Source organism: Methylobacterium sp. UNC300MFChir4.1 (genome assembly GCF_900110155.1).
Classification (GTDB): Bacteria; Pseudomonadota; Alphaproteobacteria; order Rhizobiales; family Beijerinckiaceae; genus Methylobacterium.
This window is the reverse complement of the sequence record NZ_FOCS01000015.1, coordinates 1-53622: the sequence shown is the minus strand read 5'-3', so window position 1 is coordinate 53622 and position 53622 is coordinate 1. Positions and strand designations below refer to the sequence as shown.

The window sequence follows — 53622 nt, the reverse complement described above, 5'->3', positions numbered from 1 at the left end:
CCGGTCCGGCACGAGCCGGGCGACCGCGCGGGCGACGTAGCCGCCCATGGAGAAGCCCACGAGCCCGAAGCGCGGCGGCGCCTCCGCGACGACGCGGCGCGCCATGTCGGCGATGGCGGCGTCCCGCGCGAGGTCGCCGTGCGTGATCGGACCCACCTCGGCGAGGCGCGCGACCACGTCCGACCAGAGGTCGGCGTCGGTCATGAAGCCGGGCAGCAGCACGAGGTTCATCGCCGGATCACCCTTCCCGTCCCCCCGATAACCGTCACGCCAGCGCCCGTCAGCGCCGCGGCATCTTCGGTGAAAGTCGGGTGCGGTCCGAGCGTCCCGCGCGGCGCATGCCTTGGCAACCGGCCGCGCCGCCTCATATGCTGCCCCGCGCCCCGCCGATCCGCCGCGGGGCCTGTTCCCGGCGGTTCGAGACCCTGACACATGAAGCTCGCGATGCTGGCCTGCCTCGCCGCCCTGTGCCTCACCGGGCCGATCGCGCATGCCGCGCCGGGCGAGACGACCAGGGCGGCGCCGACGGCGAACGGCACCCACCCCCCCGAGACGGCGGCCCCGCATCCGGCCCCGGTGCCCGCCCCGGGCGCGGCGCCCGCGCAGGCCGCCCCGCGCACCGCCAACAGTGCCCGCGCGGAGCGCCGGCGGCGCTCCTACGCGGCCTGCAACCGCGCCTCGCATCAGCGCGGATTGCGCGGCGGCAAGCGCCGGCGCTTCCTGATCCGGTGCCGGCTCGGCTACGAGCGGACCCGGATCCCCGGCGGCCAGCCCGCCGCGGCCGCGCCGGCCCAGCCGGGCCGGAAGCCGTGACGGGGACCCGCCTCCTTTCATCCGCGCCGTCGGGGCGGCTTGCGGCGCAACTTCCGGCGCGACTTCCGGCGCGTCAGTCGCGATGAGGCTCGTCGTCTTCGACGTCGACGGCACCCTCGTCGACAGCCAGCACCTGATCGTGGCGGCCCAGGAGGTGGCGTTCGCGGAGAACGGTCTGCCGGCGCCCGGGCGACGGGAGGCCCTGTCGGTGGTCGGCCTGTCGCTGCCGCAGGCCTTCCGGCGCCTCGTCGGCGAGGACGGCCCGGTCGCGGAACTCTCGGAAAGCTACAAGCAGGCCTACAACCGCCTGCGGCTCGACCCCGCCCACGAGGAGCCCCTGTTCCCCGGCATGGCCGACCTGCTGACCCGGCTGCACGGGCGCTCCGACGTGCTGATCGGCCTCGCCACCGGGAAGTCGCGGCGCGGTGTCGACCGGCTGATCGCGCATTACGGCTGGGCGGACTGGTTCGCCACGACCCAGAGCGCCGACGACGCGCCGTCGAAGCCGGATCCGACCATGCTGCAGCAGGCGATCCGCGAGGCCGGCTGCGAGCCCGAGGCCACCGTGATGGTCGGCGACACCACCTTCGACATCGCCATGGGCGTGGCGGCCGGTGCGACGGCCGTCGGGGTCGCCTGGGGCTACCATCCGCCGGACGCGCTCTACGGGGCCGGGGCCGTGACGGTGGTCCCCAGTGCCGCCGCGCTGGAGACGCTGCTCCTCGAGGGGCTCGCGACCGGCTCCTGATCGCGGGAGGCTCGCGCGCGGGGCCGGAAGCGCCTATCTCGCCTCCATGAGCGATCAGACGACAGACTGGCTCGGGCAACCGAGCGACGGTGACAGGCCCGATCCGGTCCGGGCCGCCCGCGGCCACGCCAAGCCGGCCCTGCCCCACCGCTTCTACAAGGAAGCCGGCTTCTCCGAGGATGACGACGGGTTCCGGCTGACCCTGGACGGACGTCCGGCCAACACGCCGGCCCGCAACCCGCTGCGTCTCCCCAGCCGGACCCTGGCCGAGCGCGTCGCGGCGGAGTGGCAGGCCCAGGACACGGCGATCGACCCCGCGCGGATGCCCCTGACCCGGCTGGCCAACACGGCGATCGACGGCGTCACGCCCCGCCTCGCCGAGGTCGCGGCGGATCTCTGCGCCTACGCGGGCACCGATCTCATGGCCTACCGCGCCGGGGATCCGGAGCGCCTCGTGGCGGCCCAGGCGGAGGCCTGGGATCCGATCCTCGCCTGGGCACGGGACGCGTTCGGTGCGCGGGTGATCCTGAGCGAGGGCGTCATGCACGTCGCGCAGCCGGCCGACACGATCCAGGCGCTCTCCGCGGCGGTGAACGCGGTGACCGACCCGTTCCGGCTGGCGGGCCTGCACACCCTGACGACGCTGACCGGCTCCCTGCTGATCGCCCTGGCGGTTCTCGAGGGCCGGCTGACACCGGCCGAGGCTTGGGCCGCGGCCCACGTGGACGAGACCTATCAGGCTGCCGTCTGGGGGCGCGACGCCGAGGCGGAGGCCCGCCTCGAGGCGCGCCGGACGGAGTTCGAGGCGGCCGCCGCGTTCGTCGCGGCCGGCGGCTGAGCCCGGGCCGCGGTCCGGCGCGGTCGCGCAGATGCAATTGCGCAACAATCCCGCATTCGCGGCGCCCGCCGCGCGTCGGCGGCTGACAAAGCGCGAACACTGTTTTAGGGTTCGACGCACATTGTGTTCGAGTCGACGATGCGTTCCGATCAGCCTGTCCGTTGCAGTTTTGAAGGCGAACTGGCCAATCTGATCGCGTCGAAACAGTTTTCCCGCGATCTCGACGGGCGCTACGCGCTGTTCGACGCCCTCTCGGACCTCGAGCGCCGAGCACAGGGCGCCGGAGCGCCCGATCTGACCTTGCGCAAGATTGCCGAGATCCGGTTCCTGGCGGGGATCCTGCGCGAGTCGGTGCGCCCGTTCCCGATCGCGCCCCTGCGGACGGTGCTGCGCGTGCGCGAACGGATCGACGCGCGCCGCGCGGTCTCCGCCGAGGCCGCGGATCTCGACGCGGTCTGACGCGGGCGCGGCTCAGGCGGGCTCGGCCAGGGCAGCCTGGATCTTCGCCTCCAGGGCCGCGGGCTTCGTCCCGGGTGCGAACCGGGCGATGACCCGGCCGTGGCGTCCGACCAGGAACTTGGTGAAGTTCCACTTCACTGCTCGCGTGCCGAACAGCCCGGCGCGGGCCCGGGTGAGATGGGCGTAGAGCGGGTCGGCGCCCGACCCGTTCACCGCGACCTTGGCGAGCACCGGGAAGCTCACGTCGTAGCGCAGCGCGCAGAAGCTCGCGATCTCGGCGGCGTCGCCCGGCTCCTGCGCGCCGAACTGGTTGCAGGGGAATCCCAGGATCGTCAGGCCCGCATCCCGGTGCCGGCGCCAGAGCGCCTCGAGCCCCTCGTATTGCGGGGTGAAGCCGCAGCGGGAAGCCGTGTTCACGATGAGCAGCACCTGACCGCGGTGCTGCGCGAGCGGGTACGGCGTTCCGTCGGCCGCGGAGACGCTGAAATCGTGAACGGTCGTCATGGCCGATCACTCGGGCAAACCGGCCGGATCCGCAAGGCTCGCCCGTCGCGACATGGCGTCGGCCCGCGGCGCGGCCCGGCGATCCCGGCCGCGACTCTAACCCCGTATATGGCCGAGCCGGCGGGCGTGGCGTAACGGGTCCGTCAATCGTGGCGACGGGACTCGGCACGGCCGCGAGTGAGGGGTACCCGCATCCCCCGCCTGGACCCGACCGGGACGTGTGGATGCCGCGCTATCACTTCAACATCCACGACGGATCCTCGATCCTGGACGGCGCGGGAACGGAGCTGCCGGACTGGCAATTCGCCCGGCTCGAAGCCGTCCGGCGCGCCGGCGACATCCTGAAGCAGGACGCCCAGCGCATCGCCCTCGGCGAGGATTGGCGGATCGAGGTGACGGACCAGACGGGGCTGATCCTGTTCCAGATGACGTTCCTGGTGGTCGAATCCCCGGTCATGCGGCGGCATTCCGGCACCGAGCGCTGAGCCGGCCCCGGGGCCGGCCGGTCGCCCGGTTCAGGCCGGCACTTTCCGGACGTCGAAGCTCGGGCCCTGGGGCGTCATCCGGTCGGTGGTGACGATGCGCTCGTCGGCGCCGACGATCCCGAGGCTGACGTCGCGGTCCGGCAGGATGACGGTGGTGCTCTTGTTGACGTGGACTAGCACGTGCCGGCGGAGGGGCACCGAGGCCACGGCCCAGCGCCTGAGCTGCCCGTAATAGGGCTCGCGCCGCCACGCGTTCGCCTGTCCGGGATCGACCTGCACGTTCATGTTGCGGGTGAGCGGATCGAGGCTCAGCACCATCTTGGCGCGGTCCGGCTTCCATTCCGGGCCGAGCCATCCCTCCGTCATCCAGAGGCAGTGGAAGGCCCGGCAATGGTCCGGGCGGGTGGCGTGGATGGCGCAGCCCTGGCCGGCCTTCGTATGGCGGCACCACTGGCCCGCGACGCTCTCGACCGCGGGCACGTCGTAGACCTTGCAGCACAGCGTGCAGGCGCCGCAGGCGCGGCCGGGGGCGGGTTGGGCGACGTAGGCTTCCGGATTGAGCATCGGTCGGGCGCGGCGAGGGGCGGTGCTGGAGTAGCGCTGGCGGCATGCGTCCGGCAACGGCCGGACGCGGATCCTCCGGGCTACCTGACGGGGCATCGGGTCGGTAGTGTGGCGGCGGTCACCCGCGCACGAGGACCTTGCGAACCATGCTCTCGAACCTCGCGACCCGCGACGTCGAAACCCTCCTCCATCCCTACACCAACCTGTCGACGCACCGACAGACCGGCCCGCTGGTGCTGGAACGGGGCGAGGGCGTGCACGTCTACGACACCGAGGGACGCTCCTACATCGAGGGTATGTCCGGCCTGTGGTGCACGGCGCTGGGCTACTCCAACGCGGAGCTTGTGGAGGCGGCCCGGGCGCAGATGGCGCGCATGCCCTTCACGCACCTGTTCTCCGGCCGCAGCCACGATCCGGGCATCGAGCTCGCCGAGACGCTGAAGGAGCTGATGCCGGTCCCGACTTCGAAGATCTTCTTCACCTCCTCGGGGTCGGAGGCCAACGACACGCAGGTCAAGCTGACCTGGTACTACAACAACGCCCTGGGGCGGCCGCAGAAGAAGAAGATCATCGCCCGCCAGAAGGGCTACCACGGCGTCACGGTCGCGAGCGCCTCGATGACCGGGCTCGCCGCGAACCACGCCGACTGGGACTTGCCGCTGCCGGGCTTCCTGCACGTCTCGCCCGCGCACCACTACCGGGGCGCCGAGCCGGGCGAGTCCGAGGAGGCCTACTCGGCGCGCCTCGCCGCCGAGCTGGAGGAGACGATCCTGCGCGAGGGGCCGGAGACGGTCGCGGCCTTCATCGCCGAGCCGGTGATGGGCGCGGGCGGCGCGATCGTGCCGCCGCGGGGGTACTTCGCGGCGATCCAGGCGGTGCTGGCCAAGTACGACGTCCGCTTCATCGCCGACGAGGTGATCTGCGGCTTCGGCCGGCTCGGCACGTGGTTCGGCAGCGAGGCGCTGGGGGCCCGGCCCGATTCGATCTCCTTCGCCAAGGCCCTGACCTCGGCCTACATGCCGCTCGGCGGCGTGAGCATCGACGAACCGCTCTACGAGGCGCTGATCGGCCAGAGCGAGAAGATCGGCACCTTCGGCCACGGCACCACCTATTCCGGGCACCCGGTGGCCGCCGCGGTGGCCCTGAAGGCGATCGAGATCTACCGCCGCGACCGGGTGATCGAGGGCGCGGCCGAGAAGGCGCCGCAGTTCCAGCGCCGCCTGGCGGCGCTCGCCGGGCACGACATCGTGGGCGAGGCCGGCGGCCTCGGGCTGATCGGCGGCCTGGAGATCGTCGCCGACAAGGCCAGCAAGCGGCAGTACGACCCGAAGAAGGGCGTGGCCGCCCGCTGCGTCGCCTTCGCGCAGGGCGAGGGGCTGATCGTGCGGGCGCTCGCCGGGGACCGCGTCGCCGTCTGCCCGCCGCTGATCATCGCGCCGGACGAGATCGACGCCCTGTTCGACCGGCTCGGGCGGGCCTTGGACCGGACCCGCGACTGGATCCGCGCCGAGGGGCTGGAGGCGATGCCGGGCTGAGGACCACTCCGCGCGCGTCGCGGCGCGGGCGCGGACCCCGGCCGCGGCGGTCGCCTGCCGCCGTCACACCGCGTCGCGCGACGCGTCCGGCAGCGCGGCCGCCTGGAGCCCCGCCGCGGTCAGCGGCGTGATGCGGAGCGTGGTGATCCGGTTCTTGGCCTTCCGCAGCACCTGGAAGCGGAAGCCGTGGAAGTTGAAGGCGGTGCCCTGGTCCGGGATGGTCCGCGCCTCGTGGATGACGAGGCCGGCGATGGTGGTCGCCTCCTCGTCGGGCAGGTCCCAGTCCATGGCCCGGTTCAGGTCGCGGATCGGCACGCCGCCGTCCACGTTCACCGACCCGTCCCCCTGCGGGCGCACGCCCGAGACGGTGACGTCGTGCTCGTCGGCGATGTCGCCGACGATCTCCTCTAGGATATCCTCCAGGGTCACGAGCCCCATCACCTCGCCGTACTCGTCGACCACGAGGGCGAAGTGGGTCTTCTTGGTCAGGAAGGCCTTGAGCTGGGCGCGCAGCGACGTCGTGCCCGGCACGAACCACGTCTCCAGGGCCAGCGCCTCGACCTTGAGGCCGGAGGCGTCGCCGCCCGCGGCGTCGAGCGCCCGCAGCAGGTCCTTGGCGTGGAGGACGCCGACGATGTTCTCGGGCGTGCCGCGCCACAGCGGCATGCGGGTGTAGGGCGAGGCCAGCACCGCCCGGACGATGTCCTCGGAGGGCTGGTCGGCGTCGATCGCCCGCATCTTCGTGCGGTGGACCATCACGTCGGAGACCGACAGGTCCGACAGGTCGAGGAGGCCGCCCAGCATGTCGCGCTCGGCCTTGGCGACGCCGCCCTCCCGGTGCATCAGCGCCACCTGCCCGCGCAGCTCCTCGGCGGCGGTGAGGATCGACTGGTGCTCGCCGATGGTGACGCCGAACGGTTTCAGCATCACCCGCACGACGTGCTCGATGGCGATGGCCAGCGGGCCCATCAGCGCCACCGCGAAGGCCACCGGGCGGGCGGTGAGCAGGGCGGCCTTGTCGGGTTTGGAGATCGCCAGCGTCTTCGGCAGCACCTCGGCGAAGACGATGACCAGCACCGACATGCCGACCGTCGCGTAGATGACGCCGCTCTTGCCGAACAGCGCCGTGAGCACGCTGGTGGTGAAGGCCGAGGCGCCGATCGCCACGATGTTGTAGCCGATCAGCATCGCGCCGATGAAGCGCTCGCGGATCGCCAGGATGCGGTTGACGATCGCGGCGCGCGGGTCGCCCGCCTGCTCCAGGGCGTGCATTCGGGCTCGCGAGGCGGCCGTGAAGGCCGTCTCCGCGCCCGCGAAGAAGGCCGAGAGCAGCAGCGAGATCGCCACGATGCTCGCGGCGAACCACAGGTCGATATGGGTTTCCATCGGGTCCGTCAGGCACGCCTCGCGCGGCTTGTCGGCCGCCCATATAGCGCCTCCTGCGACTTATTGCGCGCCGATCGGGCGCACCGTCCACGTCCCCCAGTAGACGGGCCGCCCGTACAGGCTCGAGGCGTCGCGCCCGGAGGCGGTCGGGGCAAGCCGGTCGAGCCAGGTCAGGAAGCCCGCCTTGTTCGGGTAGATCGCCGGCGTGTCGAGGTTGCCCTCCGCGTCAGTCATCCAGAAATGCGCGCTCCGGTCGTACCGGCCGCTGCCGTCGCCCCCCGAGCGCAGCCCGAGATAGGCGGCGGAGCGGCCCGCCTCCACCGGATCGGCGTAGAGCTTGAGGGTGCCGATCCCGTCGAGGTTCAGGTCGGCCGTGTATTGCAGGCAGATATCCGCCACCGGGCCGCCCGGGGCGTTGGCGGGCCGCTGGCACGTATAGGAGACCGCCCAGCGCTGCATGCCCTTGGCGCGGGCCACCCGCACGAGGGTTCCGGGCGGCAGCGGCCCGGCGAGCTTGCGCGCCGTCGACCAGACCTTCGGCCCCGACAGGTCCTGCGCGGTGCGCAGGAACAGCCCAGTGCGGCGCTTCTCGGGGGCGAGGCCGCAATCCTCGGGCAGCACGTCGGTGTAGACGTAGTGATAGGTGCGGTCGACGACGCTGATCGAGCCGGCGAGTCCGTGGGTCTCGAAGGCCGGCGCCGTGCAGGCCGACGTGACCGGCTTGCCCGCCTCGTCGACCACCGCAGCGGGGACGGGCGGGTCGGCGCGCCGGCCGCGGCTGGCGCCCGCCTCGAACGGCGTCCAGGCCAGCCCGTAGCCGTCGGCGGTGCGGGTCCGGATCTCGAAGGTCTGGAAGTCGAGGGTGCGCGCCTCGATCTGGACGCGGCGCCGGACGTCGGCCGGGCCCGTCGCCGGCGCGTCCGGTTCCGCCCGCCGGCGCCGACGCCGGCCGCGGCGCTCGGGCTCGGCCGCGTCGCCGCCGGTGACGCCCACGCGCTCCTGCCCGAGCAGGAAGACGTAGCTGTAGGCCTCGCCGGCCCAGGTCCGGCCCGTCACGGCGATGGGGTCGCGCGGGCCGATGCCCTCCGCGGACGGCGTCGGCTCGGACCAGCCGCGCGTCCGCGCGCGCTCCTCCGGCAGGTCGACCCAGAACCGGTCGGCCGAGGGCGGCAGCGTCGTGACCAGGGCCTCGAAGGTGCGGCCGGTGCGCAGGGCGCCGCCGTCGCGGCTGTCGGTGGCGCGCCGCTCCGGGCACGGCTCGTCCCGGCGGGACGCCACCGGTGTCTGGCCCTGGAACACGGCCTGGAGCGGGCCGGGCGCCTCGGAGCGGGCGAGGCGCAGGATCTGCACGCCGCGCACGAAGGCGCAGGGCGCCGGCGCGATGAGGACGCCCTCGGCCTCCGAGCCCTCGCGGCAGATCTCCAGCGCGCCGCCCCCGGTCAGGAAGCAGCTCGGGGCGCTGCCCTCGTAGCCCGCGGGCCGGGCCTCGGCGGGGCGGGTCCCGATCAGCGCGGATCCGGCCAGCGCCGCGAGCGCCGCGAGGGCCGCGAAGCGCATGCCGGAGCGCATGCCGGAGCGCCGGCCCGAGCGCCGAGACGCGGCGTCGCGTGCGGGGGGAATGACGGTATCGGCAGGCGATGTCCGGGCAGTCTTTGTAGAAACCACGTCTATCGCCAATGTCGATCCAGATGTCGGAACAGTCTCGCAGCCTCTATCTCACGGTCGCGGAGCCGGAAAGTGGCGCGGACCACGCAACCCGCCTTCGATGGGGATGGGGCGAACCCGGCGCCCGCTCGCCCGTTGTCGCGGCTTGAGGGCCCCGCTTGCCCGACCCCGTCAGCGTCCGGAGATCAGCGCATGGATATCGCCGTCGAGACCGTCACCGACATCGTCATGCGGCTGCGCGCCATCGAGGTGAAGGAGGGCAACACCGACCCGGATTCGGGCTCGAACCCGATCGACGACGGCGCCACCGACGTCCTGGTCTCCGGCACCGACGACGCGACGGAATCCGAGGTCCGGGGCCTGATCGCCGGGCTCGACGACGATTCCCGGGCCGAGCTGCTCGCCCTCCTCTACGTCGGTCGCGGCGACATGGAGCCGGAGGAGTGGAGCGAGGCGGTGCGCTTCGCCCGCGAGCGCGAGGCCGCCGGCGAAGGGGCCGTGCGGGAACTCCTGGGCTCTCCCGACGCCGGCGACCTCCTGGAGGAAGGCCTCGACGCGATGGGGCTCAGCCCCGAACTGCCGCAGGCCTGAGCGCCCGGACGGCGGCCGTTCGCCATGGCCTCGCGCGCGCGCAGGGGTGCCACGAAGGCGCTGCGGGTCCTCACCCGGCCGGTCCGCCGCGCGCAGGGGCGTGGCGGCAAGGGCCGGGGCGGGCTCGTGGTCGAGCCCTACCGCGGCTACGGGTCACGGGACGAGGTGTTCCTGATCGGCCGCGTCTTCCGGCAGTCGCCGGGGATTCCCGGCGAGGATCCCGAATCCCTTCGAGCGCAGTGGCGCGACCTGCGCCGCCGCATCGCCCGGCGGACGATCGCCGGCGCGGGCATCACCGCCCGGTTCGGCGACGATGCCGTGCGGGTCGAGACCGACCGGGACGGCTATTTCCGCGTGCACCTGCACCCGCGCACGCCCCCGGCCGAGACGGGTGACTGGCACGCGGTCGATCTTCTCCTCGATGCCGATCCGCCGATCCCCGCCGAGGGCGCGGTGTTCATCCCGCCCGACCGCTGCCGCTGCGTCGTGGTCAGCGACATCGACGACACGGTCATGCGCACCGGCGTCGCCAACAAGCTGAAGATGCTCTGGCGCCTGTTCGTGGAGGATGCCGAGAGCCGGGTCGCCTTCCCGGGCGTCGCCGCCCTCTACCGCGCCCTCCACGCGGGCGCCGGCGGCGACGAGGGCAACCCGATGCTCTACGTGTCCCGCGCGCCCTGGGGTCTCTACGAGATGCTCTCGGAGTTCTTCCAGCGCCACGGCATCCCGGCGGGCCCGGTGCTGTTCCTGCGGGAATGGGGCCTCTCCTGGACCCACCCGCTGCCGCGCCGGGCCACCGACCACAAGCACGCGCTGATCCGGCACATGCTCGCTCTCTACCGCGACCTGCCCTTCGTGCTGATCGGCGACAGCGGCCAGCACGACCCGGAGGTCTACGCGCAGATCGTCGAGGAGAATCCCGGGCGGGTGCTGGCGGTCTACATCCGCAACGTGTCCCGCGGCTCCGCGCGGGTGGAGGAGATCGTCCGGCTCGCCGGCGCCGTTGCCCGGGCCGGATCGAGCCTCGTGCTCGCCGCCGACAGCGTCGCCATGGCCGAGCACGCGGCCGCCATCGGACTGATCGCCCCCGGGGCGGTGACCGGCGTCGCCGACGAGCACGCGGCGGCGGCCGAGACCGGGCCGCGTCGGGAGACCGCCCGGATCACGCCGGAGCCGTCGGGCGTCGCCGACGCGGCCGAGGACCCGATCGGGCCGGAGGCGATCGCCGAGGCCCTCGCCGGCGACGGCGCCGTGCCGGCGACCCTGGTGGTCGAGCCGGAGACGCCGGCCGCGCTCCCGCGGCTCGGTGCGTGAACGCGCGGCCGCGATCGTCACCCGGGCGGCTGTCGCGGGCCGCCCGTTCCGATAGGTATCGGCCGAGCGCGGCCGGCACTCGCCGAGACGGGTCGCGGAACGGGCTGCCACGGGAGGAATCGAGATGCGCCTGAGCCTGTCCGCGCTGCTGATGATCGCCTGCGGCACCCAGACCGCCTTCGGGCAGGCCGCGCCCGCGGAGCGGGCCGTGCCGCGCTTCGCCCAGCTGGAGGCCGAGATGGGCGCGGCCAACGCCGCCCCGGGGCCGCGGACGGTGCCGGCCAAGGTCGTGCCGGTCCCCGACACGACGAGCCCGCAATTCCGCACCGCGGTGGCGGCGCCCTACCGGGTGCCGGCCTGGAACGCGAACCCGCCGGACGCCGCGGCCTGGAAGGCGCTGGTCGACAAGCTCGCTGCCGCCGGAGCCGCCACCCTGCCGGCGCTCCGCGAGAAGCTGGGCGTCACCAGCGAGGCCGCGGTGATCGGCGGCGTGAAGGCCTTCGTGATCCAGCCCCGGCAGATCCCCGAGGCCAACCGCGACCGGCTTCTCCTGCACATCCACGGGGGCGGCTACGTCTACAATCCCGGCGAGGCCGGAACGCTGGAGGCGATCCTGATGGCCGGCCTCGGCGGCTACAAGGTCATCTCGGTGGATTACCGCATGCCGCCGGACGCGCCCTACCCGGCCGCCATGGACGACGCGACCGCCGTGTGGCGGGCCATGCTGTCCATGCAGAAGCCGCGGAACATGGCGGTGTTCGGCACCTCAACGGGCGGCGGCATGACGCTGGCCCTGATGCTCCGCGCCAAGGCCGAGGGGCTGGCGCTGCCCGCGGCGATCGGCCTCGGGACGCCCTGGTCGGACATGACCGAGACCGGCGACAGCTACCGGACCAACGAGTGGCTCGACAACGTGCTCGTCAGCTATTCCGGCTACCTAACGCCGGCCGCCAAGCTCTACGCCGCCGGCCGCGACCTGAAGGACCCGCAGCTCTCGCCGATCTACGGCGACTTCGCCGGCCTCCCGCCCGCGATCCTGGTCACCGGCACCCGCGACCTGTTCCTGTCGAACACGGTGCGCACCCACCGGAAGCTGCGCGCCGCCGGGATCGAGGCGTCGCTGCAGGTGTTCGAGGGCATGTCCCACGCCCAGTACCTGTTCACGCCGGACGCGCCCGAAACCAGGGAAGTCTTCGGAGAAATGGCGCACTTCTTCGACGATCATCTGGGTCGCTGAGGCGCGGCGGCGCGGGCTCGCGCGGAGCTCGTGCTCACGAAATGGTGCAATGCAGCATCTCGGTGGAGAGGGTTCACATCCGGGCCGCGATGCCTAGGTTCGGCCCCTCGCAGCCGGTCCACGCTCCTCGAGCCTCCTGGAGGCCATCCGTGCAAACCTACACTCTCGCCATCGCCGACGGCGTCCTGTTCGCCTGCCTGCCCGACGAGGCCGACATCTCGGCCGCGATCACCGACGCGACCGCGACCAATTACGGGTTCGGCCTCAGCCTCGACATCGTCCGCGGGGCGACCCTGACCGACGCGGCCCGTCCCGAGGACGAGGTCGTGTGGCAGGAAGGGCCGGACAGCGAGCTGCTCGACGCGCAGGGGCGGCGCTACCGCTACGCCGTCCGCCGACCCTGCTGACGAAAGCCCGGCGCGGACCTGACACCGGGACGCCCGCCGGTGCTACGCTCCGCCGATGGAGCGGCACGCGACAGGGGCGGGACGGTGGGGCGGGCTCGCCCGATTCCTCGTCCTCTACGCGGCGCTCTACGGCGCCTACGGGGTGCTGTCGCCGGTCCTGCCGGGCTTCCTCGCCGCGCGCGGCCTGACGCCCGGCGAGATCGGCCTCCTCCTCGCCGCCGCGGGCGCCCTGCGTCTCGCGGTCGGGCCCCTGGCCGGCGCCTTCGCCGACCGCCACCGGGCCGGGCGATCCGTCCTGGCGGCGAGCCTCGCGCTGGCCGGGCTCAGCGCCCTGGCGCACCTGCCGGGCACCGGGCTGGCGCAGCTGATCGGGCCGGCGCTCCTCTACGCGGCGGGCACCGCGGCCCCGGCGCCCCTCGCCGACGCGCTGGCCCTGGCCGCCGCGCGCGGCGGCGCGGCGTTCCAGTACGGCTGGGTCCGCGGCGCGGGCTCGGCCGCGTTCATCGTCGGCACCGCCGCGGCCGGCTGGCTGATCGGCCTCCACGGTCTCGCCGCCGCCCTCGTGGCGAGCGGCGGCCTGTTCCTGGCCGCCGGCGCGGCCGCCCTGGCGCTGCCCGCCGGCGCGGCCGCCCTGGCGCTGCCCGCCGGCCCTGGCGGCGCGGCGCGGGCCGGGGCGCGGTGGCGGGGCTTCGCCGCCCTGGTGGCCCTGCCGCGCTTCCGCCGCACGGTGCTGGTCGCCGCCCTGGTGATCGGCGCGCACGCGATGCACGACGGCTTCGCCATGATCCTGTGGCGGTCCGCCGGGATCGCGGCGACCACCGCCGGCCTGCTCTGGTCGGTCTCGGTGGCCGCCGAGGTCCTGGTCTTCCTGCTGGTCGGACCGCCCCTGCTGGCGCGGATCGGCCCGGCGACCGGCGTCGCGGTTGCGGCCTGCGCGGGGGGGCTGCGCTGGGCGGTGCTCGCATCCACGACCGCGCTTCCCTGGCTCGCCGCCGCCGAGTCCCTGCACGGGCTGAGCTTCGCCCTCCTGCACCTCGCCTGCCTGGGGCTCATCGAGGCGTCGACGCCGGCCGATCTCCGGACGACCGCGCTGGCGCTCTACGGGACGCTGGGCCTCGGCCTGTCGGGGGTGGCCGCGACCCTGGCCTCCGGGGCGCTCTACGGGGCGTTCGGCGCATCGGCCTTCTGGGCCATGGCGGCGCTGAGCCTCGCGGCCCTGCCGCTCGTGCCGGCGCTGCGGGATCGCTGAAGCGGCGGGTTCTTTTCCCGCGCCTATGGTACGGACCCGGAACGGACCCGCCCGAAAAGCCCCGCATGCCCGCCGTCGCCGAGATCCTGATCCCGCTCGCCCTCGATACGCCCTACAGCTACGTGGCGCCGGCCGGGCTCGACCTCGCCCCGGGCGACGTGGTGCAGGTGCCCCTCGGCCCGCGCGAGATCGTCGGGGTGGTCTGGGGCGTCGCCGAGACGCCCGGCGGCTCGAACCTGCGGCCCGTGACCGGCCGCCTCCCCTACCCGCCCCTGTCGGAGCCGCTGCGCAGCCTCGTCGACTGGATCGCCCGCTACACGCTGGCGCCGAAGGGCTCGGCGCTCGCCATGGTCCTGCGGCTGCCCGACGAGGCGGCCGCCGGCGAGACCGCCCGCGTCGCCGTGCGACTCACCGACAAGCCCCCGTCCCGGCCGACCCCGGCCCGCACCAAGGTGCTCGCCGCGGCGGCCGACGGCGCCCTGCGCGGCAAGAGCGCGCTCGCCAAGGAGGCCGGCGTCTCGCTCTCGGTGGTCGACGGGCTGATCGACGACGGCGTCCTCGAGACCGTCGCGGTCGAGCCGGAGCCGGTCGCGCCGCGGCCCGACCCGGACTTCCCGCGGGCGCCGCTCTCGCCCGCCCAGGCCGAGGCGGTGGCGGCCCTCGTCGCCCCCTTCCCGTGGGACCGGCCGCAGCCGTGGGAATCCGACGATCTCCGCCCGGTCCTGCTGGAGGGCGTCACCGGCTCGGGCAAGACCGAGGTCTATTTCGAGGCGGTGGCCGCCTGCGTCCGGGCCGGGCGGCAGGCGCTGATCCTGATGCCCGAGATCGCCCTGACGGCGCAGTTCCTCGACCGGTTCGCCGCCCGGTTCGGGGTCCGGCCGGCGGCGTGGCATTCCGGGATCGGCGGCAAGCGGCGCGAGCGCCTGCGCGCCGCCGTGGCCGAGGGCGAGGCGCTCGTGGTGGTCGGCGCGCGCTCCGCCCTGTTCCTGCCCTTCGCGCGGCTCGGCCTGATCGTGGTCGATGAGGAGCACGAGACCGCCTACAAGCAGGAGGACGGCGTCCATTACCACGCCCGCGACATGGCGGTGGTGCGCGGGCGCCTCGAGGGCTGCCCGGTCGTCCTGACCTCGGCGACGCCCGCGATCGAGACCCGCGTCAACGCCGCGCGGGGGCGCTACCGGCACGTCCTGCTCCCCGAGCGCTTCGGCGGCCGGCGCCTGCCCGACATCGCCGCGATCGACATGCGCCTCGACCAGCCCGAGCGCGGCCGCTTCCTCAGCCCGCCGCTGGTCAACGCGGTGACGAGCACCCTGGAGCGCGGCGAGCAGGCGCTGCTGTTCCTCAACCGCCGGGGCTACGCGCCGCTGACCCTCTGCCGCGCCTGCGGCCACCGCTACCAGTGCAAGAACTGCTCGACCTGGCTCGTGGAGCACCGGTTCCGCCGGGCGCTGGTCTGCCACCAGTGCGGCTACGCGGAGCGCCGGCCGGAGGCCTGCACCGAGTGCGGGACCTTCGACAACCTCACCGCCTGCGGGCCCGGCGTCGAGCGGATCGCCGAGGAGGCGGCCGAGATGTTCCCGGACCGGCGCATCGTCGTCCTGTCGAGCGACTTTCCCGGCGGCGCCGAGCGTCTGCGCCAGGAACTCGAGGCGGTGGCGGCCGGCGCGTGCGACGTCGTGATCGGCACGCAACTCGTGGCCAAGGGCCACAACTTCCCGTTCCTGACGCTGGTCGGCGTGCTCGACGCCGATATCGGCCTGACCTCGGGCGACCCGCGGGCGGCGGAGCGCACCTTCCAGTTGCTCCAGCAGGTCACCGGGCGCGCCGGACGCGGCGAGAAGCCCGGGCGCGCCCTGGTCCAGACCTACCAGCCGGACCACCCGGTGATCGCGGCGCTCCTCTCGGGCGACGCCGAGCGCTTCTACGCGGAGGAGATCCAGGCCCGCGAGGCGGCCGGCCTGCCGCCGTTCGGGCGGCTCGCGGCCCTGATCGTCTCGGCGAGCGAGCGCGAGGTCGCGGAGGCGCACGGGCAGGCGCTCGCCCGCGCCGCCGAGCCGCCGGAGGGCGTGATGGTCCTGGGCCCCGCCGAGGCGCCCCTCGCCCTGGTGCGCGGCCGCTACCGGTTCCGGCTGCTCGTGAAGACCGAGCGCAACGTCGATCTCCAGGCCTACCTGCGCGCCTGGATCGCCCGGGGACCGAAGGTGCGGGGCAACGTCCGGGTCGCCATCGATGTCGACCCGCAGAGCTTTTTGTAGGAGACTTCGCGGGCCTCCCGGTCTCGTGAACGCCGGTTCGCCGTCGGGAGGCACGTCAGAGTGAGGGTCCGGAGCCATACCGGTTCGTCCCGCGATCGGGTATGGCTCAGGTCACGGGCGGCGGACCCTGGTCGGAGACCGGCTACGGGACGCATGCGGTTCCCGGAGGAGCGATCAGTGCTGACCTACACCAAGACGCCGGATTCGAATGTCGCCGAGATCGTGGTCGACGGGAAGATCACCGACGAGGAGATGAACGCGGCGATGACCGCGATGAAGGCCGACCTCGACAAGGGCGGCAAGATCAAGCTGCTCGAGGATATCCGCGCCTTCGAGGGCATGGAGCCCGCGGCCTTCTTCAAGGACCCGCGCTTCGGCATCTCGATGATGAAGAGCATCAGCCACGTCGCCCTGGTGACGGACGCGCCCTGGCTGAAGGCGCTGGCCGAGACCTTCAACTTCGTGTCGCCGACCCAGATCAAGGTGTTCGAGCGCGCCCGCATCGACGAGGCGCGGAGCTGGCTCGCCGCGGCCGCCTGAGCGACCTCAGTCGGCCTGCGCGGTGCGGGTGTCGCTGCGCCGCGCGGTCCAGTGGCCCGAGCACAGGGACGAGACCTTCCAGGTGCCGGCGCCGCTGCCGGCCTGGAGTCGGCCGGTGCCGGTGCCGCTCGCCGTCCCGTTGCTGACCGTGATGCCGACGCTGCCGTCGGGCCGCACGTGGCCGTTGACCTGCGCCCCGGCGCTGCCGGAAACGAGCTGCACCTGCCCCTCGCGGATCGCGAGCGCGTAGGTGTAGCGGGCGCTGCACAGGCCGCTCTCCGTCACCAGCTCCACCGACCACCGCCCGTTATGCGCGCTCGGCCCCGCGCTGGCGGGCAGGCACGTCGGGAGGAAAAGGCCGGCGGCGAGGGCCGCGACCGCGGTCAGCTTGGTCATGCGATGCAATCTTTCAGCGAAGCGGACACCGCCGGAAGCGGCGTGCACGGTCAGAATCATCGATCGAGGATGACTCGACGCTGAACGATGGAAGCGGCAAGAGTATGGCTGCCTCCCGCTTGTTCAAGATAGATTACGGCCGACAGTCCCCCGGCCAATAGTCAAGCTCGTTGCGGACGATGCTGTGGACTGATCTGCCGACCGGAGGGTCCAAGTCTCCGCTCATCACGGAGGAGACGGAGGCGGCCGAGGTCCTGCTCGCGCCTGTCGAGGATCGCCGGGCCTGCGGGAAAGCGCCCGCGAGACCGCGGCCGAACCTGCCCGCGCGGGAGAGCCTCGGGCGCCTCGGGGCGGGCCGGCGATTGAGCAACCGGCCTCGATCGGGCCGGGCGGGATCCATGATCGGATCCGTCGGCGGGCGCGGGCAGCCGACTAGCGCGCCGCGCCGCCCTCTCGGGTTGTGACGGGCCGCGCGGGACGGCCGGAGCGACTCGCGGTGCTCAGTCGGTGAGCGGCCGGGCTTCCTCGGGCAGCATGATCGGGATCCCGTCGCGGATCGGGTAGGCGAGCTTCGCCGAGCGGCTGATCAGCTCCTGCCGGGCCGAATCGTATTCCAGGGTGCCCTTGGTCAGCGGGCAGACCAGGATCTCCAGGAGCTTCGGGTCGACGCGGGTCGCCTCGACGGGGGCGGTGAGATCGTTGGACATCGGTGGGGCAACCTATTGCATCGGCGACTCGGGACCCGAGCCGCGAACCAGTTCCATCTGCGTGACCGCGATCAGGATCTCGGCCCGGGTCTTCAGGTCGGGAGCCTCCAGCATCGCCTGCTTCTCGCGCACGCCGAACGGGCTCATCATGCACAGGGCGTTGACCAGCGCCTCGTCGGGCGCCTCGTCGATCCCGGCCCAGTCCACCTTGAGGTCGTTCGACTCCACGAAATCGCGCAGCGCCTTGAGGACGCCCTCGCGGTCGACCTGCTCCTCGCCCGCCCGCGGCTCGAAGTCCACCGCGAACTCGTCGTAGGAGACGTGGCAGCGACGATAGGGGCCGATCGAGGCCAGCTCGCTCTCGACCCGGAACCGGGTGACGCCGGTGAGCGAGATCAGGTACCGGCCGTCGCCGGTCTCGGCGTACTGGGTGACGCGGCCCGCGCAGCCGACGCGGTAGAGCTTCGGATTCGATCCGCCCGACCCTTCCGGGTCGGGCTGGATCATCCCGATGATCCGGTCCGTCCGCATGGCATCGTCGACCATCGCGAGGTAGCGCGGCTCGAAGATGTTGAGCGGCATCTGTCCCCGCGGCAGCAGCAGCGCACCGGACAGCGGGAAGACCGGGATCACGGCCGGGCAATCCGCGGGGCCCTTGTAGCTCGCATGGGTGCTCATGGCGCCTCCCAGAGGGGCCGATCGGTGGGCCGGCGCGCGAGCCGGTGCCTCACGAGAACAGAAGTGCCGAGAGCTTGCGCCGGCCGCGGATCGTGTCGGGGTCCATCACGCCCCAGGCCTCGAAGAATTGCAGCAGCTGCTTGCGCGCACCGTCCTCGTTCCAGTCCTTGTCGCGCTTGCGCAGCTCGATCAGGTGATCGACCGCCTGGCCGCGCTCGCCCCGGGCGGCGAGCCCGAGCGCGAGGTCGAACCGCGCCTGATGGGCGTCCGGGTTGGCCTCGACCTCGCGCTGCAGGCCCGCGAGGTCGCCCAGCGACGCCGCCTGCTCGGCGAGTTCCAGGGCGGCGCGGATGCCGACGAGCGCCGGGTCGCCGGCCTTCGCCTCCGGAACCATCGCCAGGACGCGCTTGGCGTTCTCGATCTCGCCCGCGTCGAGCTGCATCTTGGCGAGGCCGGCCAGCGCGGTGACGTTGTCGGGCTGCTGCTCTAGCACGGCCGCGTAGATCTCGGCGGCGCCGGCGAGGTCGCCTTCCTGGATCAGGGCCGCCGCGTCGGCGAGGGCCGCCTCCAGCGGGTCCTGCTGCGGACCGGCCACGCGCGCGATCAGCTCCTTGATCTGGCTCTCCGGGACCGCGCCCATGAAGCCGTCGACCGGCTGGCCCTTCTGGAAGACGATGACCGCCGGGATCGACTGGATGCCGAGCTGACCGGCGATCGAGGGATGCTCGTCGATGTTCATCTTCGCGAGGACGACCGCGCCCGCGGCTTCCCGGACGACCTTCTCCAGGACCGGCGTGAGCTGCTTGCAGGGCCCGCACCAGGGCGCCCAGAAATCGACCAGGACCGGCCGGTTCATCGACTCGGCGATGACATCCTGACGGAAGCTCGCGGTGGTCGTGTCCTTGATGAGGGAGCCGGTGTCGCCGGCCGGGGTACCGCCCGCGGCGAGGGTGTCGTTGAGCATCGGTCTGGCTTCGGAACCTTTTTCGTGGAGCGCCTTAAATGGGGCTTCCGCCCCGGTCTGACCAGCCCGGAGGGCCGGATCCTCAGCGCGGCGGCGCGGCGGCCGGCGCGCCCGCCGCCGCCTTGGCGGCGGTCACGAAGGTGCCGGCGAACGGACGCCCGTCGGCGGTGCTGGCCTCGCAGGTGATCGCGGTGCGCCCGGCTTCCGGGGTCGAGAAGCGGCAGGCGCCGATCGCGAGGATCGGGGCGCCGTCCTTGCCCGTGGTGACGACGTTGATCGGCTGCAGCGGATCGGTCTCCTCGGTGGCCTCCTGCTGGGCGCCGTTGCCGCTGAAGCTGAGGGTCTGACCGTCGGAGGTCGTGAAGTCGAAGCTCGTGCGGTTGCGGCTCACCGCGTTCGTCAGGACGTTGCTGCAGGCCGCGCTCAGGTCCTGCGTGCCGATGACGAGCTTCTCGCAGGTCCCTTCCAGCCGCAGCGCCGCCTGGGCGCGGGCCGCGGAGGGCAGGCTGACGAGGGCGCAGAGCAGCGCGAGGCGCAGGCTGTTGGTCATGGCGTGTCGGGCATCCTCCGGTTGAGAGCCGAACTAGGCGCGCCGCGCACGCCGTCGAGGGGCACGGCCCCCGGACCGGCGCGACGGGAGGTGTGTCGCGGACGCGCCGGACGCCCTCAACCCTACCCGCACGGGCGCGGAAGGGACGCCGGGCGGGGCGGCCCGCTAGCCCGCGAACCGCAGGGCCCGGTCGTTCGGCGCGGCGAGGTCGAGGTCCGGCCCGAGGGGCACGATCCCCGTCGGATTGATGGTCGGATGGCTCTCGTAATAGTGCCGCTTGATGTGGGTGAGGTTCACGGTCGGCGCGACGCCCGGCAACGCGTAGAGGTCGCGGAGGTAGTTCGACAGGTTCGGGTAGTCGGCGATCCGGCGCCTGTTGCACTTGAAGTGCCCGACATAGACCGCGTCGAACCGCACCAGCGTCGTGAACAGCCGGATGTCGGCCTCGGTCAGCCGGTCCCCGCAGAGGTAGCGGCTCCGGTCGAGGCGCGCCTCGAGCGCGTCGAGTTCCGCGAACAGGGCTTCGAAGGCCTGGGCGTAGGCCTCCTGCGTCGTCGCGAAGCCGGCCATGTAGACGCCGTTGTTCACGCGGTCGTAGACGCGGCCGTTCACGGCGTCGATCTCGGCGCGCAGGTCCGGGGGATAGAGGTCGGGGCCGGTGCCCCCGAAGGCGTCGTTCAGCATCCGCAGGATCTCGGCGGATTCGTTCGACACGATGGTGGCGCGCTCCCGGTCCCAGAGGGTCGGGACGGTGACCCGGCCGCTGTAGGACGGGTCCGCCGCCAGGTAGACCTCGTAGAGGCGCCGGGCGCCGTGGATCGGGTCGGGCGTCGCGCCCGGCGTGTCGCCGAAGACCCAACCCTCGGCGCCCATGTGCGGGTCGACCACCGAGACGGAGATCGCGTCCTCCAGCCCCTTGAGCGTCCGGCCGATCAGCGTGCGGTGCGCCCACGGACAGGCCAGGGACACGTAGAGATGGTAGCGCCCCGGCTCGCCGCGGAAGCCGCCCGCGCCGGAGGGGCCTGCCGACCCGTCGGCGGTGACCCAGTTGCGGAAGGCCGAGGCCTTGCGCTCGAAGCGGCCGCCCGTCGCGGCGGTGTCGTACCACTGGTCGCGCCAGATGCCGTCTACGAGGAGGCCCATCGTCGTCTCCGCCTGTCCGAGAGGTCCGACCGAGATGGGCCTCGCGCGGTCGGTGTGAAGGGACGCGTCCGCCCGCGAACGCCACGCAAGGCAGGCCTGCGCCCGCCTGTCTGTTGCGGTGCAGCAAAGTCCGCCATGTCTCGCGTCACCCACCCGTCGCCGTGCGCGTGCCGCAGCTGCCCGACCCGGTGGGGGATCGATGGAGGTGAAGTGATGTCGTTCGCGCTGGTGCCCGTCGCCGAGGCGGCCCTGTTCACGTTCGGGTGCCTGGTGATCCACGCCCTGCGGCGCCACGCCGACGTGGTCACCGCGACGCTCGCGTGCCTCGCGACGCTCCTCGTCCTGATGATCGGCATCGCCTGCGCGCCGGAATCCTTCGCGAAGTATCAGGCGGCGAGCGTCGCCGACTTCGCCCGCCTGGATCAGGCCATCTACTGAGGCTTCGCCCCGCGGCCGACGGCGTCGAGGCCGCCGGTCCGGAGCTTCGCGAGGCGGCCGCCGGTCCCGCGCTGGCCGGCGACGGCCACGTCGAAATCGTCCTTCGGGAGCTTGGCGAGGAAGCGCTCGGCGATTTCGAACAGAAGGATGTCGGCGCGGATCCGCTCGATATAGGCCCAGTCGAGGCTCGACGACCAGACGAAGTGCACCTCGCTGAAGCTCTCGGCGAGCAGCCCGGTCAGCAGGAACGGGTCGAAATGGGCGCAGGAATCGCCGAACAGGACGAGCCGGCGCGGATCGGCCGCCGGTGACGCGTTCCGGTAGACGACATGCGCGCCGACATGCACCTCCCGGTCGCGCCCTTCCGCCTCGTAGGCGGCGAGCAGCGGCCCGGTCTCGACCCGCGACGCGTCGCGCTGCAGCATGAACCGTTCCAGGCGCTCGCGTGGCCGCTCCGGCAACTTCTCGCCGAGATCCATGAGCTGGTCCGAGACGATGCCCGGACGCGCGCCGATGTCGGCCGGCGGGATCGCCCCGAGCGCCCGCATGATCGCGCGGTAGGCCAGCAGGCAGCCCTGCGCGGTCCAGTGCGTGTCGGTGCGCAGGTAGAGCGGCACCGGCCCGTTCCGGGCGGCGCGGAGCGGGGCGAGAAGGTCGAGATAGGCCGGATGCCGGGCTAGGCTGCGGGCCAGCCGCCGGGTCGAGGCCTTGCCGGGGGCGTAGCGCAGGCCGTCGGTCTTGTCGTCGTAGACCGACAGCTTCTCCGGCACGATCACGTGCAGGCAGCGGATGCCGAGGCTCTCGGCCCGCCGCGCGCGGGCCTTGATCAGCCGTGTCCAGCCGCGCAGCAGCAGCCAGTGCCGCAGGCCGCCGCGATACCGGTCCATGACCCGGTTGGTCCCCCCGATGAGGAATAACCAGCCGTCGCGGCCGACATGTACGCTCTCCCTGCCTGCAGACATGACGGTGCTTTAGCCGCACCGCGAGCGGGCGACTAGGCCGGACCCGGCACCGGGACCGCGCGTTCGTCAGGCATGACGCCCTCGCCCGCACCGGCCGTCCAGACCCGCGATCGCCCGGAGCAACCCGGGGGCCCGGAGCCCGCCCGCCCGGCGAGGCTGTGGCGCCCGCGCCGCGTGCTGGTCATGCCCGCCGCCCTGGAGCATGCCCACGGGCGGGCCATGCTGGCCCGCGCCGAGGCGCTGGGCCTGCCGGTGGAGCGGCTGGCGTCCAACCGCCTGCCGAGCCCGCGCGAGCCGGATCCGCGCCGCGCCTACGCGGCCGCCAAGGCGACCCTCGCGCTGACGGTCGCCCCGCCGACCAAGCTGCGACTGCAGCCGATCCCGCCCTCGGCCGACTGGCGCTTCGACCTCGCCGAGGGCTGCCCGGCCCATTGCCAGTACTGCTACCTCGCGGGCTCTCTGTCCGGGCCGCCGGTGACCCGCGCCTACGCCAATCTGGCGGCGATCCTCGACAACCTCGCGGACTATGCGGGGCGCGGCGCGGTGACGTCGGCCTCCGCCGAGCGGGCGCGGGAGGGGACCACCTTCGAGGCGTCCTGCTACACCGATCCCCTCGGCATCGAGCACCTGACCGGCTCGCTCTCGGCGGCGATCCGGCATTTCGGCGCCTGGGACGCGCCGGTGCAGCTGCGCTTCACCACCAAGTTCGCCGCGGTCGAACCCCTCCTCGACCTGCCGCACAACCGGCGCACGCGCATCCGCTTCTCGGTCAATCCGCGGGCGGCCGCGCATTACGAGGGCGGCACCGATCCCCTCGACGCGCGGCTCGCCGCCCTGGCGGCGGCGGCGCGGGCCGGCTACCCGGTCGGCCTGACCGTCGCGCCGATCCTGCCGGTCCCGGACTGGGCGGACGCCTATGCCGGGCTGGTCCGCGCCGCCGCCGACGCGCTGGCCGGCGTGCCCGATCTCGACCTCACCGCCGAACTCATCACCCACCGGTTCACGCCGGGCTCGAAGGCGGTGCTGCGCGGCTGGTATCCCGGTTCGGACCTGCCGCTGGACGAGGCGGAGCGCGTCGAGAAGCGCACCAAGTTCGGCTCGGTGAAGCACGTCTTCCCGAAGCCCCTGATGCAGGCGATGCGCGCCCATCTCACTGCCTGCTTCGCCCGCGACCTGCCGGCCGCGCGGATCCTGTACTGGACCTGAGCGCCCGCGGGCGCCATCTGGCCCCGATGATCGACGCGGACCCCCTGATCCTGACGCTCGCCTTCGACGAACCGACTTTCGCGCGGTTCGACGGCGAGCGGCGCCGCCACTTCCCGGAAGCACTGAACCGCATCCCGGCGCACGCGACCCTGTTCCACCACCTGCCGGGCGACCGGGAGCGGGGCGTGATCGAGGCGATCACCGCCCTCGCCCGCACGGTGCCGCCGCCGGAGGTCGCGGTGACCGGCCTGCGCTTCACCGGCCGCGGCGTCGCCTACGCGCTCGACTCCGACGCGCTGGTGCGCTTCCGGGGCCGTCTCGCGCAGGAATTCGCGGCCCACCTCACCGCCCAGGACCGGCAGGGCTGGCGCCCGCACGTCACGGTGCAGAACAAGGTGTCGCCGGACACGGCCCGCGCGCTGCACGCCGACCTGTCGGCGGGGTTCGTGCCGTTCCGGTTCACCGCCCCCGGCACCCTGCTCTGGCGCTACCGCGGCGGCCCCTGGGACGCCGTCGCCCGCCTGCCCTTCGGAGAGAATGCCTGATGGATGTCGACGCGCACCGGGAGACCGCGCCATGAGGGCGCCGGGCAACCTGCGGCAGAACCGGCTGATCGAGCCCGCGATGGCGGTGTGGCTGCGGTTGCGCCTGAACGAGGTCGGTCCCCTCGTCGCCCTGCTCTGCCTGAGCATCCTCGGCTACGGGTTCTTCTACCTCGCCCACGAGGTCGGCGAGGGCTCCACCGCGGCCCTCGACCGGCGGATCCTGCTCGCCCTGCGCAACCCCGCCGATCTCGCCGACCCGATCGGGCCGCCCTGGCTCGAGGAGGCGATGCGCGACATCACCGGGCTCGGCAGCGTCTTCACCGTGCTGTTCCTGACCTGCGCGGTGGCGGCCTATCTCGGCGTGTCCGGGCGCCGACGCATCGGTCTCTACGTCCTCGCCGCGGTGGGGAGCGGCGAGCTGGTCTCGACGGTGCTGAAGATCTTCTACCATCGGCCCCGGCCGGACCTCGTGCCCCACGGCATGGAGGTGTTCACGGCGAGCTTCCCGAGCGGCCACGCCACCATGTCGGCGATCGCCTACCTGACCCTGGCAACCCTGATCGCCCGGATCGAGCGCAACCGCCGCGCCAAGGCGCTGGTCCTGGCGCTCGGGGTAAGCGTGACGCTGCTCGTCGGCATCAGCCGCATCTATCTCGGCGTGCACTGGCCGAGCGACGTCCTGGCCGGCTGGTGCATCGGCGCCGCCTGGGCGTCCCTGTGCTGGTTCGTCGCCCTGCAGCTGCAGCGCCGCGGCGAGGTCGAGGCGCCCGACCCGCCGCCGCCCGCCTGAGGCCGCCGTTAAGGTAAACAGACGGTTAAGGTGGACGGGCGGGGGCGGTCCGGGCTGGATGGCGGTTGTCCCCGCAACCGAAACCGTAGGGTCAGACGATCGTGGTCGAGCGCCGCCGCACTGCCCGACGCCGCGTCTGCCTGGGCGGGCGGCTGCGCGTCGCGGCCTTCCTCCCGGAGATCGACTGCACGGTCCGCGACGTGTCCCTCGACGGGGCGCGGGTCCGGCTGCCGGCGGAGGCCTTGCTCCCCGACTGCGTCGAGCTGTTCATCCCCTGTCGCGGCGAGACCCGGCGCGCCTTCGTGGCCTGGCGCGCGGGCGAGTCGGTCGGCCTCGGCTTCGCCGAGACCCGCGCGGCGACGGAGCCCGAGGCGGTCGCGCGCCGGCTCGCCGCCAGCGAGGCGGAGGTGGCGCGTCTGCGCGCCGCGCTCCTCGACGGAAACAGCCCGGAGCCGGGTCGCGTTCACTGAGGGCGCGGTCCCGCCATCCGGCGGCTCCCGGCGCGGGCGGCGTCCCAGGCGCGGCCCTCCCGATCCGGCGACACGGCGAGGCACATGGCGGACGACACCCGGCTCTCACGACGCACTCTCCTCGCGGCCGGGGGCGCCCTGGCCGGCGCCGCGGCCGGCGGCGGCGCGCAGGCCGCCCCGCCGGCCGCCCCGCCGGCCCCTTCGGTCCCGGCCGATACCGGCGCCGTGCAGGGCGGAAAGGTGATGTTCCCGAACTGGCGCGGGCCGGGCGACCGGCCGCCCGCCCCGAGCCCGGCGCCGCAGCCGCCGGGCCAGCGCGTCGGCTACTGCGTGGTGGGTCTCGGGCGCCTGAGCCTCGACGAGATCCTGCCGGCCTTCGGCGAGTCCAAGCGCGCCCGTCTCGCGGCGGTGATGTCGGGCTCGCCCGACAAGGCGAAGCTCGTGGCGCGGCAGTACGGGCTGCCGGACGACGCCGTCTACGGCTACGACGCGTGGGATCGCCTGAAGGCCAACCCCGACGTCCAGGCGGTCTACATCGTCACGCCGAACGGCGTGCACCGGGACAACGTCGTGGCGGCCGCCGCGGCCGGCAAGCAGGTGCTCTGCGAGAAGCCGATGGCCGTGACCTCGGACGAGTGCCGGGAGATGATCGCGGCCTGCGCGAAGGCCGGCGTCAAGCTGATGATCGCCTACCGGTGCCAGTACGAGCCCCACAACCGGGCCGTGATCAAGCTCGCGCGTTCGGGCGAGTTCGGCCGGCCGCGGCTGATCCAGGCCTTCAACGGCCAGACCACGGGTCTGCCGGAGCAGTGGCGCCTGCGGAGGGCGCTGGCGGGCGGCGGCTCGCTGCCGGATATCGGGCTCTACTGCCTGAACACCGCCCGCGCGGTTCTCGGCGAGGAGCCGAACCTGATCCAGGCCCAGATCCACGCGCCGCCGGACGATCCCAAGTACCGCGAGGTCGAGGAGACGGCGAGCTTCACCCTCCACTTCCCGTCCGGCGTGATCGCCCAGTGCCTGACGAGCTACGGGGTCTACGAGGCGCGGAGCCTGACCCTGCACACCGGGACCGCCTCCGTCGATCTCCAGAACGCCTTCGCCTACCAGGGCCAGCGTCTCTACATCGGCCACCGCGACGGCAGGAACGCCGCCCGGGACGAGAAGGTCCTGAGCCCGAAGAACCAGTTCGCCCTGGAGCTGGACCACTTCGCGCGGTGCATCCAGGAAAACCTGCGGCCCCGCACGCCCGGCGAGGAGGGGCTGCAGGACCAGGTCCTGATGGAGGCGATCTACGAGGCCGCCCGCACCGGCGCGCCGGTCAAGGTCGGCCCGCCCCCCGGCGCGGGCTCCGGCCTCGACGTGACGCGCGGGCCGGAGCCGGAGGAGCCGTCCTGAGGTGCCTCAGAACGGCAGCAGGATGTCGACGAGCTGCTGGCCGTAGCGCGGCTGCTGCACGTCGGTGATCTGGCCCCGGCCGCCGTAGGCGATGCGCGCCTGGGCGATCTTGGCCGAGTCGATGGTGTTGTCGGACTCGATGTCCTCCGGCCGCACCACGCCGGCGACGATCATCTCGCGCACCTCGAAATTGACCCGGATCTCCTGCTTGCCCTCGACCACGAGGTTGCCGTTGGGCAGGACCTGGGTCACCACCGCGGCGACGTTCGTCAGGACGGACTCGGTGCGCTGGACCGAGCCGGCCCCGTCATTGGCCATGGCCGAGGTGGCGGAGAGCAGCGCGGTGCTTCCGACGCCGAAGGACTTGCCGACCGCGTTGTTCTCCAGGCCCAGGGCGTTGGGCAGGCCGAAGCTCTCGGTGTTGGCCCGGGAACGCTTGGTCTCGTTGCTGATGTTCGCCTGGTCGGTGACCTTGACCTTCACGGTCAGGATGTCGCCGAGCTTGGCGGCGCGCTGGTCCTTGAAGAAGGCGCGGGAGCCGGTGCGCCACAGCGAGTTCGGCGCGTACGAGACCGGCTGCACGTCCGGCATCGGCATCCGCACCGGCTTGTAGCCCGGCTGCGCGGTCGGGTCCTCGATCGCCGACAGCGCCGGGGTCAGGCCGACCTGCGAGAGGCGGTCGGCGGTGTTGCAGGCGCCGAGCGCGCCGGCGATCAGGGCGGCGGCGAGCGGGTTCAGGACGGTGCGACGGGCCATCGGGCTATCACTCTTCGACGCGTGCGGGGCGGGCGGTCAGCGCAGGGAGGCGGTCGCCTGGACGGGGGCGGCGCCGGCGGCCTGCCGGCCCGCGGGGCTGGGGCTCACCGAGACCCGGCCGGGGCCGATCACGGTGGCCTGCAGGACCTTCTTGGAGGCGACGTTGACGACGTTGACGACGGCGCCCATGCGGCCGGAATCGTTCGACAGGCCGCGCATCGACAGGCTGATGCTCGGCGTCTCGTACACGATGGTCACGTTCTCGCCGCGGGCGACCAGGTCGGGCGGGGCCGTGTCGGTGACTCGCAGCACGGTGCCGGCCGTGAGGGTGTTCTGCGCGACCTCGCCGAGGATGGTCGTGACGCTGCCCTGCGCGTCGGGGGCGACGGATTCGCGCGGGCGCCGCTCCAGGGCGACGTCGCCCTCTCTGACCGGCTCGCCGCGGTTGAGGTTCCGGGTGAGCACCGCCACCTCGCGCAGCTCCACTACCACGCCGGAGACGCGCAGCGAGACCTGCCGCTCGCCGAGGGTGACGAGGCCCGCGACGCGGCGCGTCCGCGAATCGTAGGTCAGGTCCAGGGCCGCGGCCTGCCCTTCGAGGTCCAGCGGCGCCAGCAGGGTCGACCCGTCGCCGTCGAGGCGGACCGCGATGTTCTGGGCGTTGAGCCCGTAGCCGGTCTCGAGGCCGCGCTTGAGCGCCGCCTCGATCTCCGGCGGCCCGAGGCGGCGGGCGGCGCGCTGCACGGCGATCTGCAGCCGGCCGCCGGTCTCCAGGCCGCTGAGGCCCAGGGCGGAGGCCGCGTCGAGGATGCGGCGGGTCTGGATCGTCCCGGTGGCGCCGAGGCTGGGCGCGCGGAACAGCGGGCGCGTGGCCAGGCGCTCGGGCGCGCCCTCGACGAGATCGGCGAGCGTCAGGACGTCGCCGCGGGCGGTGACGTCGCCGCGCAGCCGCAGGCCCTCCGCCCGCGCCATGGCCGGGATCGCCAGGGCGCCGAGGGCCGCGAAGGTGAGGAAGGCCAGCAGCGCGCGCAGGATGACGGCGGCGCCGAGGGGCATCACCCGCCGCGGGACGCGCCGCACGATCGGGCTGATGTCGTCCCCGGCCCCCGCGGCGATGCGGGGCAGGTCGAGGGTCCCGAAGTCGGGATCGAGCGGGTCGGGATGCATGCCGGCATACATGTTCAGGGACCTGAAGCGGGGTGCGGGTCGCGCGGTTAGCTGCGGAACATCTGCGTGGTGGTGGAGAGCATCTGGTCGGCGGCGGTGACGACCTTCGAGTTCATCTCGTAGGCGCGCTGCGCGGCGATCAGGGACGAGATCTCCGTGACGGCGTTCACGTTCGCCTCCTCCAGGTAGCTCTGCTGGAGGTTGCCGAAGCCGTCGGCGCCCGGCAGGCCGCTGATCGCCTGCCCGGAGGCGGCGGTCTCGACGAACAGGTTGTCGCCGATCGACTCGAGGCCGACCTTGTTGACGAAGCGCGAGAGCTGGAACTGGCCCAGCGCCTGCGGCGCCGTCTGGCCCGGGATGTTCGCCTGCACGACGCCCGTGGCGCTGATCGTCACGGACGTCGCGTTCTGCGGCACGGTGATCGCCGGATCGAGCAGGTAGCCGTCGCGGGTGACGAGCTGGCCCTGGGCCGAGAGGTCGAAGGAGCCGTCGCGGGAATAGGCGGTGCGGCCGTCCGGAAGCGTCACCCGGAAGAACCCGTCGCCGCGGATCGCGACGTCGTAATCCTTCTCGGTCGAGGACAGCGTCCCCTGCGACATCACGCGGGCCGTCGAGGTGGTCTTCACGCCCGAGCCGAGGCTGAGGCCCGCCGGGAGCTGGGTGTTCTGCTGCGAGGTCGAGGCGCCGGCCCGGCGCATGTTCTGGTAGAGTAGATCCTGGAAGTGCACCTGCTGGCGCTTGTAGCCGGTGGTGCGCAGGTTCGCGATGTTGTTGGAGATGACCTGGACGTTGAGTTCCTGGGCCGCCATGCCGGTGGCGGCGGAGTAGAGGGCGCGCATCGGTCAGGCCTCCTCAGGCGACGTCGGCGAGGCGGCGGATCGCCGTGCCCCGCAGGTCGTCGAGGCGCGAGATCATGCTCGACACCATGGCGTAGGTCCGGTTCACGTCCATGAGCCGGGTCATCTCGATCACCGGGCGGACGTTGGAGCGCTCCAGCGACTCGGGTTCCAGGCGCCCGTCGATCCCGGCGGGGCGGGCGGGCTCCGGCGAGGCGTAGAGGTTGGTCCCCTCGTTGGTCAGCCGCTGCGGGTTGGCGAAGGTGACGAGCTTGATCCGCCCGCGGATGCCGAGGTTGGTCGACACGGTGCCGTCGGGGCCGATGGCGAGGCCGGTCTCCTGCGGGTTGATGCTGATCGGGCCGCCCTCGCCCACGACCTTGTAGCCGTCGCTGGTGACGAGCGTGCCCTGCGCGTCGAGCTCGAAGGCGCCGTTCCGGGTGTAGCGCTCGCCCTGGGGCGACTGCACGGCGATGAAGGCCGAGCCCTTGACCGCCACGTTGAGCGGGTTGCCGGTCTGCTCGATCGGGCCCTGCCCGAGGTCGAGGCTGGTGCCCTGGTCGATGACGTAGGACAGGCGCCGGTCGGGCCGGGCGAACGAATCCGCGCTCGCCACCGGCATCAGGTATTCCTCGAAGCGGGTGTTCCGCGCCTTGAAGCCCGTGGTCGAGACGTTCGCCATGTTGTTGGCGATCACGTCCAGCTCCCGCTGGAGCGCCATCTGGCTCGACACGCCGACGAAGAGGGCATTCTGCATCGTGGACTCTGGGACTCGCGGGCCGCGGAGGCGGCAACGATCCATTCAGCATCCGCTGTGCCAAACCCGTCTGTGGCAAATTTTAGCGGTGTGACAGGGACTTGGTTAGCGACGCTCGCGTGTCGCGGCGGCGCGGGGGCTGCGCCGCGGCAAACCTGACCCGGCAGGAATTGCCTCCTTAACGGCGCGTTAACCGTGATGCTCCGATATCCAGGTGTACCTGGCGCGCGGTCTCCCGCGAGAGAGCATTATTCCATGGCCAAGACGCCGAAAAAGGCCTCCGCCGAGGACGGCGAGGCCAAAGCCGAGGGCGCCCCGAAGGGCAAGAAGAAGCTCATGATCATGGTGGCCCTCGCGGTCCTGATCGCGGGCGGCGGCGCGGGCGCCTTCCTGATGATGCGCGGCGGCGGCCAGGGCGACGGCAAGGAAGCCGCGCAGGGCGGCGGCCATGGCGGCGGGCACGGCGACGCCAAGGGCGCCGGTCCGGACGCCAAGAAGGCCGTAGTCTTCGTCGACGTGCGCGAGATGCTCCTCAACCTCTCTCCCGAGCTGCCCCAGGACAAGGCCAAGTACGCGAAGGTCCGGATCTCGCTGGAGCTGAAGGACGCCAAGGTCGAGGAGGAGGTGAAGCCCCTGATGCCGCGGGTCGAGGACGCGCTGCAGGTCTACATGCGCGAGCTGCGCGCCAGCGACATCACCAACTCGATGGGCCTGTTCCGGCTGCGCGAGGAGCTTCTGCGCCGGATCAACATCGCCCTGTACCCCGCCAAGGTCGACGCGGTGCTGTTCAAGGACGTGATCGTCCAGTGAGCGCGCCCGCGACCCTGCCCCGTCCTTCGCGCGCCGCGCCGCGCCGGGCCCCGATCGAGCACGCCTGATGGAACCCGAGGACGAACTCCCCGAGGACGACTGGTCGGCAGCCCTCCTGGAGCAGGGGGCCGAGGGCGGCGACACGTCGCTGGCCGAGGAGTGGGGCGCGGCGCTCGCCGAGCAGGGCACCACGCGCAACGCGGGCGACGTCGCCGCCGAATGGGCGACGATGATCGAGGACGGGGAGAGCGACAACCTCCCCGAACTCGCCGGCAACGACCGGGTGCTCAACCAGGACGAGATCGACGGCGTCCTCGGCTTCTCCATGCGCGAGCTCTCGGCCTCCGGGGCCGGGGGCGTGCAGGCCATCGTCGATTCGGGCGTCGTCCAGTACGAACGCCTGCCGATGCTGGAGATCGTCTTCGACCGGATGATCCGGTTGCTGTCGACCTCCCTGCGCAACCTGTTTCAGGACAACGTCGAGGTGACCCTCGACAACATCACCTCGGTGCGCTTTGGCGACTACCTGAACGCGATCCCGCTGCCGACGCTGCTGGGCGTGTTCCGGGCCGAGCAGTGGGAGAATTCCGGCCTCGTCACGGTCGACTCGAACCTCGCCTACGCGACCTTCGACCTGCTGCTCGGCGGCAAGCGCGGCGGCTCGTCGAGCCGCCTCGACGGCCGGCCCTTCACCGCCATCGAGATGACGCTGGTGCGCCGCCTCGTCGAGATCGTGCTGGGCGATCTCGAGATGTCGTTCCAGCCGCTCTCGCCCGTGAGCTTCGGCATCGACCGGATCGAGACCAACCCCCGCTTCGCCACCATCACGCGGCCGGGCAACGCCGCGATCCTGATCAGCCTGCGCCTCGACGTCGACGGGCGCGGCGGCATGCTGCAGATCCTGTTCCCCTACGCGACGATCGAGCCGATCCGGGAGCTGCTGACCCAGAGCTTCATGGGCGAGAAGCTCGGCCGCGACCACGTCTGGGAGGGCCATCTCGCCACCGAGATCTGGCAGGCCGACGTGACCATGGACGCGGTGCTGCACGAGATGATGCTGCCGCTGAAGCAGGTCATGAGCCTGAAGGTCGGCGAGACGCTGATGTTCGAGGCCAAGCCCTCGGACCTCATCACCGTGCGCTGCGGCGACTGGGCGCTGACGCAGGGGCGGATCGGCCGGGTCGACGGCCACATCGCCGTCCAGGTCACCCGGCCGCTGCGCCGCTCGCGCACGACGATCCAGGCCTACGAGGCCTCGATGAACAACCGCTCGGACAACTAGTGCCGATGAGGGTCCGGTCATGAGTCTCTTCGTCACCCTCGCGGCCGACATCCTGGTCGCCGTCCTCCTGGCGGCGACCATCGTCACGTCCCTCCGGCTCTCGCGCCGCATCGGCCAGATGAAGGGCGACGAGGCCGCCCTCCGCCAGACCATCGGCGACCTGATGGTGGCGACCGGCACGGCCGAGCGGGCCATCGCGGGCCTGCGGGCGGCGATCGACGAGGGCGACCGCACCCTGAACGCGAGCCTGGAGACCGCCACGATCCGCGCCGGCGAGCTGCGGCTGCAGGTCGAGGCCGGCGAGGGCGTGATCACCCGCATCGGCGCCATCGTGGCGCAGATGCGCGCCGTGCCGGTCCGTCCCGAGCCCGCGCCGGAGCCGAGGCCCGCGCCGCAGGCCGTCCCCGAGCCGGCGCGCGCGCCGGAGATCCCGGCCGAGCGCCGGCCGGAGCACGCCAGCCCGAACGGGGAGCGCCTCGGCGTGGCGGCCGCGGCGGCCCTCGCCATGAGCGAGCGCGCCCTCGCCCGCGTCCGGGCGCGCGCCGCGTGACCGGGGTCAAGGCCCCGAAGATCCCGCCGCCGAAGCCGGATCCCGAGGAGCGGATACGCCGCGCCGCGACGCCCGAGCGGCGCGCGCGCCGGAAGCCCGTCCGGCAGTTTCGGCTGCGCCTCATCGACGCCGTGGCGCTCGCGGCCGGTGGGCTGCTCGTGCTCAAGCTGCTCAGCCTGCTGCAGGCCGGCCTGCCGGAGAGCGCGGCGCTGCCGGAATACGGGCGCGCGGTCGCCCGGGCGCGCACCGGCTTCGAGCCCTTCGATCCGGTGACGACCGGTTCGGTGGGCGCCAAGGAGGCGCCGGCAGCCGCGCCCGAGCAGCCTTCGGCCCCTCCCCTGGCCCCGGCCCAGTCCGCACCGCCCGCGGCCGGGAGCTCGGCCTCGCCGACCGAGCGCCTGCTCCTGGAGAAGCTCGGTGCCCGGCGCGACGCCCTGCGTCAGAAGAGCGACGAGCTCGAGCTGCGCGAGAAGATGCTGGGTGAGGCCGAACGCAAGCTCGAGACCGGGCTCGGCGACCTCAAGAAGGCCGAGGACAAGGTCGACGCCGTCGCGAAGGCGAAGGAGGACGCCGAGAAGCAGGCCCTGAAGAACATCGTCACGATGTACGAGGCGATGAAGCCCAAGGACGCCGCCCGGGTCTTCGACCGGCTCGGGCTCGACGTGCTGGTCCCCATCGTGCTGGCCATGAACCCCCGCAAGATGTCCGAGGTCCTGGCGGTGATGCAGCCCGAGACCGCCGAGCGCCTGACCGTCGCCCTCGCCAACCGCGCCCGCGGCGCGGCCGGACCGCAGGCCCAGGCGGGAACGGGGCTTCCGGCGAACGAGCTGCCGGCGATCGATCCCGGGGCGCCGCTGCGCTAGGTCCGGGACCGGCCGGACGCAGGGCCGACCTTCCGGGACCGCCGGCCGGCCCGTCCGGCCGCGTCGTGCGGGCCCGCCCCGTGCGGCGTCCGAGCGGGCTAGGGTCCGGGGCCGGGCGCGCTATAAGGGGCTCATGTCAGAGGCCGATCCCCAGCCGCTCCTCGCCGTCGAGGACCTCTCCGTGGCGTTCCGCGCGCGGGAGGGCGAGACCGTGGCGGTCGACGGCGTCTCCTTCACCATCCGCCGCGGCGAGACCGTCGCGCTCGTGGGCGAATCGGGGTCCGGCAAGTCGGTGACCGCGCTGGCGATCCTGCGCCTCCTCGACCCCGCGGCCCGCCAGGACGGGCGGATCCTGTTCGCGGGCCGCGACCTCGCGCGGCTGCCCGAGCGGGCGATGCGGGACGTGCGCGGCGCCGACATCACCATGGTGTTCCAGGAGCCGATGACCTCGCTGAACCCGCTCCACACGATCGAGCGGCAGATCGGCGAGGTGCTCGGCCTGCACCGCGGCCTCGCCGGCAAGGCGGCCCGCCGCCGGATCCTGGAGCTTCTGGAACTCGTGGGCCTGCGCGACGCCGAGCGGCGCATGGGTGCCTACCCGCACGAGCTCTCCGGAGGCCAGCGCCAGCGCGTGATGATCGCCATGGCGCTCGCCTGCGAGCCGGACCTCCTGGTCGCCGACGAGCCGACCACGGCCCTCGACGTGACCGTGCAGGCGCAGATCCTGGCGCTGCTCGCCGACCTGCAGAAGCGCCTCGGCATGGCGATGCTGTTCATCACCCACGATCTCGGCATCGTCGAGCGGATCGCCGACCGCGTCTGCGTGATGCTGAAGGGCAAGATCGTGGAGGCCGGCGCCACCAAGGCGGTCTTCGCGGATCCGCAGCACGCGTACACGCGCCGCCTGATCGCCTCCGAGCCGAAGGGCCGGGCCAACCCCGTCCCGGCCGACGCCGCCCCTCTCCTGGAGGCCGGCCCCCTGAAGGTCTGGTTCCCGCTGAAGTCGGGCCTGCTCCGGCGCGTCACCGGCCATGTCAGGGCCGTGGACGGCGTCTCCCTGCGGGTCCGGACCGGCGAGACCATCGGCGTCGTCGGCGAGTCCGGCTCGGGCAAGACAACCCTCGGCCTCGCCCTCCTGCGGCTCACGGGCTCGGAAGGCCCGATCGTCTTCCTCGGCAAGGCGATCGACGGCTACGGCGCGGCGCAGATGCGCCCGCTGCGGAAGGACATGCAGGTCGTCTTCCAGGATCCCTACGGCTCCCTGTCGCCGCGGATGTCGGTGGCCGACATCGTCGCCGAGGGACTGGTGGTCCAGGGCACGGCGCGCTCCCGGGCGGAGCGCCGGGCCGTGGTCGCCAAGGCGCTCACCGATGTCGGGCTCGATCCGGCCGCCATGGACCGCTACCCGCACGAGTTCTCCGGCGGCCAGCGCCAGCGCATCGCCATCGCGCGGGCGATGGTGCTCAATCCCCGCTTCGTCGTCCTCGACGAGCCGACCTCGGCCCTCGACCGCTCGGTCCAGGCGCAGATCGTGACCCTGCTGCGCGACCTCCAGCGCGAGCGCGGCCTCGCCTACCTGTTCATCAGCCACGACCTGAAGGTGGTGCGGGCGCTCGCCAACTACGTGATCGTCATGCAGAACGGCCGCGTGGTCGAGGAGGGCGCCGCGGAGACGATCTTCGCGAACCCCCAGACGCCCTACACCCGCGCCCTGTTCAAGGCCGCCTTCGCCCTCGAGAGCGACGCCCCCGCCGAGCTGGAGCCCGCCTGACCGTGGCGCGGGCGCTCATCATCGTCCTCGATTCCGTGGGCATCGGCGGGGCCCCGGACGCGGACACGTATGGCGATGCCGGGTCCGACACGCTGGGGCACATCGCCGAGCGCTGCGCGGAGGGCCGCGGCGACCGGGCGGGGCTGCGCGCGGGCCCCCTGCGCCTGCCCCACCTCGCCGAACTCGGGCTCGGCCTGGCGGCCGCCGGGGCCTCGGGCCGGATCCCGCCGCACCTCGCCCCGGCCGGCCCGCCGCGCGGCGCCTACGGCCACGCGGTGGAGACGGCCGCCGGCAAGGACACGCCCTCCGGCCACTGGGAGATCGCCGGCCTGCCCCTGACCGAGCCCTGGGGGCATTTCCCCGAGACCCGGCCGGCCTTCCCGCCGGAGCTGATCCGCGCGCTCGTCGCCGAGGGCGGCCTCCCGGGCATCCTGGGCGACTGCCACGCGCCCGGGGTCGCGATCATCGACGCGCTGGGCGCCGAGCATCTCCGGACCGGCCGGCCGATCTGCTACACCTCGGCCGACAGCGTGTTCCAGATCGCCGCCCACGAGGAGGCGTTCGGGCTGGAGCGGCTCTACGACCTGTGCCGGGTGGCGCGCCGCCTGTGCGACCCCTACCGCGTCTGCCGGGTGATCGCCCGGCCGTTCGTGGGCTCGCCGGAGGCGGGCTTCCGCCGGACCGGCAACCGCAAGGATCTCGCCGTCGCCCCGCCCGGGCGCACGCTGCTCGACCGCGCCGAGGCGGCCGGCCGCGCGGTCGTGAGCGTCGGCAAGATCGGCGACATCTTCGCCCACCGCGCCACCGGGCGCGAGATCAGGCCGGGCCCGAACGCGGCCTGCGTGACCGCGGGCCTCGACGCGCTGGCGACGCTGCCGGAGGGCGGCCTGATCTTCGTCAACCTCGTCGATTTCGACACGGAGCACGGCCACCGCCGCGACGTGCCGGGCTACGCCGCGGAGCTGGAGGCGTTCGACGCCCGGATCCCCGAGATCCTGGCGGCGCTGGCGCCGGGCGACCTCGCGGTGATCACGGCCGACCACGGCAACGATCCGACCTGGACCGGGACCGACCACACCCGCGAGCAGGTCCCGGTGCTGGCCTTCGGCCCCGGCGTGGCCGGCCGGCCGATCGGCCGGCGGGAGACCTTCGCGGATATCGGCGCCACCGTGGCGGCCCATCTCGGCCTCGCCTGGGACGGGGCCGGAACACCGTTCCTGTAGGGAGGACACGACGTGCGGGACGACGACGACCGGCCGCGCAAGGCCGTTGCCCACGAGATCGGGCAGCCCCTCGACACGCTCTCGCTCGGGGATCTCGACGAGCGCGTCGCGCTCCTGCGCGCCGAGATCGCCCGGCTCGAGGCGGCGCGGGCCGCCAAGCAGGCGGCGCAGGGCGCGGCCGACGCCTTCTTCAAGCGGGGCTGAGGCTTGGACCGGCGCGAAACCCTCGCCGCCCTGCGGCGCGGCGATCTCGGCGGCGCGCGCGAGCTGCGGCTGCCCGACGGCCTGACGGAGGTGCCGCGCGAGGTCTTCGCCCTCGCCGACACCCTCGAGGTGCTCGATCTCGGCCGGGGCAGCCTCGCCGACCTGCCGGACGATCTCGGCCGCCTCCACCGCCTGCGCGTGCTGTTCTGCTCCGGCAACCCGTTCCCGCGCCTGCCGCCGGCGCTCGGCGCCTGCCCGGCGCTGAGCCAGCTGGGCTTCCGCGGCTGCGGCATCCGCGAGGTCCCGGCGGAGTCGCTGCCGCGCGACCTGCGCTGGCTGACCCTGACCGACAACGCGATCGCGGAGCTGCCCGCCGCCCTCGGCGAGCGGCCGCGCCTGCAGAAGCTGATGCTGGCGGGCAACCGGCTCACGGCGCTGCCCGACAGCCTGTCGGGAGCGGACGATCTCGAGCTGATCCGGCTCGCCTGCAATCGCCTCGCGGCGATCCCGCCCTGGCTCGCGCGCCTGCCCCGCCTCGCCTGGATCGCCTATGCCGGCAACCCCGCCGAGCCGGCGACGGCGCCGGTCGCGGCCCCCGCGGTGCCGTGGGCCGACCTCGCCGTCGGCGACCTGCTCGGCGAGGGCGCCTCGGGGCGCGTCCACCGGGCGCGGTGGCGGGATCCCGCCGGGGGGCAGGACGTGGCCCTGAAGCTGTTCAAGGGCGCGATGACCAGCGACGGCCTGCCCGAGCGGGAGATGGAGGCCTGCCTCGCCGCCGGGACGCACCCGGCCCTCACGGGCGCGCTCGGCCGGCTCGAGGGCCATCCCGACGGTGCCCGCGGCCTGCTGCTCCGGCTCCTGCCGACGCACTGGCGCGCGCTCGCCGGGCCGCCGAGCCTCGCGAGCTGCAGCCGCGACGTCTACGACCCGGACCTGCGCCTCGGCGCCGACACGGTCCTGCGGATCGCCCGCGCCGTGGCCGAGGCGGTGGCGCACCTGCACGGGCGGGGCCTGCTGCACGGCGACGTCTACGCCCACAACACGCTCTGGGATGCCGGGACCGGCGCGGCCGTGCTCAGCGACTTCGGCGCCGCCTCGGCTCTGCCGGACGGGCCGCTCGGCGCGGCCCTGGCGCGGGTCGAGGTCCGCGCCGTCGGCATCCTGATCGGCGAGCTGCTCGACCGATGCGCGGCGCCGCCGGACTCCCTGCGCGCCCTGGCGCAGGCCTGCACCGGGCCGGATCCCGACGGGCGGCCGGGCCTCGGGGCGGTGATCGCCGAGATCGGGCGGCTCCAGGCCTGATCGCGCGGCCTCGACCGGTGCCGGGAGCGGTCCGCCGTCTCAGTCGGGGATATCGCCCTGCCCGCGCGCGACCACGGCGAACAGGTCGCCGAGGGCGGCGAGGCTCGCGGCCTGGAGCTGGGCGGCCGGCACCACGGCGCCGTCCGGCCCGGGCAGGTCCCGCGTCGCCGTGGCGGCCGCCACGACGGTGGGGCGGAACCCGAGGTTGAAGGCGCTCCGGGCGGTGGAGTTGACGCACATATGCGTCATGAAGCCCGCCAGGACGACGTCCTTCACGCCGGCCTGCTCGAGCCGCGCCTGGAGGTCGGTGCCCACGAAGGAGCTCGGATAGGCCTTGGTGATCACCGGCTCGTCGCCCTGCGGCGCCACCTCCGGGCTGATCTGGCCGATCGGGGCGGTCACGTCGTAGGGCGAGCCCGGCCCGGCATCGTGGCGGACATGGATCACCGGGATCCCGGCGTCGCGGGCCCGTCTCAGGAGCGCCGCCGCCTCCCGAAGCGCGGGCTCGACGCCGTCGAGCCGCATCACGCCCTCCCGGTAGGTCTGTTGCAGGTCGATCATCACGAGCGCCGAGCCCCTGAGCGGGGCCGGCGCGGGGCTCAGGCCGGACAGGCCGCGCAGGGTTGCCGGATCGGACATCGGCGGTTCCTCCCGTGGGGCCGCCTCGGAGGCGGCTCTCTGAGCCCGGGACGCTACGACGGCGCGGCCCGGTCGCGCCAGTGTGCAAAGGTGCAACGCTCGTGCGCCGGGGCCGGATGTTCCCCCAGGAAGGTTGGCCGTGCGGATTGATCCTACCCCGCGCGTCGCTACATGCGCGGCGTGACCGCCCCGCCCCTGCGCCTCGGCGCGCTTCTCCTCGCCCTCGCCTGCGCGCAGCCGGCCGCGGCCGCCCCGTCCGAGGGGGCGACCGAGACCGTCGAGCAGGCCCTGTGCCGCCTCATCGACGACTCGGCCAAGGCCCGCGGCCTGCCGGTGCCGTTCCTGACGCGCCTGATCTGGCGCGAGAGCAGTTTTCGCGTCGGGGTGGTGAGCCCGGCCGGCGCGCAGGGCGTCGCGCAGTTCATGCCCGGGACCGCCCGGGAGCGCGGCCTCCTCGACCCGTTCGATCCCGAGCAGGCGATCCCGCACGCGGCCCACCTGCTCGCCGACCTGAGGACCCAGTTCGGCAATCTGGGCCTCGCCGCCGCGGCCTATAACGGCGGCGCCGCGCGGGTGAGCAAGTGGCTCGCCGGCGACGGCGGCCTGCCCGCCGAGACGCGGGCCTACGTGGCCAACATCACCGGCCAGCCGGTGGACGACTGGCGGACCGGCCCCGGCAAGGCGATCGAGTTCCCGGAGGGCGGCGCGCCCGCCAAGTCCGACGGCAAGTCCGAGAGCAAGTCCGAGGCGAAGGGTCAGAAGGACGCGACGGACCAGAAGGAGGCCAAGGGGGAGGCCAAGAGGGAGACCAAGCCGGAAGCGCCGCAGACCTGCCTGCAGGTCACCGCCAGCCTGCGCGTCCCGTCGCGCGGCGACCGCTTCGCCCTCGGCCTCAACGAGGGGCCGGCCGCCCCCTGGGGCATCCAGCTCGCCGGCAACTTCTCCAAGGCTCTGGCGCTGCAGAGCTTCAACCGCGCGCGGAGCGCCTACGCGGGGGTGATCGGCGAGGTGCGGCCGATGATCATCGGCACACGCCTGCGCAACCGCGGGACCCGCGCCTTCTACCGGATCCGCATCCCGGCTCAGAGCCGGCAGGCGGCCGACGACCTGTGCGGCCGCATCCGCAAGGTCGGCGGCGCCTGCTTCGTGCTGCGGACCTGATTTTTCGTGATCCGCCCCGAGAGCGTCATCAATCCGCCCCGAGGGCGGTGCGGTATGGCCCGGTCGGGACAACCGGATGGGATATGACACGTCTCCTCACCGCGCTCGCTAGCCTCCTCTGCCTTGGGCTCGCCGCGTTCGGCTTCACCGCTGCCTCGCCGCTCGCGCTGTTCGACGCGATCGGCCCGCGCGATCCGGGGGGGCGGCTCGCCGCGAAGGACCAGCCCTTCGGCGAGGGTCCGCGGCGGCGGCTCGACGTCTACGTTCCCACCGCGGGCGCCGAGAACGCGCCGGTCCTGGTGTTCTTCTACGGCGGCTCCTGGCAGAGCGGCGCCAAGGACGACTACGCCTTCGTCGGGCACGCCCTCGCGGCGCAGGGCTTCGTCACGGTGCTGCCCGATTACCGGCTCTACCCGGAGGCGCCGTTCCCCGGCTTCCTCGAGGACGGCGCCGAGGCCATCGCGTGGGTGCGCGACAACATCGCCGGATACGGCGGCGACCCGCGCCGCATCGTGCTCGCCGGCCACTCGGCGGGCGCCTACAACGCCGTGATGCTCGGCCTCGACCCGCGCTACGTGATCGCCGCCGGGGTCGATCCCAAGGTGATCAAGGCCGTCGCCGGCCTGTCCGGCCCCTACGACTTCCTGCCGTTCGACCAGGACACCACCGTCAAGGTGTTCGGCAAGGCGCCCGATCCGGAGGCCACGCAGCCCGTCGCCTTCGTGGGCCCGCTCTCGCCCCCCGCCTTCCTGGCGACCGGCGACGCCGACACCGTGGTGAAGCCGCGGCACACGGTCAGCCTCGCCGCCAAGCTGCGGGCCGAGCACGTCCCGGTCCAGGAGCGGCTCTACCCGGGCCTCGACCACAAGGACACGCTGCTGGCGCTGTCCGTCACCTTCCGCTCGAAGGCGCCGGAACTGGCCGAGATGGCGTCCTTCCTGATGCGGCAATCCGCCGGCCGCTCGCAGTACACGATGCGGCGCTGACCCCGCCGGCATCGCGTCAAGGTTATCGCGCGATCGCGGGGTGCAACATCTGATTTTCCATCGCCCCGCACCTGCAGGCCGCTAGAATGGTCCTGGCCGCGCGGCGCGGCCTCGCGGTGGGACGGCATGGCTTCTGCGGACGCGGCGATCGGGATCCCGGCCGACGGGCGGCAGCGCGGCGTCGCGGGCCGCGACGTGCCGGACGTTCTGCGCGTGCTCCTGAACGGGGCCGTCTTCGTCCTGCTCTGGAACCACGTCTGGCTGAAGGACCTGTCCGACCGGTCGATGCTCGCGGCCTCCGAGGACGGCAGCCTGCTGACGCAGATCCTGTTCCTCAGCGCCGGCGCCGCCATGGCGGCGGCGATCCACCGGATCGGCGTGCGCCACCTCCGCCCCCTGGTGACCCGCCCCCTCGTGCTCTGCGCCCTCTGGCTCGGGGCGACGGCGCTGCTCTCCGTCGAGCCGAGCCTGTCGCTGCGGCGGCTCGCGCTCTTCGCCATCGCGGCGATGCTCTCGGCGGGCGTGCTGATCGTGGCCCGCTCGCCCCGCCAGCTGGCGCTGACCATGGCCGGGTCCGCCCTGGTCATCGTGCTCGCCTCCTACCTCGCGGTCGCCTTCGTGCCGAACCTCGCGATCCACTCGGCCTTCGACGTCAATTCCGATCCGAGCCACCCGGGCCTCTGGCGCGGGATCTTCCCGCAGAAGAACGAGGCCGGTGCCGCCATGGTGATCCTGGTGATCGTGGGCCTCTACGTCGCCAGGGTGGCGAGCCGCGTCCTCGGCTGGGCGATCGTGCTCCTGGCGGCCGGGTTCCTGGTGGCGAGCGGCTCCAAGACCGCGATCCTGCTCCTGCCGGTGATCCTCGCCGTGACCGGCCTGTGCCAGGTCCTGACCGGCGGGTTCCTGCGCCACCTGCTGCTCCTCGGCCCGGTGATCGGGTTCTCGCTGATCTCGATCGGCTCGGTGCTGGCGCCGCCGATCCAGGAGGCGGTGGGCTCGCTGCTCACCGACGCGACCTTCACGGGCCGCAGCGAGATCTGGCAGTTCGCCATCGACAACATCGCGATCCGGCCCTGGCGCGGCTGGGGGATCGGCGCCTTCTGGATGACTGAGCGGACCATGTATGCCGGCTCCGAGGCGCTGACCTGGGTCAACACCGTCGACCACGCCCACAACGCCTATCTCGACACCGCGCTGATCGGCGGCCTGCCGTTCTTCGCCCTGACCGTGGTGGCCTTCGTGCTCGCCCCGGTGCGCGACCTTCAGCGCGTGGCCGGCGGGACGCGCCTCGACGCGGAGACCATGCTGTTCCTGAGGCTGTGGTTCCTCGGGCTGGTCTCGGCCTCCTTCGAGACGGTGCTCTACAACGGCAACAACGCCACCTGCTGCATGTTCATGATGGCAGTGTTCGGCCTGCGCCTGCGCACCCGCTACGCCGTCGCGGCGGGCTGAAGCGCCCCGGGCGCCCGGACATCACGCGCCGGCCGCGGAAGGCCGCGCGTCGTGAGCGTACCCGTCCCGGCCTGCCTCCTCGAACGTCTCCGGCCACCGTCCGCGAGGCTTCTGTCTGGTAGCGGACGGCAACAACTTGTACGGGAACTTGTTGGTCTGTATTCGCGCGGAGATTCTGCATGCCTGGCAGGGCTCGTTTCGCTTGGACCGACGTGACGTTCGCACTGGGCGCGAGTGCCCTGTGCGCGCTGTCCCTCTTCGTGGCCCACTAGCCAAGGGGCCGCGCCGGGGCGTCCCGTCCCGCCGCAGCGTCGAGAGTCCGGCGCGCCGCGACATCCGTCCGCGCTGTGGGCCGGCCGCGGTCAATCGGGCAGTGCGAAGACCAGCAGCGCGTCGCCGGTGCCGAAGCCCGACGCCCTGGTGAACGAGGCGCCACCCGCCGCCACCGCGACGTACTGCTTGCCGTCCAGCGCGTAGGTCATCGCCGGCCCGCTGATGCCGGCCCCGCACTGGAAGCGCCAGAGAATCCGGCCGTCCCGCGCGTCGTGGGCGTCGAGATGGCCGTCCTCCTCGCCCGAGAAGACGAGCCCGCCGGCGGTCGCCAGGGTGCCCCCGGAGAGGCGGCTCGCGCCGCGCACCGACCACGCGATTTGGCCGCCGTCCGCGAGATCGACGGCCGTGAGCGTGCTGAAGGACGGCTCGCCCCTGGCCTCCCCGGTCTCCGTGTAGCGGATCTCCGGACGCCCCGCGGCGGCCGGCACGGTCTTCACCGTGTAGGTCGTCGCCCCGTGGCGGACCTGCACGTAGGCGCGCGTCCCGTCATAGGCGGTGGGCGGCCACGAGACCGCGCCGAGCGGGCCGGGCGCCACCACGGTGCCCTGCGGGGTCGGCGGCGCGAACAGGTTCTTCTGCTCGATCAGCGGGGCCGAGCGCGCGAGCAGCTTCCCCGTGGCGCGGTCGTGGACGTAGATCCAGCCGGTCTTGCTCGCCGAGGCCACCGCCCTGGCGCCGCCCGGCATGTCCAGCAGGAAGGGCGGCGCGGCGACGTCGTAGCCCCACTCGTCGTGCGGCACCTGCTGGTAGTACCAGCGCAGCTTCCCGGTCTTCACGTCGAGGGCGACGAGGCACATCGTGTAGAGATTGTCCCCCGGGCGCGACAGGCCGAAATTCTGCGGCGCCGGATTGCCGGTGCCGAGGAAGATCAGGCCGAGATCGGGGTCGTAGGCGGGCGTCATCCAGAGGGAGCCGCCGCCCACCCGCCAGGCATCGCGGTTGGCGGGGGCCGCCGCCTTCTCGGCGGCGATGTCGCGGTGGAGCGGCGTGCCGTCGGCGGTCTTCTCCACGAAGCCGCCCTCCCAGCCCTCCGAGGGCGTCACGTACCAGCGCCATCGTTCCTCGCCGGTCCTCGCGTCGTAGGCCGCGAGCCAGCCGCGCCGCCCGTATCCGCCCTCGATGCCGACCACCGAGCCGCCGTCGAGGCCGCCCGCCTCGTCCTCGATGTGGAGGCCGTAGCCGGCGCCGGTGACGCCGACGATGACGAGCCCGTCGGCGACGAGCGGCGGCATCTTGAAGCCGAGGCGGCTCGAACCCTGGACGGGCTTGCCGCCGAGGGTCGCGGCGAGGCCCGAGGCGGTCTCGGTCTCGCCCTCCTCCGGGCGCACCGCCTCCTTCTCCCAGACGATCCGGCCGGTCCTGGCGTCCAGGGCGATCAGCTGCCCGTCCATGGTCGCCTCGAAGACGAGGCCCCCCGACACCGCGACCCCGCGGTTGGAGGGCGGGCCGAAGATCTTCTCGGTGCGCGGCTTGTGGGTGTAGGTCCAGAGCGGCTTGCCGGTCTTCGCGTCGAGGGCGGCGACGTTGTTCTGCGTCGTGGAGACGTAGAGGGTGCCGTCCACCATCACCGGCTGGGCCTGGAAGTAGCCGGTGACCCCGGTCTGGAAGATCCAGGCGGGACGCAGCCGGCCGACCGTGTCGCGGTTGATCTGGGTCAGCTCGGAGAAGTTGCGGTTGCTCGGGTCGTGTCCGAAGGCCGGCCAGGGCGTCTCGGCGGCCGAGGCCGAACCGAGGGACGCGGGTCCTGCAAGGCAGGCCAGCAGGGCGGCCCCGATCCATCGCGACAAAGCTGTGCTCCCGTGTGCGGCGCCCGTCGCGCCCGAACAGGTCTGGTCTCGAGTCTGGCCCTCACGCCTGCCGCCGGGGCGCCCCGTCGAGCTGCGCCGGCGTCGCCTGGGCGCCCATCGCCCGGGCCATGTCGGCGGCGCTCTGGCCGGAGGTGTCGCGGCGATCCGGGTCGGCGCCGTGCTGCAGGAGCAGGTCGACCATCTCGGTGCGGTCGAACATGGCGGCGGTCATCAGCGCCGTGCGGGTGCCGTCGCCGGTCCCGTCCACCGCGGCCCCGTGCCGGAGCAGGAGCTGCGCGACGGCGAGGTCGTTCTTGAAGGCCGCCCCGGCGAGCGGCGTCTGGCCGCGGTCGTTGGCGAGTTCCGGGTCGCCGCCGGCCTCCAGGATCACCCGGGCGGCCTCCGCCTGACCGTTATAGGCGGCGAGCATCAGCAGGCTGTCGCCCTTGTCGTTGCGCAGGTTCGCCGGCAGCCCCTGCCCGAACAGGTCGGCGAGCTCCTCGGCGTGACCCATCCGGGCGTGCTGAAAGACCCGGCCCGCGAAGGCCAGGGTCTCGTCGTCGAGGGTCGGGGGCGGGTTCGTCTCTGAGGCCATCGCGTGCTCGTCACTCATCGCGGCTGATCTGGGCCGCTGCGGCATCGACGTCCAGCGGCCGGGGGAACAGTTTCGTCGCCCGGCTCGTTCCAGCCGCCTATCCGGGCCAGGCCCGGCGTCTCCGGAGCGCGACGATGCCCCGACCGTTTGAGCCCTACGCCGACGCGCTGCGCACCGCCCGCGAGATCGTGCGCGAGCAGGCGGGGACCGTCGTCGAGGCGGCGGTCCGCGCGGATTCCCACGCCTACGACGAGGCCTGCCACGTCCTCGTGGTCCGGATCGCGCAGGCCATCGTCGATGCCGGCGAGGCCGGGTCGGGACACGGCCTCGGCCGCGGCAGCGAGGCCGCCTGAGGTCCCGGCGGCCGGGTCAGCCCCGCCGTCGCCCACCGCCGCCCTTGTACTTTGGCTTCTGACCGCCGAGCCCCTGCGTCGAGCGCGGCTTCGGCCGCTCCTGCCAGACCGGCGCGAGGCCGCCCACCGGCAGCTCCCGGTCCGTCCCCGGGCCCATATTGTCGAGGTCGGGTCTGGCGATGCGGCTGCCCCCGCGCGGCGGCTTCCGGCCGAACTTGCCGGCCTCCCGCTCCACGTCGCTCTGCCGCGCCATCGGGTCATCCGAGACCAGCAGCTCGGTCGCCTGAAGCCGCTTGAGCTCGTCGCGCAGCCGCGCCGCCTCCTCGAAATCGAGGTCTGCGGCCGCTGCCCGCATCCGCTTCTCCAAGTCAGCCATCACGGCCTTGAGGTTGTGGCCGACCGTGATCGCGTCCTTGGCCAGCCCGGTATCGACCTGGACGTGGTCGCGCTCGAACACGCTGCTCAGGATGTCGGCGATGCCGCGCTTCACGCTCTGCGGCGTGATCCCGTGTTCGGCGTTGTAGGCGAGCTGCTTGGCGCGGCGGCGCTCGGTCTCGGCCATCGCCCGCTCCATCGAGCCGGTGATGTTGTCGGCGTACAGGATGCAGCGCGCGTCGGCGTTGCGGGCGGCGCGGCCGATGGTCTGGATCAGCGAGGTCTCCGACCGGAGGAAGCCCTCCTTGTCGGCGTCGAGGATCGCCACCAGGGCGCATTCCGGGATGTCGAGGCCCTCGCGCAGCAGGTTGATGCCGATCAGCACGTCGAAGGCGCCGAGCCGCAGGTCGCGGATGATCTCGATTCGCTCCAGCGTGTCGATGTCGGAGTGCATGTAGCGCACCCGGACGCTGTTCTCGTGGAGGTATTCGGTCAGATCCTCCGCCATGCGCTTGGTCAGCGTGGTCACGAGCGTCCGGTAGCCGGCCTGCGCGACTTCCCGGACCTCGCCCAGCAGGTCGTCGACCTGGCTGCGGGCGGGGCGGATCTCGATCACCGGGTCGACGAGGCCGGTCGGGCGGATCACCTGCTCGGCGAAGACGCCGCCGGTCTGCTCCATCTCCCACTTGCCCGGTGTGGCCGAGACGTGGACCGTCATCGGCCGCATGGCGTCCCACTCCTCGAACCGGAGCGGGCGGTTGTCCAGGCAGGAGGGCAGCCGGAAGCCGTATTCGGCAAGCGTCGCCTTGCGACGGAAGTCGCCCCGGTACATGCCACCGATCTGCGGCACGGTGACATGGCTCTCGTCGGTGAAGACCAGGGCGTTGTCGGGCAGGTACTCGAACAGGGTCGGCGGCGGCTCGCCCGGCTTTCGCCCGGTGAGGTAGCGAGAGTAGTTCTCGATGCCGTTGCAGGCGCCGGTCGCCTCGATCATCTCGATATCGAAGGTGCAGCGCTGGTCGATGCGCTGCGCCTCGATGAGGCGGCCCATCTTGGTGAGTTCCTCGATCCGGCCCTTCAGCTCGTGCTTGATGCCCTTGATCGCCTGCTGCAGCGTCGGGCGCGGCGTCACGTAGTGGGAGTTGGCGTAGACCTTCACGAACTTCAGCTCGGAGATGGTCTTGCCGGTGAGCGGGTCGAACTCGACGATGCTCTCGACCTCGTCGCCGAACAGGCCGATCCGCCAACCGCGGTCTTCCAAGTGGGCCGGCCAAAGCTCGATCGAATCGCCGCGCACCCGGAAGGTGCCGCGGGCGAAGTCGGACTGGATGCGCTTGTACTGCAGGGCCACGAGGTCGGCGATCAGCTGGCGCTGCTCGATCCGCTCCCCGAGCGAGACCGTGAACGACATCGCCGTGTAGGTCTCGACCGAGCCGATGCCGTAGATGCACGAGACCGAGGCGACGATGATCACGTCGTCCCGCTCCAGCAGGGCGCGGGTGGCGGCGTGGCGCATCCGGTCGATCTGCTCGTTGATCGAGGACTCCTTCTCGATGAACGTGTCGGAGCGCGGGACATAGGCCTCGGGCTGGTAGTAGTCGTAGTAGGAGACGAAGTACTCGACCGCGTTGTCGGGGAAGAACGCCTTGAACTCCCCGTAGAGCTGCGCGGCCAGCGTCTTGTTGGGCGCGAGGATCAGCGCCGGGCGCTGCGTCTCCTCGATGATCTTGGCCATCGTGAAGGTCTTGCCCGAGCCAGTGACGCCGAGCAGCACCTGGTCGCGCTCCAGCGCCTGCACGCCGCCGACGAGCTCGGCGATCGCCCGGGGCTGGTCGCCGGCCGGCGTGAACTCCGACTTGAGCGTGAACCGGACGCCGCCCTCGGATTTCTGCGGCCGCTCCGGCCGGTGGGGCGTCCAGGTCTTGCCGTCCTTGAACAGCGGGTTGCCCTCGGTGAGCAGCCGCTCGAGCGCGCTCACCGTCGCCGAGGCGCCGCCGTCGCCGCCGGGATCCGGCAGATCGGCGCCCTCCGGCGCGGGGCCGTCCTCGGGCGGCGTCAGGCCGAGCGCCTGCGCCAGGCGCGGGTCGACATCGGCCGCGTCGCCGAGCGCGTAGCCGGCCTGGGGGGCCTCCGCGAAGCCGTCGCGGGCGATCTCAGCCCTCCGGGTGGCGGCCGCGGGCACCCCGTCCTTCGGATTGCCCTTCCTGCCCCCCGCCTTGCGGCCCGGCCGTGCCGGCGCCTCGGGGGGCGGCTCGACGGTGGCCGGACGGTTCCGGTTGAGCGCCGGGTTAAGAAGCTCCGCCAGATAGGTGTCCAGGGGCTTCAGCTCGGGCTTCGACGCCTTGGCGGACGTGGCCGTCACGGAGGCGGCGCGCGGTTTCTTCGGTGCGGGCATGAGAACAATATGGGCCCGGATCGCGCTCCGAGAAACCCTGCGCGGGTGCGGTTTGACGGCTTTCGTCCGCCGCCGGCCATGCCGAGGACCGGCCGCGGAGCGCCGTGGCGTTCCACTAAAGACGGTGTGGCGAATACAACCGATAGGTAGAATTCACCCGGGGGCGAACTCGACCGCGGTCCCGGATGCTGAGAAGATCGGCATGCGCGCGCGGAAATCGGCTTGCGGTGGGCCGACCCCGTCGATACTTTGCGGTGCAAAGTGGGGTGTGCGGCATGCTGCGGCCGGGGGCTTGAGGCACATGCAGGACCTGGACAAGGCGCTGGCCGACATCGTGGCCATCCGCTCGCAGATCGCCCGCGACACGGCGTTCCGCGGCTTGGGCGCGGCGACGGTCGCCGGCACCGGCGGCCTCGCGCTCGCCTGCGCGGCGGGGCAGGCGCTGTGGCTCGGCGATCCCGCGGCGCGGCCGGGCCTGTTCTTCGGCCTCTGGATCGCGGCGGCCCTCGCGGCCTTCGCGATGATCGGCGTCGAGGCGGTCCGGCGCAGCCGGCGCCTGCATTCCGGCCTCGCCGACGCGATGGTGTGGAACGCCATCGAGGTGTTCCTGCCGGCCGCGGGCGCGGGGGCCTGCCTCGCCCTGGTCATCGCCCGCTTCGCGCCCGGCGAGGTCTGGATGCTGCCGGGTCTCTGGCAGGTTCTGGTCGGCCTCGGCCTCTTCGCCTCGGCGCGGATCCTGCCCCGGGCGGTCCAGGGCGTCGGGGCCTGGTACCTGCTCGCCGGCCTCGCCGTCCTGGCGGTCTCGGCCGAGACGCGGGCCCTGTCGCCCTGGACGATGGGCCTGCCCTTCCTGTTCGGCCAGGCGTGGCTGGCCGGGATCATCCATCACGGGGCCCGGGCCTTCGATGACGACCGCTGACCGTTCCGAGGGGCGCTTCTCCTACGAGGGGCTCGACAGGATCATCCACGAGCGGGCGCGCCTGAGCGTGCTGACCTCCCTGGTGGCGCACCCGAAGGGGCTGCCCTTCCCGGATCTCAAGCGGCTGTGCGGGCTCACCGACGGCAATCTCAGCCGCCACCTGGCCGTTCTGAGCGAGGCGGATCTGGTGAGCCTCGAGAAGCGCTTCGCGCAGAACCGGTCGCAGACGATCTGCCGCCTCACGGCGGTCGGGCGTCGGCGCTTCATCGGCTATCTCGGCGTGCTGGAGCAGGTGGTGCGCGACGCCGCGGAGGCGGCCGAGCGCGGCCCCGAATCCGGTGTCCGCGGCCTCGATCCGGCCACGAAAACGGCGTGAGACCGCCCGTCCCGCCGGGAATGTTAATCCCGTTTCGATAGACCTCTACGCCACGCCCATGCCGGGAGACTTTACGATGCAAAGCGAAGCGGTGCCGGGAGCCCTGCACGCCGCGATCATCATGGACGGCAACGGGCGCTGGGCGACGCAGCGCGGCCTGCCGCGGCTGGCCGGGCACCACCGGGGCGTCGAGGCGATCCGCCGCACCGCCGAGGCGTGCCCGGATCACGGCATCGGCACGCTCACGCTGTACGCCTTCTCGGCGGACAACTGGCAGCGGCCGGCCGAGGAAGTCGGCGGCCTGATGCGGCTCCTGCGCTCGTACCTGCGCAACGAGACCCAGCGCCTCGCCCGCACCGGCACCCGTCTCAGCGTCGTCGGTCGGCGCGACCGTCTGCCCGACGGCATCCCCCAGGCGATCGCGGCCGCCGAGGCCGCCACGGCGGCGGGGACCCGGCTGCATCTGCGGATCTGCGTCGACTACTCGGCCCGCGACGCGATCATCGCGGCGGCGCAGCGCCTCGCCGGCGAGGAGCCGACGCGCGAGAGCTTCGGCAAGCTGGTGGCCGGTCCGATGCACGGCTCGCCGGTGGATGTCGACCTGCTGATCCGCACCGGTGGCGAGCGCCGCCTCTCCGACTTCATGCTGTGGGAGGCGGCCTACGCCGAGCTGCTCTTCACCGAGCGGATGTGGCCCGATTTCGGGCCCGACGACCTCGCCGAGGCCGTGGCCGATTTCGGCCGCCGGGAGCGCCGGTTCGGCGGCCTGAAGGCGCCCGCCGTCCCGGCCGCCGCCTGAGGCGGCTTGACGCGCGCGCGCCGGCGCGCAGAGGGTCGGCGGCATGACCGAGACCCTCGCCCATCGCCGCGTCCTCCTCGTCATCGGCGGCGGCATCGCGGCCTACAAGGCCCTCGACCTGATCCGGCGGCTGCGCGAGCGGGGCGCCAGCGTCTGCCCGGTGCTGACCGCGGGGGCGCAGGAATTCGTGACGCCGCTGGCGGCGGCCGCGCTCGCCGGTGAGCGGGCGCATACCGACCTGTTCGACCGCGCCTCCGAGGCCGAGATCGGCCACATCAAGCTCGCCCGTCAGGCGGATGCCGTGGTGGTGGCGCCCGCGACCGCCAACCTGATGGCCCGCATGGCCGGCGGTCACGCGGCCGACCTCGCGACCACGGTCCTGCTGGCCACGACCCTTCCGATCCTGATCGCGCCGGCCATGAACGTCCAGATGTGGGCGCACCCCGCCACCCGCCGGAACCGCGCGGTCCTGGAGGGCGACGGCGTCCGGATCGTCGGGCCGAATGCCGGCCGGATGGCCGAGCCCGAATCCGGACCCGGCCGGATGGCCGAGCCCAACGAGATCGCCGACGCGCTGGAGCGGATGCTCGGCACCCCGAGCGGGGACAGGCCCTTGGCCGGCCGGCGCGTGCTCGTGACCTCGGGCCCCACCCACGAGCCGATCGACCCCGTCCGCTACATCGCCAACCGCTCATCGGGCCGCCAGGGCCACGCCATCGCGGCCGCCGCCGCCGCGGCCGGCGCCGCCGTGACCCTGGTCTCCGGGCCGGTGGCGCTCCCCGACCCGCCGGGCGTCGCCGTCGTGCGGGTCGAGACCGCCCGGCAGATGCTGGCCGCCGTCGAGGAAGCGCTGCCGGCCGACATCGCGGTCTTCGCCGCCGCGGTCGCCGACTGGCGCCCGGAGCAGGAGGCGGGCAGCAAGAAGATCAAGAAGGACGGAACCGGGCCGGCGCCGATGCCGCTGGTCGAGAACCCCGACATCCTCGCCACGATCGCGCGCCGGCCGGCCGGGCGCCCGCCCCTCGTGGTCGGGTTCGCGGCCGAGACCGACACGGTGGTCGAGCACGCCCGGGCGAAGATCGCCCGGAAGGGCTGCGACCTCATCGTGGCCAACGACGTGTCGGCCGAGGGCGGCGTCATGGGCGGCGTCGACAACACGGTGCACCTGATCCGGCGGGACGGCGCCGTGGAGACCTGGCCGCGCCTCGGCAAGGACGAGGTCGCCCGGCGGCTCGTCGCCCATTTCGCCGCGCTTCTGGCCGGCTGACGCGGCGTCCCCGAGAGGGACGCGAGACCCCTCGGACGGCGCGCCGTTCCGAGCGTGAGTGTCGTTGCGCACAGGGAAGATAAAAGTGTTTCCGCAAAAAATCCGCGTCCGATCGATTGGTGACTGAGAATATCTGCGCTCGTGCCCGACCATTATCCGGTCGTTTTGCAGATAAATAATTCGGAAGGGGAAATTTTAAGACAGTTCTGTGAATGAGTCCGCCCGCATTCTCCCGGCTGTGCGGGGAAAAACTTGCTATGATCTGGTATGCCCGGCCGATCGGGCGACCGGAGCCGAGGCACGATGCGCGTACGGGACCTGTCCATCCGGACGACCATGAGCCTCGTCCTCGTCGTCATGGCCACGATCATGCTCGGCTTCGCGACGGGCACCGTGCGGGAGGCGCGTCAGCACGCCGCCGAGGCCGAGCGGGTCATCGCGCTGGTGCGGGCGAGCCGCGCCCTCCTCCAGACGCTGAACGTGACCCGGTTCGAGCGGGGCGCGACGCTGCAGTTCCTCGCCGCCGCCGAGCCCGTCGAGGCCGAGACCCGCGCGTCGCTCTACGCCGACCGGCAGCGGGCCATCGCGGGGCTCGCCGCGGCCCAGCCGCTCCTCGACGGTTTGGAAATGCCCGCCGTGGCGGCGACCCTCGGCCGGCTGCACGAGGCGAGCGGCCGCCTCGATCGCCTCCGGCCGCGGGTCGACGCCGCCCTGGACGTGCCGGGCGCGCGTCGCGACGGGGCGGAGGCCAGGGCCGCCCTCCAGGCCATGCTCGATGCCCTGATCGCCACGAGCGACGCCGTGGACGCCGCGATCCCGCTGTCCGACGGGCTCCTCCGGCGCGACCTTGCCCTGAAGCGGGCGGCGTGGGCGACGCGCATGGCCAACGGCGCCGTCGCGCTGCGCGTGCAGACATCCCTGGCGGCCGGGGCGTCCTGATCGCTGGACGAGACCGTCGCGGCCGCCGAGGAGCGGGGACGGCTCGACGCGGCCTGGAACGCGGCGGTCGAGGCCGCGGCCGAGGCGTCCGGGGCGGCCCAGGCCGCGTTCCGGCGAGCCCGGGAGAACAATTTCGAGGGCGCCCCCCTCGCCCGCCGGCGCGCCTTGGCGCAGGCCCTGGCTCGCGGCGCGCCGCCGGGCCTGACGCTCGCCCAGGCGCGCAAGCTCGACACGCCCGAACAGGTGACCCTCGTCGACCTCGCCTTCGTCTGCCTCGACGAGATGGTCGCGCGGGCCGAGGCCCTGTCCGGCGCGGCGCGGAGCACCCTGTGGCGCGACGGGGCGGCCCTGGTCGCGACCCTGCTGCTCGTCGCCCTCGGGCTGCTCGCCCTGTTCCGCGGCGTGCTCCGGCCGATCCGGCGGATCACCGCGGCCATGGAGGCCCTCGCGGCCGGGGATTCCGCCGTTGCCGTCCCGGGCCTCCGGCGGCGCAACGAGATCGGCGCCATGGCCCGCGCCGTGCAGGTGTTCAAGGACAACCTGATCCGCACCCGGCAGCTGGAGGCCGAGGCCGAGGCGGCGCGGCAGGACGCGGAGCGTCAGCGCGGCCTCGCGATGCGGCAGGTCGCCGACCGCTTCGCCGACGCCGTCGGCGGGATCGTCGCGCAGGTCTCGACCGCGGCGGCCGGCCTGCAGGCCACGGCCCGCGGCATGACGGAGACCGCGGCCGAGACCGCGGGGCAGTCGACCACCGTCGCGGCCGCGGCCGAGGAGGCGGCCAGCAACGTCGGCACCGTGGCGGCGGCGGCCGAGGAACTCGGCGCCTCCGTGCAGGAGATCGGCCGGCAGGTCGACGGCTCGGCCGGTCTCGCGCGGGCGGCGGTCGCGGAG

Annotated in this window: 57 protein-coding genes (1 of these 57 only partly in view); 37 read left to right on the top strand and 20 right to left on the bottom strand. The window is 73.1% G+C overall.

Features of this window, described 5'->3' with window-relative positions:
* Positions 1-231, bottom strand: partial view of an alpha/beta fold hydrolase gene (locus BMY19_RS19615; RefSeq protein ID WP_100252671.1) — the 5' end (the start) only. Its footprint begins 483 nt before the window's first position; only the first 231 of its 714 coding nucleotides appear in the window; it begins with the start codon at positions 229-231; the stop codon falls past the left edge of the window.
* 201 nt (positions 232-432) lie between these two features.
* Between BMY19_RS19615 and BMY19_RS19610 the strand changes: the two genes are divergently transcribed.
* The 4 genes from BMY19_RS19610 to BMY19_RS19595 all read left to right on the top strand — a co-directional run bounded on the left by BMY19_RS19610 (position 433) and on the right by BMY19_RS19595 (position 2858).
* Positions 433-813 (top strand): hypothetical protein, encoded by a 381-nt coding sequence (locus BMY19_RS19610; protein ID WP_100252670.1) that lies wholly within the window; start codon positions 433-435, stop codon positions 811-813.
* An 82-nt stretch (positions 814-895) separates the two neighbouring features.
* Positions 896-1561 (top strand): HAD-IA family hydrolase, encoded by a 666-nt coding sequence (locus BMY19_RS19605; RefSeq protein ID WP_100252669.1) that lies wholly within the window; start codon positions 896-898, stop codon positions 1559-1561.
* Positions 1562-1607: 46 nt separating this feature from the next.
* Positions 1608-2399: an ATP12 family chaperone protein gene (locus BMY19_RS19600; RefSeq protein ID WP_100252668.1), complete on the top strand. Its 792-nt coding sequence runs from the start codon at positions 1608-1610 to the stop codon at positions 2397-2399.
* 138 nt (positions 2400-2537) lie between these two features.
* Complete coding sequence (locus BMY19_RS19595) at positions 2538-2858, top strand: hypothetical protein (RefSeq protein ID WP_132366861.1); 321 nt, start codon at positions 2538-2540, stop codon at positions 2856-2858.
* Positions 2859-2870: 12 nt separating this feature from the next.
* Here BMY19_RS19595 and BMY19_RS19590 read toward each other — a convergent pair whose 3' ends face one another.
* Positions 2871-3362: a glutathione peroxidase gene (locus BMY19_RS19590; RefSeq protein WP_100252667.1), complete on the bottom strand. Its 492-nt coding sequence runs from the start codon at positions 3360-3362 to the stop codon at positions 2871-2873.
* Between the two features lie 224 nt (positions 3363-3586).
* On the opposite strand from BMY19_RS19590, the gene BMY19_RS19585 reads away from it, so the two are divergent.
* The gene (locus BMY19_RS19585) at positions 3587-3847 is read left to right on the top strand and encodes a DUF6894 family protein (RefSeq protein ID WP_100252666.1); all 261 of its coding nucleotides are present in this window, start codon (positions 3587-3589) and stop codon (positions 3845-3847) included.
* Between the two features lie 30 nt (positions 3848-3877).
* Here BMY19_RS19585 and BMY19_RS19580 read toward each other — a convergent pair whose 3' ends face one another.
* Entirely contained in the window at positions 3878-4411 is a 534-nt protein-coding gene (locus tag BMY19_RS19580) for a hypothetical protein (RefSeq protein ID WP_042671766.1), read from the bottom strand.
* A 146-nt stretch (positions 4412-4557) separates the two neighbouring features.
* Here BMY19_RS19580 and BMY19_RS19575 point away from each other — a divergent pair, with 146 nt between their 5' ends.
* On the top strand, positions 4558-5946 hold the full coding sequence (locus tag BMY19_RS19575) for an aminotransferase (protein ID WP_056525505.1): 1389 nt from the start codon (positions 4558-4560) through the stop codon (positions 5944-5946).
* Between the two features lie 63 nt (positions 5947-6009).
* Here the strand turns inward: BMY19_RS19575 and BMY19_RS19570 are convergent, their stop codons facing one another.
* Together BMY19_RS19570 and BMY19_RS19565 are read right to left on the bottom strand one after the other, a co-directional pair.
* Positions 6010-7332 carry an HlyC/CorC family transporter gene (locus BMY19_RS19570; RefSeq protein ID WP_020093653.1) on the bottom strand — a complete coding sequence of 441 codons (1323 nt, stop codon included), beginning with the start codon at positions 7330-7332 and terminating at the stop codon, positions 6010-6012.
* A 60-nt stretch (positions 7333-7392) separates the two neighbouring features.
* Positions 7393-8901 carry a hypothetical protein gene (locus BMY19_RS19565; RefSeq protein WP_244534964.1) on the bottom strand — a complete coding sequence of 503 codons (1509 nt, stop codon included), beginning with the start codon at positions 8899-8901 and terminating at the stop codon, positions 7393-7395.
* A 288-nt stretch (positions 8902-9189) separates the two neighbouring features.
* Here BMY19_RS19565 and BMY19_RS19560 point away from each other — a divergent pair, with 288 nt between their 5' ends.
* The 7 genes from BMY19_RS19560 to BMY19_RS19530 all read left to right on the top strand — a co-directional run bounded on the left by BMY19_RS19560 (position 9190) and on the right by BMY19_RS19530 (position 16590).
* Positions 9190-9588, top strand: coding sequence for a DUF3775 domain-containing protein (locus BMY19_RS19560; RefSeq protein WP_091979449.1), 399 nt, complete (start codon positions 9190-9192; stop codon positions 9586-9588).
* 24 nt (positions 9589-9612) lie between these two features.
* On the top strand, positions 9613-10902 hold the full coding sequence (locus BMY19_RS19555) for an App1 family protein (RefSeq protein WP_056525495.1): 1290 nt from the start codon (positions 9613-9615) through the stop codon (positions 10900-10902).
* A gap of 124 nt (positions 10903-11026) precedes the next feature.
* Entirely contained in the window at positions 11027-12139 is a 1113-nt protein-coding gene (locus BMY19_RS19550; RefSeq protein ID WP_100252665.1) for an alpha/beta hydrolase, read from the top strand.
* Positions 12140-12288: 149 nt separating this feature from the next.
* A complete protein-coding gene (locus BMY19_RS19545) occupies positions 12289-12546 on the top strand; it encodes a hypothetical protein (protein WP_020093648.1) in 258 nt (85 codons plus the stop codon).
* 55 nt (positions 12547-12601) lie between these two features.
* A complete protein-coding gene (locus BMY19_RS19540; RefSeq protein WP_100252664.1) occupies positions 12602-13795 on the top strand; it encodes an MFS transporter in 1194 nt (397 codons plus the stop codon).
* Positions 13796-13860: 65 nt separating this feature from the next.
* Positions 13861-16050 (top strand): primosomal protein N', encoded by a 2190-nt coding sequence (locus BMY19_RS19535; RefSeq protein ID WP_100252663.1) that lies wholly within the window; start codon positions 13861-13863, stop codon positions 16048-16050.
* Between the two features lie 177 nt (positions 16051-16227).
* The gene (locus tag BMY19_RS19530) at positions 16228-16590 is read left to right on the top strand and encodes a SpoIIAA family protein (RefSeq protein ID WP_020093645.1); all 363 of its coding nucleotides are present in this window, start codon (positions 16228-16230) and stop codon (positions 16588-16590) included.
* 6 nt (positions 16591-16596) lie between these two features.
* Here the strand turns inward: BMY19_RS19530 and BMY19_RS19525 are convergent, their stop codons facing one another.
* The 6 genes from BMY19_RS19525 to BMY19_RS19500 form a co-directional block, all read right to left on the bottom strand.
* A complete protein-coding gene (locus BMY19_RS19525) occupies positions 16597-16986 on the bottom strand; it encodes a hypothetical protein (protein ID WP_100252662.1) in 390 nt (129 codons plus the stop codon).
* Between the two features lie 500 nt (positions 16987-17486).
* On the bottom strand, positions 17487-17693 hold the full coding sequence (locus BMY19_RS19520) for a Trm112 family protein (RefSeq protein WP_020093643.1): 207 nt from the start codon (positions 17691-17693) through the stop codon (positions 17487-17489).
* 12 nt (positions 17694-17705) lie between these two features.
* Positions 17706-18371, bottom strand: a complete 666-nt coding sequence (locus BMY19_RS19515; protein ID WP_020093642.1) for an LON peptidase substrate-binding domain-containing protein — start codon at positions 18369-18371, stop codon at positions 17706-17708.
* Positions 18372-18420: 49 nt separating this feature from the next.
* Entirely contained in the window at positions 18421-19335 is a 915-nt protein-coding gene (gene trxA / locus BMY19_RS19510) for a thioredoxin (RefSeq protein WP_020093641.1), read from the bottom strand.
* A gap of 82 nt (positions 19336-19417) precedes the next feature.
* Positions 19418-19885, bottom strand: a complete 468-nt coding sequence (locus BMY19_RS19505; RefSeq protein WP_020093640.1) for a hypothetical protein — start codon at positions 19883-19885, stop codon at positions 19418-19420.
* 165 nt (positions 19886-20050) lie between these two features.
* Positions 20051-21028, bottom strand: coding sequence for a glutathione S-transferase family protein (locus BMY19_RS19500; RefSeq protein WP_042671782.1), 978 nt, complete (start codon positions 21026-21028; stop codon positions 20051-20053).
* 213 nt (positions 21029-21241) lie between these two features.
* Here BMY19_RS19500 and BMY19_RS19495 point away from each other — a divergent pair, with 213 nt between their 5' ends.
* Positions 21242-21466: a hypothetical protein gene (locus tag BMY19_RS19495; protein WP_042671783.1), complete on the top strand. Its 225-nt coding sequence runs from the start codon at positions 21242-21244 to the stop codon at positions 21464-21466.
* On the opposite strand, the gene BMY19_RS19490 is transcribed toward BMY19_RS19495, so the two are convergent.
* Positions 21460-22428, bottom strand: coding sequence for an alginate O-acetyltransferase AlgX-related protein (locus BMY19_RS19490; protein WP_100252661.1), 969 nt, complete (start codon positions 22426-22428; stop codon positions 21460-21462). The two genes, BMY19_RS19495 and BMY19_RS19490, sit on opposite strands and share 7 nt — an antisense overlap.
* Positions 22429-22500: 72 nt before the next feature.
* On the opposite strand from BMY19_RS19490, the gene BMY19_RS19485 reads away from it, so the two are divergent.
* The 5 genes from BMY19_RS19485 to BMY19_RS19465 all read left to right on the top strand — a co-directional run bounded on the left by BMY19_RS19485 (position 22501) and on the right by BMY19_RS19465 (position 26834).
* Complete coding sequence (locus BMY19_RS19485) at positions 22501-23634, top strand: SPL family radical SAM protein (RefSeq protein WP_348529859.1); 1134 nt, start codon at positions 22501-22503, stop codon at positions 23632-23634.
* 26 nt (positions 23635-23660) lie between these two features.
* Positions 23661-24179, top strand: a complete 519-nt coding sequence (locus tag BMY19_RS19480; RefSeq protein ID WP_100252660.1) for a 2'-5' RNA ligase family protein — start codon at positions 23661-23663, stop codon at positions 24177-24179.
* Between the two features lie 31 nt (positions 24180-24210).
* Complete coding sequence (locus BMY19_RS19475) at positions 24211-24969, top strand: phosphatase PAP2 family protein (RefSeq protein ID WP_020093634.1); 759 nt, start codon at positions 24211-24213, stop codon at positions 24967-24969.
* Positions 24970-25070: 101 nt separating this feature from the next.
* Positions 25071-25439 carry a PilZ domain-containing protein gene (locus BMY19_RS19470; RefSeq protein WP_100252659.1) on the top strand — a complete coding sequence of 123 codons (369 nt, stop codon included), beginning with the start codon at positions 25071-25073 and terminating at the stop codon, positions 25437-25439.
* An 84-nt stretch (positions 25440-25523) separates the two neighbouring features.
* The gene (locus tag BMY19_RS19465) at positions 25524-26834 is read left to right on the top strand and encodes a Gfo/Idh/MocA family protein (RefSeq protein ID WP_100252658.1); all 1311 of its coding nucleotides are present in this window, start codon (positions 25524-25526) and stop codon (positions 26832-26834) included.
* Positions 26835-26840: 6 nt separating this feature from the next.
* Here BMY19_RS19465 and flgH read toward each other — a convergent pair whose 3' ends face one another.
* Genes flgH through flgF form a run of 4 tightly spaced genes read right to left on the bottom strand, consistent with a single transcriptional unit; the run spans position 26841 to position 30350 of the window.
* Positions 26841-27590 carry a flagellar basal body L-ring protein FlgH gene (gene flgH / locus BMY19_RS19460; RefSeq protein WP_020093631.1) on the bottom strand — a complete coding sequence of 250 codons (750 nt, stop codon included), beginning with the start codon at positions 27588-27590 and terminating at the stop codon, positions 26841-26843.
* Positions 27591-27626: 36 nt separating this feature from the next.
* A complete protein-coding gene (flgA, locus tag BMY19_RS19455) occupies positions 27627-28769 on the bottom strand; it encodes a flagellar basal body P-ring formation chaperone FlgA (protein WP_170863005.1) in 1143 nt (380 codons plus the stop codon).
* Positions 28770-28804: 35 nt separating this feature from the next.
* Positions 28805-29596, bottom strand: a complete 792-nt coding sequence (gene flgG, locus BMY19_RS19450; RefSeq protein WP_020093629.1) for a flagellar basal-body rod protein FlgG — start codon at positions 29594-29596, stop codon at positions 28805-28807.
* 13 nt (positions 29597-29609) lie between these two features.
* Positions 29610-30350, bottom strand: a complete 741-nt coding sequence (gene flgF / locus BMY19_RS19445) for a flagellar basal-body rod protein FlgF (protein ID WP_020093628.1) — start codon at positions 30348-30350, stop codon at positions 29610-29612.
* Between the two features lie 255 nt (positions 30351-30605).
* Between flgF and fliL the strand changes: the two genes are divergently transcribed.
* From fliL to BMY19_RS19405, 8 genes are all read left to right on the top strand, one after another.
* Positions 30606-31160: a flagellar basal body-associated protein FliL gene (gene fliL / locus BMY19_RS19440; protein ID WP_020093627.1), complete on the top strand. Its 555-nt coding sequence runs from the start codon at positions 30606-30608 to the stop codon at positions 31158-31160.
* A gap of 64 nt (positions 31161-31224) precedes the next feature.
* A complete protein-coding gene (fliM, locus tag BMY19_RS19435; protein WP_091681367.1) occupies positions 31225-32442 on the top strand; it encodes a flagellar motor switch protein FliM in 1218 nt (405 codons plus the stop codon).
* Between the two features lie 19 nt (positions 32443-32461).
* Complete coding sequence (locus tag BMY19_RS19430; protein WP_100252657.1) at positions 32462-32992, top strand: DUF6468 domain-containing protein; 531 nt, start codon at positions 32462-32464, stop codon at positions 32990-32992.
* On the top strand, positions 32989-33855 hold the full coding sequence (locus BMY19_RS19425) for a MotE family protein (protein ID WP_244534962.1): 867 nt from the start codon (positions 32989-32991) through the stop codon (positions 33853-33855). The genes BMY19_RS19430 and BMY19_RS19425 overlap by 4 nt, the downstream gene beginning before the upstream one ends.
* Positions 33856-33988: 133 nt before the next feature.
* A complete protein-coding gene (locus tag BMY19_RS19420) occupies positions 33989-35626 on the top strand; it encodes an ABC transporter ATP-binding protein (RefSeq protein ID WP_020093623.1) in 1638 nt (545 codons plus the stop codon).
* A 2-nt stretch (positions 35627-35628) separates the two neighbouring features.
* Positions 35629-36849 carry a phosphopentomutase gene (locus BMY19_RS19415; RefSeq protein ID WP_091924921.1) on the top strand — a complete coding sequence of 407 codons (1221 nt, stop codon included), beginning with the start codon at positions 35629-35631 and terminating at the stop codon, positions 36847-36849.
* 12 nt (positions 36850-36861) lie between these two features.
* A complete protein-coding gene (locus BMY19_RS19410; RefSeq protein WP_012317818.1) occupies positions 36862-37053 on the top strand; it encodes a DUF1192 domain-containing protein in 192 nt (63 codons plus the stop codon).
* A gap of 3 nt (positions 37054-37056) precedes the next feature.
* Positions 37057-38355 (top strand): leucine-rich repeat-containing protein kinase family protein, encoded by a 1299-nt coding sequence (locus BMY19_RS19405; protein WP_100252656.1) that lies wholly within the window; start codon positions 37057-37059, stop codon positions 38353-38355.
* A gap of 39 nt (positions 38356-38394) precedes the next feature.
* Here BMY19_RS19405 and BMY19_RS19400 read toward each other — a convergent pair whose 3' ends face one another.
* On the bottom strand, positions 38395-38994 hold the full coding sequence (locus BMY19_RS19400) for a cysteine hydrolase family protein (protein WP_100252655.1): 600 nt from the start codon (positions 38992-38994) through the stop codon (positions 38395-38397).
* 171 nt (positions 38995-39165) lie between these two features.
* Here BMY19_RS19400 and BMY19_RS19395 point away from each other — a divergent pair, with 171 nt between their 5' ends.
* From BMY19_RS19395 to BMY19_RS19385, 3 genes are all read left to right on the top strand, one after another.
* A complete protein-coding gene (locus BMY19_RS19395; RefSeq protein WP_100252654.1) occupies positions 39166-40155 on the top strand; it encodes a lytic transglycosylase domain-containing protein in 990 nt (329 codons plus the stop codon).
* Positions 40156-40238: 83 nt separating this feature from the next.
* A complete protein-coding gene (locus BMY19_RS19390) occupies positions 40239-41141 on the top strand; it encodes an alpha/beta hydrolase (protein WP_042674716.1) in 903 nt (300 codons plus the stop codon).
* Positions 41142-41267: 126 nt separating this feature from the next.
* Positions 41268-42593: an O-antigen ligase family protein gene (locus tag BMY19_RS19385; RefSeq protein WP_100252653.1), complete on the top strand. Its 1326-nt coding sequence runs from the start codon at positions 41268-41270 to the stop codon at positions 42591-42593.
* Positions 42594-42955: 362 nt separating this feature from the next.
* On the opposite strand, the gene BMY19_RS19380 is transcribed toward BMY19_RS19385, so the two are convergent.
* Both BMY19_RS19380 and BMY19_RS19375 read right to left on the bottom strand, forming a co-directional pair.
* On the bottom strand, positions 42956-44689 hold the full coding sequence (locus BMY19_RS19380; RefSeq protein ID WP_244534967.1) for a pyrroloquinoline quinone-dependent dehydrogenase: 1734 nt from the start codon (positions 44687-44689) through the stop codon (positions 42956-42958).
* 85 nt (positions 44690-44774) lie between these two features.
* Entirely contained in the window at positions 44775-45308 is a 534-nt protein-coding gene (locus BMY19_RS19375; protein WP_100252651.1) for an ankyrin repeat domain-containing protein, read from the bottom strand.
* A gap of 134 nt (positions 45309-45442) precedes the next feature.
* Here BMY19_RS19375 and BMY19_RS19370 point away from each other — a divergent pair, with 134 nt between their 5' ends.
* Entirely contained in the window at positions 45443-45661 is a 219-nt protein-coding gene (locus BMY19_RS19370) for a hypothetical protein (protein WP_042674712.1), read from the top strand.
* Positions 45662-45677: 16 nt separating this feature from the next.
* Here the strand turns inward: BMY19_RS19370 and uvrB are convergent, their stop codons facing one another.
* Positions 45678-48431, bottom strand: a complete 2754-nt coding sequence (uvrB, locus tag BMY19_RS19365) for an excinuclease ABC subunit UvrB (RefSeq protein WP_100252650.1) — start codon at positions 48429-48431, stop codon at positions 45678-45680.
* Positions 48432-48732: 301 nt separating this feature from the next.
* Between uvrB and BMY19_RS19360 the strand changes: the two genes are divergently transcribed.
* From BMY19_RS19360 to BMY19_RS31395, 6 genes are all read left to right on the top strand, one after another.
* Positions 48733-49350, top strand: coding sequence for a hypothetical protein (locus BMY19_RS19360; protein WP_020093612.1), 618 nt, complete (start codon positions 48733-48735; stop codon positions 49348-49350).
* Positions 49337-49726 carry a transcriptional regulator gene (locus BMY19_RS19355; protein ID WP_020093611.1) on the top strand — a complete coding sequence of 130 codons (390 nt, stop codon included), beginning with the start codon at positions 49337-49339 and terminating at the stop codon, positions 49724-49726. Before BMY19_RS19360 ends, BMY19_RS19355 begins: the two co-directional genes overlap by 14 nt.
* Positions 49727-49802: 76 nt before the next feature.
* Positions 49803-50525 (top strand): di-trans,poly-cis-decaprenylcistransferase, encoded by a 723-nt coding sequence (locus tag BMY19_RS19350; RefSeq protein WP_100252649.1) that lies wholly within the window; start codon positions 49803-49805, stop codon positions 50523-50525.
* 43 nt (positions 50526-50568) lie between these two features.
* Entirely contained in the window at positions 50569-51792 is a 1224-nt protein-coding gene (gene coaBC, locus BMY19_RS19345) for a bifunctional phosphopantothenoylcysteine decarboxylase/phosphopantothenate--cysteine ligase CoaBC (RefSeq protein WP_100252648.1), read from the top strand.
* Between the two features lie 303 nt (positions 51793-52095).
* Positions 52096-52731 carry a hypothetical protein gene (locus tag BMY19_RS31400; protein WP_244534961.1) on the top strand — a complete coding sequence of 212 codons (636 nt, stop codon included), beginning with the start codon at positions 52096-52098 and terminating at the stop codon, positions 52729-52731.
* 165 nt (positions 52732-52896) lie between these two features.
* Positions 52897-53622 (top strand): HAMP domain-containing protein (locus tag BMY19_RS31395; RefSeq protein WP_244534960.1); only part of this gene is annotated, 726 nt, incomplete at its 3' end.

What these genes read in the sequence shown, in the direction of transcription:
- BMY19_RS19565 (WP_244534964.1), bottom strand. Translation starts at nt 8,901, where the DNA reads ATGCGCTCCGGCATGCGCTTCGCGGCCCTCGCGGCGCTCGCGGCGCTG.
- BMY19_RS19465 (WP_100252658.1), top strand. Translation starts at nt 25,524, where the DNA reads ATGGCGGACGACACCCGGCTCTCACGACGCACTCTCCTCGCGGCCGGG.
- BMY19_RS19495 (WP_042671783.1), top strand. Translation starts at nt 21,242, where the DNA reads ATGTCGTTCGCGCTGGTGCCCGTCGCCGAGGCGGCCCTGTTCACGTTC.
- BMY19_RS19370 (WP_042674712.1), top strand. Translation starts at nt 45,443, where the DNA reads ATGCCCCGACCGTTTGAGCCCTACGCCGACGCGCTGCGCACCGCCCGC.
- BMY19_RS19580 (WP_042671766.1), bottom strand. Translation starts at nt 4,411, where the DNA reads ATGCTCAATCCGGAAGCCTACGTCGCCCAACCCGCCCCCGGCCGCGCC.
- BMY19_RS19355 (WP_020093611.1), top strand. Translation starts at nt 49,337, where the DNA reads ATGACGACCGCTGACCGTTCCGAGGGGCGCTTCTCCTACGAGGGGCTC.
- BMY19_RS19605 (WP_100252669.1), top strand. Translation starts at nt 896, where the DNA reads ATGAGGCTCGTCGTCTTCGACGTCGACGGCACCCTCGTCGACAGCCAG.
- BMY19_RS19525 (WP_100252662.1), bottom strand. Translation starts at nt 16,986, where the DNA reads ATGACCAAGCTGACCGCGGTCGCGGCCCTCGCCGCCGGCCTTTTCCTC.
- BMY19_RS19535 (WP_100252663.1), top strand. Translation starts at nt 13,861, where the DNA reads ATGCCCGCCGTCGCCGAGATCCTGATCCCGCTCGCCCTCGATACGCCC.
- BMY19_RS19360 (WP_020093612.1), top strand. Translation starts at nt 48,733, where the DNA reads ATGCAGGACCTGGACAAGGCGCTGGCCGACATCGTGGCCATCCGCTCG.
- BMY19_RS19395 (WP_100252654.1), top strand. Translation starts at nt 39,166, where the DNA reads ATGCGCGGCGTGACCGCCCCGCCCCTGCGCCTCGGCGCGCTTCTCCTC.
- coaBC (WP_100252648.1), top strand. Translation starts at nt 50,569, where the DNA reads ATGACCGAGACCCTCGCCCATCGCCGCGTCCTCCTCGTCATCGGCGGC.
- uvrB (WP_100252650.1), bottom strand. Translation starts at nt 48,431, where the DNA reads ATGCCCGCACCGAAGAAACCGCGCGCCGCCTCCGTGACGGCCACGTCC.
- BMY19_RS19555 (WP_056525495.1), top strand. Translation starts at nt 9,613, where the DNA reads ATGGCCTCGCGCGCGCGCAGGGGTGCCACGAAGGCGCTGCGGGTCCTC.
- BMY19_RS31400 (WP_244534961.1), top strand. Translation starts at nt 52,096, where the DNA reads ATGCGCGTACGGGACCTGTCCATCCGGACGACCATGAGCCTCGTCCTC.
- BMY19_RS19540 (WP_100252664.1), top strand. Translation starts at nt 12,602, where the DNA reads ATGGAGCGGCACGCGACAGGGGCGGGACGGTGGGGCGGGCTCGCCCGA.
- BMY19_RS19590 (WP_100252667.1), bottom strand. Translation starts at nt 3,362, where the DNA reads ATGACGACCGTTCACGATTTCAGCGTCTCCGCGGCCGACGGAACGCCG.
- BMY19_RS19520 (WP_020093643.1), bottom strand. Translation starts at nt 17,693, where the DNA reads ATGTCCAACGATCTCACCGCCCCCGTCGAGGCGACCCGCGTCGACCCG.
- BMY19_RS19575 (WP_056525505.1), top strand. Translation starts at nt 4,558, where the DNA reads ATGCTCTCGAACCTCGCGACCCGCGACGTCGAAACCCTCCTCCATCCC.
- BMY19_RS19420 (WP_020093623.1), top strand. Translation starts at nt 33,989, where the DNA reads ATGTCAGAGGCCGATCCCCAGCCGCTCCTCGCCGTCGAGGACCTCTCC.
- BMY19_RS19390 (WP_042674716.1), top strand. Translation starts at nt 40,239, where the DNA reads ATGACACGTCTCCTCACCGCGCTCGCTAGCCTCCTCTGCCTTGGGCTC.
- BMY19_RS19560 (WP_091979449.1), top strand. Translation starts at nt 9,190, where the DNA reads ATGGATATCGCCGTCGAGACCGTCACCGACATCGTCATGCGGCTGCGC.
- BMY19_RS19490 (WP_100252661.1), bottom strand. Translation starts at nt 22,428, where the DNA reads ATGTCTGCAGGCAGGGAGAGCGTACATGTCGGCCGCGACGGCTGGTTA.
- fliL (WP_020093627.1), top strand. Translation starts at nt 30,606, where the DNA reads ATGGCCAAGACGCCGAAAAAGGCCTCCGCCGAGGACGGCGAGGCCAAA.
- BMY19_RS19350 (WP_100252649.1), top strand. Translation starts at nt 49,803, where the DNA reads ATGCAAAGCGAAGCGGTGCCGGGAGCCCTGCACGCCGCGATCATCATG.
- BMY19_RS19485 (WP_348529859.1), top strand. Translation starts at nt 22,501, where the DNA reads ATGACGCCCTCGCCCGCACCGGCCGTCCAGACCCGCGATCGCCCGGAG.
- flgF (WP_020093628.1), bottom strand. Translation starts at nt 30,350, where the DNA reads ATGCAGAATGCCCTCTTCGTCGGCGTGTCGAGCCAGATGGCGCTCCAG.
- BMY19_RS19610 (WP_100252670.1), top strand. Translation starts at nt 433, where the DNA reads ATGAAGCTCGCGATGCTGGCCTGCCTCGCCGCCCTGTGCCTCACCGGG.
- BMY19_RS19505 (WP_020093640.1), bottom strand. Translation starts at nt 19,885, where the DNA reads ATGACCAACAGCCTGCGCCTCGCGCTGCTCTGCGCCCTCGTCAGCCTG.
- BMY19_RS19430 (WP_100252657.1), top strand. Translation starts at nt 32,462, where the DNA reads ATGAGTCTCTTCGTCACCCTCGCGGCCGACATCCTGGTCGCCGTCCTC.
- flgG (WP_020093629.1), bottom strand. Translation starts at nt 29,596, where the DNA reads ATGCGCGCCCTCTACTCCGCCGCCACCGGCATGGCGGCCCAGGAACTC.
- BMY19_RS19480 (WP_100252660.1), top strand. Translation starts at nt 23,661, where the DNA reads ATGATCGACGCGGACCCCCTGATCCTGACGCTCGCCTTCGACGAACCG.
- BMY19_RS19595 (WP_132366861.1), top strand. Translation starts at nt 2,538, where the DNA reads ATGCGTTCCGATCAGCCTGTCCGTTGCAGTTTTGAAGGCGAACTGGCC.
- BMY19_RS19400 (WP_100252655.1), bottom strand. Translation starts at nt 38,994, where the DNA reads ATGTCCGATCCGGCAACCCTGCGCGGCCTGTCCGGCCTGAGCCCCGCG.
- BMY19_RS19585 (WP_100252666.1), top strand. Translation starts at nt 3,587, where the DNA reads ATGCCGCGCTATCACTTCAACATCCACGACGGATCCTCGATCCTGGAC.
- BMY19_RS19515 (WP_020093642.1), bottom strand. Translation starts at nt 18,371, where the DNA reads ATGAGCACCCATGCGAGCTACAAGGGCCCCGCGGATTGCCCGGCCGTG.
- BMY19_RS19475 (WP_020093634.1), top strand. Translation starts at nt 24,211, where the DNA reads ATGAGGGCGCCGGGCAACCTGCGGCAGAACCGGCTGATCGAGCCCGCG.
- BMY19_RS19385 (WP_100252653.1), top strand. Translation starts at nt 41,268, where the DNA reads ATGGCTTCTGCGGACGCGGCGATCGGGATCCCGGCCGACGGGCGGCAG.
- BMY19_RS19500 (WP_042671782.1), bottom strand. Translation starts at nt 21,028, where the DNA reads ATGGGCCTCCTCGTAGACGGCATCTGGCGCGACCAGTGGTACGACACC.
- BMY19_RS19570 (WP_020093653.1), bottom strand. Translation starts at nt 7,332, where the DNA reads ATGGAAACCCATATCGACCTGTGGTTCGCCGCGAGCATCGTGGCGATC.
- flgH (WP_020093631.1), bottom strand. Translation starts at nt 27,590, where the DNA reads ATGGCCCGTCGCACCGTCCTGAACCCGCTCGCCGCCGCCCTGATCGCC.
- trxA (WP_020093641.1), bottom strand. Translation starts at nt 19,335, where the DNA reads ATGCTCAACGACACCCTCGCCGCGGGCGGTACCCCGGCCGGCGACACC.
- BMY19_RS19375 (WP_100252651.1), bottom strand. Translation starts at nt 45,308, where the DNA reads ATGGCCTCAGAGACGAACCCGCCCCCGACCCTCGACGACGAGACCCTG.
- BMY19_RS19600 (WP_100252668.1), top strand. Translation starts at nt 1,608, where the DNA reads ATGAGCGATCAGACGACAGACTGGCTCGGGCAACCGAGCGACGGTGAC.
- BMY19_RS19550 (WP_100252665.1), top strand. Translation starts at nt 11,027, where the DNA reads ATGCGCCTGAGCCTGTCCGCGCTGCTGATGATCGCCTGCGGCACCCAG.
- flgA (WP_170863005.1), bottom strand. Translation starts at nt 28,769, where the DNA reads ATGTATGCCGGCATGCATCCCGACCCGCTCGATCCCGACTTCGGGACC.